The sequence below is a fragment of the Chryseobacterium pennipullorum genome, assembly GCF_003384725.1.
In the GTDB taxonomy this organism is placed as follows: domain Bacteria; phylum Bacteroidota; class Bacteroidia; order Flavobacteriales; family Weeksellaceae; genus Chryseobacterium; species Chryseobacterium pennipullorum.
Genome location: NZ_QNVV01000013.1, coordinates 57,672 through 115,342, shown reverse-complemented (window position 1 = coordinate 115,342; position 57,671 = coordinate 57,672). Strand labels below are relative to the sequence as shown.

Here is a 57,671-nt window from a genome sequence, read left to right as displayed (position 1 = left end):
AAAGGCATAATGGGTAACCGCGATAGGAGGCCATTCATCTCTTGGGAAATCTTTTAGCCCCTTTACTTCAGAATTAAAATCATTGCTTACCAGAAAGCTTAATACTTTTGGAATTTTGATGGCATATTTTATTTCTTCTTTTTCTTCGTCAGGAATTCCGCCAATCACAAATGAAGCTCCTTTTTCAGTTTCGAAATGGGCTTCCATGGCTGCTAATTTTATAGGCTGTCTTTCTGCAACGGATTTTGCTGCGATATCACCACTTAAAGGAGCACCAAAAGCTCCGATCAGGGCAAAGCCCACTGCAATTCTAAACGCTTTGGTATGAAATTCAACGTTCTTTTTTCTCATTATTAAGAAAGCATGAACTCCGGCCACCGCAAATCCTGTCGCGCAAAATGCCGCTACACTCATATGAAGAGCCTGTGGAAACCAGGCATCATTAAACATTGCTTTTATAGGATCGATATTTACATACTTTCCGTTGATATAATCAAATCCCGTGGGAGAATTCATCCAGGCATTGGCAGCCACAACCAGAATGCCTGAAGCCAACCCGCTTACTCCTACAAGGAATCCGCAAAACCAGTGAAACCATTTATTGAATTTGTCCCAGCCATACAAAAAGAACCCGATGGCAATAGCCTCAATGAAAAAGGCAGTTCCCTCCAGCGAGAAAGGCATTCCGAAAATGGGCCCTGCATGCTTCATAAAACCCGGCCACAGCAATCCCAGCTCAAAGGAAAGCATGGTACCGGAAACGGCTCCTGTTGCAAAAAGGATAGCAACCCCTTTGCTCCAGGCTTTTGTAAGACCTTTATATACTTCATTATTGGTTTTCAGGTATTTCCAGTGGGCAAAAGCCATCAGGAAAGGCATCACCATGCCCACACACGAAAATATGATATGGAACCCCAGGGAGAGGGCCATCTGCGCACGCGCTGCAATAAAATCATCCATAATATCAACTTTGAGTAAATAAATTTACGGATAAAATATTGATGTTGAGTATGATTTAAAACAGTTGATATTTCCGCAATACCATGTAAATTTGAATCTTTTGCTGCCTTGCAGTTATTTACGTTTTGCTGCAACCCTACACTCCCTTTTTTTGACATTTTTTAACTTTCATACCTCGAAAAAAATCACGATATTTGTAAGTCTTTGCATATAGCAGGATTTTAATATTTAATATGAGTCAGAAACAATATACAGCTAGTAGTATTCAGGCATTGGAAGGAATGGAGCACGTACGTATGCGTCCTTCAATGTACATTGGTGATGTGGGAGTAAGAGGTCTTCATCATTTGGTTTATGAAGTAGTAGATAACTCTATTGACGAAGCGTTGGCAGGATACTGTGACACGATCTTTGTTGCCATTAAAGAAGGAAACGGAATTGAGGTAAGTGATAATGGTAGAGGTATTCCGGTTGATTTCCACGAAAAAGAGCAGAAATCAGCCCTTGAGGTTGTCATGACAAAAATTGGAGCCGGAGGTAAGTTTGATAAAGATTCTTACAAGGTTTCAGGAGGTCTTCACGGAGTGGGGGTGTCATGTGTGAATGCACTTTCCAACGAAATGGTTACTACTGTTTACAGAGACGGAAACGTTTATCAGCAGATTTACTCCAGAGGGAAAGCCCAGACAGGAGTGGAAGAAATAGGACACAGTGAGATAAGAGGTACAAAACAGTTTTTCCAGCCGGATGATACCATCTTTACGGAACTCGTTTATAACTACGATACTTTAGCAAGCCGTTTAAGAGAGCTTTCTTACCTTAATAAAGGAATTACCATTACCCTTACAGATGAAAGAGAAACGTTGGAAGACGGTTCTTTCAGATCTGAAATTTTCCATTCTGAAGGTGGATTAAAGGAATTTGTAGGATACATCGACGGTAACCGTGAGTCTATTATGGAGCATGTGATCTTCATGGAAGGGGAAAGAGATGAAATTCCTGTGGAAGTGGCTATGCGCTATAATACTTCTTTCAATGAGAATCTGCATTCTTATGTCAATAATATCAATACCCATGAAGGAGGGACTCACCTGGCAGGTTTCAGAAGAGCTTTAACAAGAACTCTAAAGAAATATGCAGATGAATTGGGCCTTCCGGCAAAAGAAAAAGTAGAGATTACAGGAGATGACTTCCGTGAAGGATTGACCGCTGTAATATCTGTAAAAGTAATGGAACCTCAGTTTGAAGGACAGACCAAAACAAAATTAGGTAACTCTGAAGTTTCCGGTGCTGTAGATAAAATTGTAGGAGAGATGCTTACTAACTTTTTGGAAGAGAACCCTAATGAAGCTAAGATTATTGTTCAGAAAGTTGTTCTGGCTGCTAAAGCGAGACAGGCTGCAAAGAAAGCCCGTGAGATGGTTCAGAGAAAATCTCCGATGGGAGGTTCCGGTCTTCCTGGAAAACTCTCTGACTGTTCTTCTAAAGATCCCGCAGAATCCGAATTATTCCTTGTAGAGGGAGATTCCGCAGGTGGAACGGCTAAGCAGGGACGTGACAGACACTTCCAGGCTATTCTTCCGTTGAGAGGTAAAATTCTGAACGTTGAAAAGTCAATGCTTCATAAAGTCTATGACAGTGAAGAGATCAAAAATATCTATACCGCTCTTGGGGTTTCAGTAGGAACAGAGGAGGACAGTAAAGCCCTGAACTTGGCAAAGCTGAGATATCATAAAATCGTTATTATGACCGATGCCGATATCGATGGATCTCACATTTCTACCCTTATTCTTACTTTCTTCTTCAGGTATATGAAGGAGCTTATTGAGAATGGGTACATCTACATTGCCCAGCCGCCTTTATACTTATTAAAGAAAGGGAATAAAAAGGTATACGCTTATAACGAAAAAGAAAGAGAAGAATTTACCCTTGAAATGTCACCGGACGGAAAAGGTGTTGAAATACAGCGTTACAAAGGTCTTGGAGAAATGAATCCAGAGCAGCTTTGGGAAACTACCCTAAACCCTGAACACAGAATTCTGAAGCAGGTAAATATTGACAATGCGGTGGAAGCAGACAGTGTTTTCTCCATGTTGATGGGGGACGAAGTTCCACCGAGAAGAGAATTTATCGAAAAGAATGCAAAATATGCTAAAATTGACGTATAATACGTTTTTGTAAAATATGTAAAAAAGCTTCTATTTATTTAGAAGCTTTTTTTATATTTGAGTTAACCAAAAAAACAATAATATGCTAACTCTTTTACAAACAGACCCTTATGAAGGGGTGGATGCGGTTTCCGGTGCGGCCGCAGCAGGACTGGGGATCGGAACAATGTTCATCAGTTTACTGGTCTATTTATTTTACGGATACTGCATGTATAAAATCTTCCAGAAAGCTGGAAGACAGGACGCTTGGGCAGCCTTTGTTCCGATTTATAATGCAATCGTCATGTTGGATATTGTAAAAAAACCGATCTGGTGGATTATTTTATTCCTGATTCCTTTTGTTAATCTGTATGCCAGCTGGGTCGTGAACGACAGACTGGCTAAAGGTTTTGCCAAGGAGACTCCGTTGTATACCATACTGCTGTTCTTCTTCGGGTTTATATTTATTCCTGTCCTGGGGCTCGGCAGTGATACTTACGATAGCAAAAGAATCCCAAATGATTAAAAAAAGAAAATGAAAAACAAAGACTTCACCACGGTGAGGTCTTTTTTATTTTATATAATTTTAACAGTTATTAAGATTTTCTTATGTTTGCATAATTTTAATAACGATGATGAAAATAGTACTTCTTGGAGCTTTACCTATGGCTTCATTATACTTTGCACAGGCGTTTCCTGCTTCTGCAATTCCGGAGAGTTTGAAGAAAAATGCCAATGTTGTTATCCGGAAAAACTTTACAACAGCCCAGATTAATAAAGTCGATGAGATCAAATATCAGTACAATACGGTAACCACGGTTTTGAATAGGGAGGGTCATGAGCAGGCAACAGCCTATATTCCTTATGATAAGTCGACACGTATTTCTGATATAAAAGTCACTATTTATGATGAATTGGGGAAGAAGGTAAAAAGTTTTTCAAAATCTGATTTTAAAGATTACGCCAATAATCCTCACGGGGTATTTTACTCCGATCACCGGATATTGGTTTTTTCATATACGCCGGCTCAATATCCTTATACTGTTGATTTTTCTTATCAAAGCGAGGATAAAAACACAATTTTTATTCAGGATTTTGTTCCTTTCAGATCCGTTAAGACATCCTTGGAAGAAGCACAGTTTAAAATCATCAACTCTTCAGGAATAGAGCTCCGCTCTAAAATTTATCCCTCAAAATACAACTATGCTTCTGTTACAGAAAATGGAACCGAACAGGAGAAAATATACTCTTATACCAATATACCCGCAATAGATGATACTTCTTTAGCACCGCAGCCCGATAAGATTCTACCTTCGGTAAGCTTTGCCTTAACGAAATTCAACCTGGCAGGAAAGCAGGGAACATTCAACAGCTGGAAAGATTTTGGAAACTGGTATTATAAAGATCTCATAGAGCCTGTTTCCATTTCCACAGAGGCTATTAAAGCTGAGGTAGCCGCTTTGCATTTAAAAGGTTCAACAGAAGAGAAGGTGAAGAAAATCTACCAGTACATGCAGAATAAAACGCGGTATATTGCTGTTGGTTTGGGAATTGGTGGCTGGGTTCCTATGGTACCGGATGAGGTGCAGAAAAAAGGGTATGGAGACTGTAAAGGACTTACCAATTACATGAAGACCCTTCTGAATGAAGCAGGAATTCAGTCCAGTTATTGTGTCATCAATTCAAGCCCGTCACAGATTTCATTTGATCCTGAATTTCCGTCCATGGGGGGAAACCATGCCATGCTGATGGTTCCTACCGAGAATGGAAACATATGGCTTGAAAATACATCGCAGCAGATGGCCTTTAATCATCTTCCCTACACTACGACGGATCGAAATGTACTTGCCATAACCTCAAAAGGTATTGAACTTATCAATACGCCCGTATATAAAGCTGAACAGAACAAAGAAAAGCAGGTCTTGAACATTAATCTACATGAGGACAGCAGCATTACCGGCACAGGGAATTTTACATACACAGGAAATCAGTATGATGATAACCTGAAATTTGTAAACCTTAGTTCGAAAGACAAAAATGAAGCACTCAAAAGCAGGTTTGGCATCCTTAACTTTGAGCATGTTGAAACAAAAAGCTTTATCAATGATAAAGACAGGGCGGCCATCAGTTATGATATCAATTTTACCACCCATAATTTTTCTAAAAAAGCAGGGAACAGCCTTTTTTTCAGATCCGTTCCCATTTTTTCAGATCACGTCTATAAAACGGATGAAACGCGTGAGCTACCGTTTGAAATCCGACAGTCTTATGAAGATGAATATGAAATAGTTTTTACACTTCCTAAAGGCTACAAAATTGAAGAAACCCCAGCCGATTCCAATATCATATCCGAGTTTGGATTTTACAAGCTTAGCTTTGTAAAAAATGAAGGTCAGGTATCCGTATTCCGAAAAATACAGTTGAAAAAGGGAATTTATCCAAAAGAAAAATACAATGACTATGTCAACTTCCGAAAGAAAACACAGAACATGGATAATTCTAAAATTTTAATTACAAAAATATAAAGATGAAAAAACTAATAATCATAATCCTGTGCTCTGCCACTACAATTTCCATCGCTGCACAGGGGAAATATGAATTTCTGAACCCTCCCAAATTCAATGATGCCGATTTATCAAAGACCAAGTCCCTGTTGGATGATAATGCACAGGCAGAGATACTATATAAATCTGTCTATTTCGTGGTGGACTCGTATACGGGAAATTTAAGTAAAAAATATTTTTACAGGGTTAAAATTTACGATAAGGATAGGGCGGAAGATTGGTTGAATCTTGAAATCCCTTTGTATAGCTCTGGCTCCAATAAAGAGTCTTTAGCCAAATTCAAAGGTTTTACCTATAATCTTGAAAACGGAGTAGCAGTTCCGGTAAAAGTAGAAAAAAGCTCCCAGTACAAAAGTAAAGAAAGTAAGTATGTCACCCTTACCAAGTTTGCTTTTCCCAATGTGAAAAACGGATCTGTTCTGGAATATCAGTATGAGATTATCTCTCCCTTTTTGTTTATAATTCCTGAAGTATTGATAGAATCCGATACACCCTCCCTGCAAACGGAGTACGTGTTGGACTCACCAATCAATATCGCCTATAATGTAAACTATACCGGGGATATGCTTCCCAAATACAGAGACGTTCAGCAAAGAAATATGTATGGTTCGCAATACAGGACATATAGATTTGCTTATGAAAATGTGAAGGGGTTTAAAACCGAAAAATTTGTGAGAAACGATAAAAATTTCAGAACGAAGATAAGTGCGGAACTGAATTCTACCAACTTTACCGAGCTGAAACTCTACTCATCTTCCTGGGATCAAATTGGTAAAAGACTGTATGAAAACGAAGACTTCGGTAACGAAATAAAGAAAAATAAACTGGCTAGAGAGAATATGCCAGCAGAAATATCAACGCTGAAAACAGATTTAGAAAAAGCGAATGCTATTTTTTCTTATGTACAAAAAACATTTACATGGAATAAAAACAGGGGGATTTATACCGAAGACGGGATCAAAAAGCTGTTGGAAACAAAAACCGGAAATGCTGCTGAGATCAATCTGTTCCTGGTAATGATGCTTCGGGAAGCAGGTGTTAAAGCCGACCCGCTGATTATTTCTACCGTAGAAAACGGAGTCATCAATCTGGCATCGCCTAATGTTTCTAATATGAATTTTGTATTAGCGGCCATAAGTATCGATGAGCACCTGCACCTATATGATGCAACCTCCAGACAGTCGTCGATGGATGAAATTCCTCTTCGAAACTGGAACCAATACGGAATCCTGCTGAAGAAAGAAAAATCTGTACCGATCAGGATGACCAATATAAAATCAAGCAATACTTTCTACACTGCCAATGCAAGGTATAATGAAGATGGAAGTATTTCCGGTACCTATTCAGATCGTGATACCGGTGCGTATGCCATGTATGCTAAAGACAACTACGATGATAATGCTGAAAAATATAAAAAACAGTATAAGGAAAACTATTCTATTGATTTTACAGAAATTGACTCAAAGGTATTGGAGAACGGTGAATTTGAAAGTACGATGAAATTTTCCTCGATGAACCTTGTAGATCGGATAGGGAAAAAAATAATCATCAATCCCATGTTGTTTCTCAATAAAAACTCCAACGAATTTGATCAGACCGAGACCCGCAGATATCCGATAGATTTTGGATCTCCTATTACCAAAGTGAAAAAGATTAATCTTGAAATACCGGAAGGATATACCATTGAAGAACTGCCGAAAGCCAAGAAGATTATGACAGAGGATAAAGAGGTAGAATATATATATGCCGTTGTAAAAAAGAGTAACATATTGGAAATTACAAGTACTATCACCGTAAAAAGTGCAGATTACCCAAAAGAATTCTATCCTGCTTTTAAGCAGATCTGGAAAAGTATCTCAGATTATGAAAACCAGGTGATCAGCTTAATAAAAAAATAATATTTTGTAGAATTTTAATAACGATGATGAAAATACTATGCCTGGGAGCTTTATCCGCAGCTTCCATATTCTTCGCGCAGAGCTATCCTGTTTCTGCGATTCCCGAAGATTTAAAGAAAAATGCGGGGGCTGTGATCAGGAAAGAATTCCAGCGTATTGAAATTAATAATATCGACGATATTGTCTATAAAAAGTCTTCTGCAATTACAATTCTTAATAAAGATGCCGTTCCGTATTCCATACCGAGAATCGGATATAGCAAAGGAGCCAATGCATCCGGGATCAAAGTGGTTATTTATGATGAGAAAGGACTAAAAGTGAAAAGCTACTCCAAAAGTGACTTTGTGGACATCGCAGCCAACCCTCAAGGGACTTTTTACTCTGATAACAGGATGCTTATCCTTCCTTACAATTATCAGCATTTTCCATATACAATTGAATTTAGCTACGAGCTAAAAGATGAAAATACTGTTTTTATCCCTGATTTTATTCCCTTTTATGAGTATAATGTTTCATTACAGGAAAGTAATCTCAGTATCATCAACAAAACTCCCATTAAACTGCGTTCAAAAGTCTATGACTCTCCTTACTCTTATGCATCGGTACAGGTAAAGAATGAAAGTGCGGGCTCATCGTATTCCTTCCGGAATATTCCGGCTATTGATAAAGAAGGACTTGGCCCGAGCCCGCAGAGAATATTACCGAAAGTGAGCTTTTCATTAGATCAGTTTAATCTTGTGGGTAAAAAGGGAAGCATTATATCGTGGCAGGACTTTGGAAAATGGTATTACGATAACCTCCTTTCTCCTGTTTCTGTTTCTACGCCCCAGATTAAATCGGAAATAGAATCTCTCCATCTTACAGGATCAACAGAAGAAAAGGTGAAGAAGGTATATCAGTACATGCAAAGCAAAACCAGATATATATTTGTGGCTTTGGGAATAGGAGGCTGGCAGCCTATGCTTCCCGATGAGGTGCAAAAGAAAGGATATGGAGATTGCAAAGGATTAACCAATTATATGAAAATGCTGCTTGATGAAGCTGGAATTCCTTCTTATTACTGTATCATCAATGCTGATGCTTCGCCGATAAGCTTCGATAAAGAATTTCCCAAAATGTCCGGAAATCATGTAATACTCATGGTACCCACTGAGAAAGGAAACATCTGGCTTGAAAATACTTCCCAGGAGATGGCATTCAATCATTTAGGCTTCAGTACTACAGACAGGAATGTACTGGCCGTAAAGCCGGAGGGAATAGAAATTATACAGACTCCCAGCTATACGGCCGAAGAAAGTAAGGGCATACAGACCATTACCATTCAGCTTGGTACCCATAATTCTGTTTCTGGAACAGCCAGGTTTTCGTATCAGGGTAGCCAGTATGACTACAATCTGGTCTACTTAATGCTTGCTGAAAAAGAAAGAAAAGAGCAGTTGAAAAATAAGCTCTCCAGTCTGAATATTGAACAGCTGGACATCAATAAAATTGTAAACAATAAAGATCTTGCAACCATAGATTTTGACATCAACTTCAAAGCGGATAACTATGTCAAGATGCTTGGAAGCAGTTATATATTCAGAGCTGTTCCCATCTATACGGACGCTTTACGTATAGAAGACGAAAACAGAGTGCTGCCATTTGAGCATAAACTTCCTTCCCAGGATGAATATGCGATAGATTATCAGCTTCCTGCAGGATATTTTATTGAAGAGGTTCCCCGGGATGTAAACCTTGATTCTGAATTTGGTACATACAGTCTTTCCTTTTCAAAAAAAGAAGATCAGCTTTTGGTAAAGAGAGTTCTCAGAATCAATAAGGGGCTGTATCCTAAAGAGAAATATAACGATTATGTAAGGTTCAGAAAAAAAATATTTGCTGCCGATCATGCAAAAATCCTAATGTCTAAAAAAATCTGATGTCTGTTCAGATCAAATAATTATAAACAATAACCTGATCCTGTAGGATAGAACTCAAATACATCGTTCAGGTTTTAATGAATTACTGTCCTAATAAAAAAAACAAAAAATCATGAAATTTAAAAATGCTTTTCTAGGCCTTCTGTGGTCTACATCATCTGCATTAGTTGGAGCTCAGACTCATAAATTCCTTTCATTGCCGGCTTTCAGTGAAGCGGAAGTAAAAAAGACCAGCTCCTTCATAGACAAGGATGCGCCGGCAGAAATATTGTACAATAGCGTAAGGTTTAATATCCTGCCCCGACAGTCAATGGAAAAGGAATATTACTCCAAAATTAAAATTTATGATAAGAAGAAAGCTGAAGAGTGGCTTAATCTTGAAATTCCAATGCAATCCGGTGAAAGGTTATTGGAATTTGAAGCCACGGTCTACAATCTTGCTGGCGATAAAGTGGAAAAAATTGCAGTTAATTAAAAAGATCAGCTAAAGGAAAACTTTGTAAAAGGCCTTAAATTCTATAAAATTGCCTTTCCCAATATTTTGGATGGTTCGGTGATTGAGTATAAATACAAGATAGAAAGCGCTCAAATATTTACGATTAACCAGGTGATGGAGTATGATATTCCTGTGGTATATGAAGAATTTAATCTGGAGCACCCGCAATCTCTGGCTTACAATTTCAACAATCCGGGAAACCTTCTCATTCCTAAATATAATGTTTCCATTACTGAAAACAGAAGTAATCTTTTGTATCATATTTTCAGATATGGCTATGAAAATGTAAAACCTGTTAAAAATGAACTGTTTGTAAAAGATCCCAGCAGATACAGAACCAAACTAAAAGCGCAGCTGGCGTATTTAAGCATGCGTTACCGATCTGGAGAATTCACATATGATAAATCTACAGACTGGAATAAAGTTGCAGAATTATTATCAGAAGACGAAAAATTCGGGGGCTTTTTAAAAGGTGACGTAAGTGGAATTGTGCCGGATGAAATTAAAAATTATTACGAAATTAATGAAAGAGCGAATAGAATTTTCAACTTTGTTAAAACCAATTACAAATGGAACAGACAGAGCTGCATTATACCCAGCCAAAATCTTCGACAACTCCTGAAGTCAAAGGCGGGTAATAGTGCAGACATCAATTTACTGCTCGTTTTACTTCTGAGAAACGCAGGTATTGAAGCCAATCCACTTCTTATTTCAACAGTAGACAATGGTATCCTCAACATTACTTCAATGGATGTAGATGGGATGAATTTTGCGCTTGCAGCAACAAAAATTAACGGTACTTTCAACCTGTATGACGCTACTTCCTATAATGCCAAAGCAAATCTTATGCGTCAGAGGAACTGGAATGAATTCGGAATTTTGTTTCAAAAAAATAAAGGAACAGAAATCGCCTTTACCAATAACAATATAAGTGAAAAGAAATCGCTGATCCATGCAACAGTCAATACTGAAGATCTTGAAATCAAAGGAGACTATACCCAGGAAGTGAGCGGTTTATATGCGCTGGAGGAATATGAGGATTTTGATCTTAATAAAGATAAATACAATCAGTCTTTCAAAACCAAGCTTGAAGTAAATACTACCGAAGTAGATTCCAGATTATTGGATAATTCCAACTTTGAAACGAAACTTAAATTCTCTGGCAGTAATCTGGTAGATAAAGTGGGCGAAAAACTGATCATTAATTCCTCCTTATTCTTAAAGAGTGACATTGAAACCTTTGATCAGGCGGATGCAAGGAAGTATCCTATAGATTTTATTTCAGGCTTTGTTAAAGAAAAGAAAGTAGAACTTACGATCCCTGAAAACTATCGGGTGGGTGACCTTCCAAAGAATAAAAAGATTAAAACAGACGATCAGGAAATCAGCTATTCGTATCTTATTGAAAATAAGGGTGAAAAATTAATTTTAACTTCCAGAGTCGAAGTAAAGCATTCTACCTATCCCAAAGAATTCTATCCTGCTTTTAAGCAGATTTGGAAAAGTATTTCGGATTGTGAAAATCAGGTGATCAGTCTGGTTAAAAAATAACATGATACATAATCTTTGATAAAAAAATAAAATTTTTAAAAACCATTCATCTTTTGAATGGTTTTTGTATTAGATACCTGAAAATTAGATTATGAGAAACTCAATGGCCATTATGGCCTTATCTTCATTACTGTTATGTATGTCCTGTAAAAAGAATGAAACAGCAGTACCTGCAGGGCAAAAAACTGAGAATAAAAAAACTGAAGAATTTGTTGTAGACTCCGTAAAAGTAGATGAGTCCACCCAAATTACAGACTCACTGAAAGTGACCTACGCTTCAACTCTGCTGGTATTCCCTTCCTTGCAGAATAAAGCACTTCTTGACAGTATCTATGGAGACAAAGATATTAAGGATTTTTCTAAAGCAGGAATAGAAAGCTATCTCGAAAATAAAAAGAAAAAGTACTTTCATTCTATTGCCAATGATAATAAAGATTGGGTTTCCGATATTACCCGTGCTGAGAATTGGTATTCCAGATCAAATATGAAATTGGTGTCCAATGCTAACGGGTATATGCATATCCGCTATATGGGAAATGCATACATTGGAGGGGCTCATGATGAATATTCATATTCAGAAAGGGTTTTTGACCTGAAGAACAATAGAAAACTGGAACTAAAAGATGTTACTTCAATGCCCACAATTGCAATTGAAGGGATTCTGATGAAGAATATTGATAAGATCAACAGTGGAACCCAGGATCAAAATGGCGAGGTGAAAAATTCCGAAATGTTATTGGTAGACAAAATTCCTGCAACAGGTAACTTTTATTTTGACGATAAAAATCTATACTTTCATTACAGCCCCTATGAAATTGCTGCATTTGCCGCGGGCGATATTGTTATTCCTATTTCCTGGGAGGAATTAAAAAGTACTTTAAATGAAGAATTTAAAGAAAGAATGAATATTAAATAGATGTAAGAAAGAATATCTTATTTATGGTATTTATTTTGCTTAAACATGCTCATATAAAAAATTATGAAAAACACGATTGCAGTTTTAGCGCTGTCCTCTCTCTTTGCTTTTTCGGCTTGCACAAAAAAGGAAAGCAAGACAGAAGATTCCCAGGAAATAAAGACCTCAGAAAAGGCTGATGCTAAACCAATCAGTGTAGATTCTGTAAGAATAAATGATACTTTAAAAGCAAACAAGTTACTTTCTGTAAGCTTCTCTTCAAAACTTTTGGTGTTCCCGGAAATAAGGGATAAAAAGCTTTTGGACAGTATTTATTTTAATAAGAAAGGGATTACTGACTATTCAAAAACCGGCTTAGAAAGTTTTCTGAGAAAAGAAAAAGCTGAATTTTTTAAAGGAAGTAAAGATTGGAATGCCAATAGAGATTCTGCTACAGAATGGTTTTCAGATTATACTATGAATCTGAAATACAGTATAAACGATTTTATCCATATTGAGTATTCTGAAAGTTCATATTACGGTGGGGCACACGGGAGTTATGATTATTTTGAAAGAGTTTTTGACTTAAAGAATAATAAAAAGGTAACCCTTGCTGATATTACGACGATATCCAAAAAGAACCTCGAAACCTTACTGATGAAGAATGTAGATAAAATTCCGAGTGGAGCGGCAGAGTCAGAAGGAAAGAATTCTGATATGTTGTTGGTCAAGCAAATTCCTACTGATGCTGATTTCTATTTTGATGATCATCATCTGTATTTCCGTTATAACCCATATGCAATTGCATCTTATGCAGCGGGAGCTATTATTATTCCTGTATCATGGGAAGATCTTAAAGGTACTTTAAAACCTGAATTTAAAGAAAGAATGAAAATTAAATAACTTAATGCTTCCTGTTCAGGAAGCATTTTTCTATTTTTGCGGTAATGGAAAAAGTAGCTTTTATCATCAATCCTTTTTCGGCCAAGAAAAATTATCAGCCGTTTCTGAATGAACTTAAAACAAAGGTGGGCAATCCTCTGTATTATGTTTCTGAGTCCATTCCCGGAACGGACGAGTTTATTAAGACTCATTTTGAAAACGTAGATATTTTTGTGGCCATAGGAGGGGATGGTACCATTTCTACGGTTGCTAAAAATCTGATTAATACAGATAAAATTCTGGCGATTTTTCCGGCAGGATCAGGAAATGGGTTTTCTAATGAAACCCGTTTCAGTAAAAATCTGGACGAACTTTTGGAAAAAATACAAGCAAAAAAATCCAGAAAGATCGATACATTTACCGTTAACGGCAGGCTTTCTATCAATGTTTCCGGAACCGGATTTGACGGTAAAGTCGTTAAGGAATTTGAAAAAACCAGTCGTGGATTCAAAAACTATATCAAAGTTTCCCTGAAAACGTTTTTCAATTATAAGCCGATCAAGGTAACATTTATGGATAAACAGTACCAGGAACATAACGGTCGTTACCTTATGCTGAATGTTGCCAATACCCGCCAGTTTGGTAATAATGCTTATATCGCACCCAAAGCAAGCAAAAGTGACGGGCTTGTAGATATGGTGTTGGTAAAAAAATTTCCACTCACTTATTCCGCTTTATTCGCATTCAGAATGTTTACCAAAAGGTTGAAGGATGATGAATATGTGACCTATCTGCCCGTTTCTGAGATTTCATTTAAAGTCAATACCAAAAACTGGCATCTTGATGGTGAGTTTAACAAAATAGAGTCACCTATTCATGTTAAAGTGCTGCCTGCTAGTTTGAATATTTTAATCTAGGTAGCTAACGTTCCAATCGATAGTTTTTTATTTTTAATATAGTATTGCTTTTAAAGTTTTGTTATTTATAATTCAATAAGAAAAAGTATTATTTATTGAAAATTTCTATCTATGTTGTTTTTGTTGCGAAATGGTTATATTTTTATAAAAAACATTTCCTATGAAAAAACATTACCTTCTTTTAATGCTTTTTGTTTGCTTTATTGGAATAAAAAGCCAGATTATTACCGAAAACTTTGAATCTGCAACATTTCCTCCTACAGGATGGACTGTTCAATCGACAAATCCGGCGTTTACATGGACTGCAACTACTACTTCCCCTGTTTCAGGGACAAGATCAGCAAGTGTAGAATATGACCCTGATCTTGTGAGCCAGGATGAAAAATTAATTTCACCAGCATTTAGTCTGGTAGGAGCTACAAGTCCTGTCTTGTCCTTTAAATCCAATTTTAACCCTTATTGGGCTATGACTCCTAACAACAATTACGATACTGTGGTTAAGATTTCAACAGATAACGGTACAACATGGACACAGATTTGGAGCGAAAACAATATCACAGTACCCACTCCGCCAGGATTTGAAACTTATGATATTACTGTTCCCTTAAATTCATTGATAGGGCAGAGTAATGTAAAACTTGCTTTTAATTATATTGGTACCGACGGGGCACAATGGAGTATTGATGATATTAGTGTTACAGATGGTACTTTGAGTGTATCTGAAGCAAGGGTCAAAGATGATAATCTGCTTGTTTATCCAAACCCTGTAAGCGAATCGTTTAGAATAGATCTTCCAAAATCTTACAGTAAAAACAATACAAGGGTGAGCATTATTGATATGTCTGGTAAACAAATAAAAACTTTTGAGTCTGGTAGTAAAGAATCTTATGAGGTATCAGATTTGCCAAAAGGAGTATATTTTATTGTTATATCCGATAACAAGAATAAAATAATGAAAAAAATAGAAAAAAGATAAGTTTTAATCTTCAATTTAAACTATAAAAAATCCGGAGTTTATCAGATGATAAACTCCGGATTTTTATGTTTCAGGAACTATATTGCATCATGTATTTTATACTTCCAGTTTTTTTTCGATTTCGGATGGATGATTCAGGCAGTACTCAAGTTGGCCTTTATCCAACTGCTTTTCCCAATTTGCCACTACTACAGTCGCGACAGAATTTCCGATTACATTGGTCAAGGCTCTGCACTCACTCATAAACTTATCAATTCCAAGAATTAAAGTCATTCCTGCAATGGGAATTTCCGGAACAACAGCAAGGGTGGCTGCCAGAGTAACAAATCCGGCTCCCGTAACGCCCGCAGCTCCTTTGGAACTAAGCATCGCAACAAGCAGCAGCATAAGCTGCTTTTCAATAGGGAGGTGGATATTTAATGCCTGGGCTATGAATAAAGAGGCCAGGGTCATATAAATATTGGTCCCGTCCAGGTTGAATGAGTATCCCGTGGGCACCACAAGTCCAACGATGGCCCGTGAGCAGCCTGCTTTTTCCAGCTTCTCCATAATACCCGGAAGAGCAGACTCTGAGGAACTCGTCCCTAAAACCAAAAGAAGTTCCTCTTTAAGGTAAATAAGGAGTTTGAAAATATTAAATCCATTATACCAGGCTACCGCACCTAAAACCAATACGACAAACAGGAAGGAAGTAATGTAGAAAGTCCCGACCAGAAAGATCAGGTTGAGTACCGAATGAAGTCCGTATTTTCCAATCGTAAAGGCCATAGCCCCAAAAGCCCCGATAGGAGCAAGCTTCATCAGCATATGAACGATCTTGAAGACAGGTGTGGACAGATCCTGAAGAAAATCCGTCACCTTCTGGCTTTTTTCTTTGGTCAATACCAGCGCAATACCCATGAGAATGGCAACAAGAAGAACCTGAAGGATATTATCTCCCACTAATGGGCTGAAAAGGGTTTCAGGGATGATATTCATGACAAAGCCGGTAAGGGTAGATTCATGAGCTTTTTCCTGATACTGGGAAACATCACCGGAAAGAGAGGCCGGATCAATATTTAAACCGCTGCCGGGCTGTAAAAGATTGCCGACCAATAAGCCAATGATCAGTGCTAAGGTTGAAAAGGTAAAAAAATAGATCATTGCTTTTATTGCAATTCTTCCTACTTTTTTTAAATCGGTCATATGGGCAATCCCAAGCGTAAGGGTAATAAAAATAACCGGAGCGATGATCATTTTGACAAGTTTGATAAAGCCATCGCCCAAAGGCTTCATTTTTTCTCCCATTTCCGGATAAAATCTCCCCAGTAATACACCTGCAATAATGGCAATGATCACCTGGAAGTAAAGTTGATTGTAGATTTTTTTTGCTTTCAATGAATAGTCGTTTTGTTTTTTTAAAGGGCGAAAATTAAGAAATTTTATCTGAAAACATGACAAATGTCATGAAAATTAATCTACAGATTAATACCCTTATGAATAATGTAAAAAACTCCGGCTTCATATACAGGACACAAAATGTCTTATACATGAAGCCGGAGTGGTATTGTAATTTTAAGCTTATTTTGAAATACGTTCTGTAGCTTTCTTAATTATTCTGTAGCCACAGAATCATCTCCACGGCCGTCAGCAACCGCGTGGATATTTCCACTTTCATCAAGGACGATCATTTCTGTTTTGCCTATCTGTTTTACCTTTTCTATTACATAATTCTTAGCCTTTAGTTCCGCAATTGTACTTTCAGGGAAATTATTTTCTACGCTTATTGTTTCCGGAAGCCACTGGTGATGGAATTTAGGAGCATTCACCGAAATATTAGCATCAAGCTTGAAATCAACCACATTCACAACAGACTGATAAACTGAAGTTGGGATGGTTGTTCCACCTGGTGTCCCCACCACCATATAAGGTTTTCCATTTTTCAGCAATATCGTAGGGGTCATGGAAGAGAGCATTCTTTTATTAGGTTGGATGGCATTAGCTTCTCCGCCTACTGCTCCAAACATATTGGGGACACCGGGTTTGATGGAGAAATCATCCATTTCATTGTTTAGAAAGAAACCCGCTCCTGAAACAAGTACTTTACTTCCATAGTATCCATTAAGAGTAGTGGTTACAGAAGCGGCATTGCCGTCTTTGTCAAGCACTGAAATGTGAGTCGTTTGTGTAGATTCTTTGGGTTGGGCTATGATTTTACCCACTTCCGAACTGGGGGTAGCTTTATCAAAACTGAAGCTTTTCCAGCGGTTTTTCAAATAGTCATCAGAAATCAGATATGACGTTTTATCCTGAATAAAGTCCGGATCACCCATGTATTCTGCCCGGTCTGCAAAGGCCCTTCTTTCCGCTTCAGTCATAATCTGAACTGCTTGGGTAGAATTCTGCTGGTATTTTTCAAGATTTTCGAAGCTTGCCATTCGCAGCATCTGAGCAAGCAGAACACCACCGCTGGAGGGTAAAGGCATAGAAACAACATTATTTCCCTTGTAATCAAACTCCAGGGCCTTCCGTTCCGCCACCTTATAGTTTTTTAGATCCTCCAGGGTAATAATTCCATTTCCTCTTTTCATTTCTGAGATCAGAAGTTCCGCAGTCTTTCCTTCGTAAAAACCTTTAGCCCCCAGTTTCTGAATTAATTTCAAGGTTTCTGCAAGGTCTTTCTGAACCAGGATATCACCGGCTTTCCAAGGGGTGCTTTTTACAAAAACAATGGCAGACTTATTATGCCTTTGAAACTTTTCCTTATTGTTATTCAGCATATCCGCCTCTTTTTCCGTAATAGCAAATCCCTGCTCTGCGAGATCAATCGCCGGCTGAATGATTTTGTCCATCGGAAGCTTACAGTGTTTCAGGGTAGCGAAAAAACCTGCTACACTTCCCGGAATTCCCACGGCCAGTCTCCCATTTTGGGAAAGATCTGTATCCGCCTTTCCTTTTTTATCGAGGTACATGTCTCTGGAGGCTTTTTTAGGAGCTGTTTCCCGGTAGTCCAGAGTGAATTTTTCACCATTGCTTTTTACTCCTACCAGGAAGCCGCCCCCGCCAATGTTACCGGCTTGAGGATATACTACAGCTAATGCATATTGGGTGGCTGTTACAGCGTCATAGGCGTTTCCACCCATTTTAAGGATCTTTGCCCCGGCTTCACTGGCCAGAGGATGTGCAGATACTACAACACCTTTATTCTTTACTTTTACTTCCTTTACAATGTTGATATCCGTATACTGAGCCCAGCTAAGTTGACCTAACAAAAGGATCGAAGCAATTAAGATCTTCTTCATAATGATTACTTTTCTTATAACAAAAATATGGAAATTACATCAATAACCTGAGTTTGGAGCAAGGAAAGTAAGTGGAGAGGCTGGGAAGCCGGAAGTTTCTGTTGATCTGATAACGTAGATAAATATACTCTATAGGTGACACATTCGGTTTTCCAGTGTTTTAAAGACTTTAAAGACTTCCTTCTTCCAGCTTTTCTCGGAATTAAGTTTAAATAATTTTCATGACAATTTGCGAATACATTTTAAATTCACCTTTATTATTATGGTTGGCATGTTTTTTTTACTTTTGTACAATTCTAAAAAAAACTGAAAAATGGAATCCTATACGGAAAGAATACTGATTACAGGTGCGCTGGGACAAATCGGCACCGAACTGACGAACAGACTTGTTGAAATTCATGGGGCAGACAATGTTGTGGCTTCAGGACTCGACAGATGGCAGGAGGGAATTACTTCTGCAGGACACTATGAAAGAATGGATGTCACCAACACTCAATTGGTAAGACAGGTGATTAAAGATTACGACATCACTACAGTGTATCACTTAGCTTCACTATTATCGGGGACATCAGAAAAACAGCCGATTTTTGCCTGGAAACTGAATCTGGAGCCGCTTCTTCACTTTTGTGAGATGGCAAAGGAAGGGTTGATCCAAAAGATCTTCTGGCCGAGCTCTATCGCAGTATTTGGAAAAGGAATTCCAAAGCGTGATGTAGGGCAGGATGTTGTATTAAATCCAACAACAGTGTATGGAATCTCTAAAATGGCGGGAGAAAAATGGTGTGAATACTATTTTGATAAGCATGGAGTAGATGTAAGAAGCATCAGGTATCCTGGATTGATCTCCTGGAAAACACCTGCAGGGGGTGGAACAACGGATTATGCAGTTGAGATTTTCTACAAAGCGATAGAGGAGGGGAAATATACAAGCTTCATTTCTGAGAATACAGGAATGCCGATGTTGTATATGGATGATGCCATCAATGCAACTTTGAAATTAATGGATGCTCCGAAAGAAAGTGTAACCGTTCGCTCTTCTTACAACCTGGGTGGAATGTCATTTACCCCTAAAGAACTGGCAGAAGAAATTACCAAAGAAATTCCGGAATTTACAATCGATTACAAGCCCGACTTCAGACAGGAAATTGCAGATTCTTGGCCAGCTTCCATTGATGATTCAGTGGCTAAAAAAGACTGGGGACTGTCTTATAATTTCGGAATTTCTGAAATGACAAAAGACATGATCGCCAACCTTAAGATAAAATTAGCTAAGAATTAATTATAGTAAAGTGAAACTTTAATTAGATTTGCTTTTAACATCTGATTTTTAGTTAATTATAAATTTTATATAAAATTTAATTAAAATGATATTGTTGACTTTTAATGTGATAAATATTGAGGCTGGAGCAAAAAATGGTTCCCAGATTACCGATGAAGAAAGGTTAAAAATCACAGAAGACAATACCAGGGCGATTCTTAGAATTTTAGATATTCATGATATCAAAGCAAGTTTTTTTGTAGAGATTTCCATTGCCGAAAAACTTCAGAATTTAATAAAAGCAATTTCATCCAAAGGGCATGAAATTGCTTTTTATAATAACCGTTCAAATCGGTCAGAAATTGAAAATGCCAAAAAGAATATTCAGGAACTTTTGGAAAAACAGATCAGGGGAATCCGGCAGAAAGAGGTAAAGATATCACATGAAGATTTGAAGATGCTGGAATTTAATTATGTGTCTAATATAGACAATGCCAATATTCTTTTTCCTTTCAAACGTCTGAAAAGAGATACTGAAATTACAGAAGAAGATGGTTTGAGCATTGTGCCCGAAAGCATATCGCCATACAGCCAGCTGCCCTATAATGATTTTGTGTTCCAGATCCTGCCAGGGAAATATTATCACAACATGGTTCTTGAGACCCTTCAGAATGAGGAGTTTGTTCTTATCTATCTTAATTCGTGGCAGTTTACGGACTTTAAGAAATACCGGTTTGATATTCCTTTTTACCGGAGTTTATTTTCAGGCAAAAAAATGGAGGACAAATTAGATGCCCTCCTGACTTTTATCAACGAGAAAGACCTTGCTGTTTCCCGGATGAAAGATTATATTTTTTAGGTGATAGATATTAGGTAGCAGGTAATAGGTTTCAGTTAAAAGGATTAGAGAGAGAATGTTATGGTTAATGTTTTGTGTAACACAAGAAACCTGCAACCCGAATCCCTAACTCAGCTCAAACAGGGTTATCTCAGGCAGTACGCCCACTCTTCCCGGATATCCAAGAACTCCAAACCCTCTGTTCACATATAGCAATTTCCCTTCGCTCTCATAAAGGTCTGCCCATTTCGGGTAACGGTACTGAACCGGTGACCATTTTATATTTTTAAGATCCAGACCGAACTGCATCCCGTGGGTATGTCCTGAAAGTGTTAAATGGATGTTTCCAGGGTGTTTTTTTACGACATAATCAAAATGGGTGGGATCATGGCTCATCAGGATTTTTGTAGCGGATTCGGGTACTCCTTTTAAGGCGTCATCAATTCTTCCGAATTGAGGGAAGGGTTTCAGTCCCCAGTTTTCTACCCCAAGGATGTAGAGCTTTTCACCGTTTTTCTCAATCATTTTGTTTTCGTTTCTCAGCATATCAAAACCAGCCTGCTTTTCATAATCAATGAGGGTATCCAGGTTTTTCTTTTTGGCATCAAGGGATGCCCAGGTTACATAATCTCCGTAATCATGATTTCCTAGCACCGCAAATTTGCCATCTTTGGCCGTGATCTGCGAAAACAGAGGTATGAAGGGTTTGAATTCATCTGCAACATTGTTCACCATGTCTCCGGTAAAGAGGACAAGGTCGGGTTTCTGCTCATTGATTAGGTCAATAGCATGTTGAAGCTTGCCTGGGTCTGAAAAGCTGCCACTGTGAACATCTGAAATCTGAATGATTTTATAACCTTTGAAACTTTTCGGAAGGTTGGAAAGTTTTACTTTTACTCTTCTTACTTTGTGCCTGTATTTTCCGAATGTAATTCCGTCAATAAAAAGGGCTGAAAGAACACCACTCATTCCCAGGCCAACCAGACTGAGAAACTTCCTTCTTTCCGGAAAGAAATTTTCCGCAGGTTTTGTGAAGCCGATCAGATAGCCTCCGGTTCTGATGATATCATCGATTAATAAAAATAAAACCACAAAAATCTTGGGAAGAATAAATATTAAAAATAATGAAACCATAATCTGGGCTCTTGAAGTACTTCTGTCTGATCTTGAAAGATGGGTGATTTCATAAGCGAAAATCCCGTAGACAATCAATGATATTGCCCAATATCCCGTTCGTATCCAGAAGTTATCTGTAAGTGTTCTGATGGCCTGATAAATGTAAACTTCCAAAAACAGGAAGATTCCAGCGATAATTAAAAAATTCTTTTGCATGGTCTGATTCAAAAAAAGCACAAAGAATAACTTCCCTGTGCTTTTATATTTTTTTGTTTATTAAATACGTTTAAGGAAATCTGTAAACGACAGCATTGATGTTCATTCCGGCACCTACCGAAGTCATAACAATGTTACCTTTATCTTTAAACGAATGACCCTCCATTTTTCCTTTAATTATTAAATCATACATGGTAGGAATTGTTGCTACAGACGTATTTCCAAGGTTCTGGATTGTCATAGGAGAGATGGCGTGGTCATATTCTTTGACGTCATATAACCTGTGCAGTCTTTCGATCATAGCGTAATCCATTTTGGCATTGGCCTGATGAATTAAGATCTTATCAATATCTTCAATAGATAACCCGGCGTCTGTAATGGTTTCCTTGATGGCTACCGGTACATTTTTAAGGGCATATTCGTAGATTTTTCTTCCCAGCATTCTTACATACAGACGCTTTTGATCCACGTCTTTATTGATGGAAGGTGCGTTTTCGAGATAATTGAGCTCCGGGCCGTTGTCGCAGATCGTATTATGGGCAATTATTCCCACATTTTCCTCGTCAGTAGCCTGTACCACCACGGCACCGGCTCCGTCAGCAAAAATCATTCTGTTTCTGTCGTGCGGATCTGTAACTCGGCTTAAAGTTTCTCCACCGATCACCAGAATTGTTTTGGCTACTTTGGCTTTGATTAAGTTATCGGCCAAAATCATAGCTTCCACCCATCCCGGACATCCGAAAAGCATATCATATGTTACACATTTTCTGTTTTTGATGCCCAGTTTGTTCTTTACCCTTGCTGCCATTGTGGGCATAAAGTCCGCATATCCGTTTTCAGTAACTTCTCCGAAATTGCTTGCATAAATAATGTAATCCAATTCTTCCCCGTCTACTTTTGCATCTTCAAGGGCAATCTTTGCAGCTTCATAACCGATTTTTGAGTTGGAAAGATCATCCTCAATGAACCTCCTGTTTTCGATTTCTGTAATCTCTACAAATTTCGCAATGGTTTCTTCCACAGGCTTTTCAATCTTTACCCCATCTTCTGTGTAGAACTCGGAATTCATGAAGTAATCTCTACCAATAACTCTGTTTGGAATGTAACATCCAGAGCCAATAATGATCGTATTCGGCATTCGTTTATATGATTTTTTTAAAGATGCAAAGTTAATAATTAATATTAATAACGGAGAATTAAAAATATTATTAAATTTGCAAAAATTGTACTTTACAATCTATGAAAAACAACTCATCCTTAAAAGGCTTACTCATTGCAGCTGTGGCGTTTATCGGTGCCTTTGGGATCTACTTCCTTTTTTTAGCCAAGAAGAATTATTATGTTGTAGATAATCCTACCCCGAATACCTATTATTTTAAGATCAATAGCGGATCTGAAGGAATCATTTCAGCGGGGCAGTACGTGCATGTGGATTTGAATAAAGGGAAAAACTCTATTCAGGTTTTTGATCAGAATAAAAAAATGCTGTACGATTCAGCGTTTGAAGTGAATAAACTTCGTGGTTTGATTAATATTGCGCACCAGGATTACTATGTCAACGATCAGTATTATGGGTATAACCTCAAAAAAGACTCCTTACTGATGGCTCTTGACAAAACCGTTATCGACGGAAAAGAGTATTTCGGAGGGGCAAAGCGCTTCAGCAAGCTTTACACAGAAGACTTCTATTACAATGTAGATGAAGATTACGATAAGGTAATCAAGAATATCCAGAAAGTGGAATCACGCTCCAAGATTTTCAGAAAGCAGGATTTCCTAAATTATTATAAAGAATATTACAAGTTTTAAGTTTTGACAAAAGATATCACAAAAGTTACTCCCTACAACTCAGAGGCTACCAAGAAAAGCCAGGTAGAGGATATGTTCGACAATATTGCACCGAAGTATGACCTTCTGAACCATGTTTTATCCATGAAAATTGATGTTTTGTGGAGAAATAAACTGGTAAGATGGATGAAAAATGACAACCCACAGGAAGTACTGGATGTGGCTACAGGAACGGGAGATCTGGCGATTACCATTGAAAAAGGTACCGGGTCCAAAGTAGTTGGTTTAGATTTATCACAACAAATGCTCAATGTTGGCGTTATTAAAATAAAAAAACTTAAATTAGACGGCAAAATTTCCATGCAAAAAGGAGATGCAGAAAACTTACCTTTCGAGGACAATAGATTTGATGCTGTTTCCGTTGCATTTGGAGTAAGGAATTTTGAGAACCTTACCAAAGGTTTGGCAGAGTTAAGAAGAGTAGTTAAAGATAACAAGAGTGTTTATATACTGGAGTTTTCAAAGGTTGAGGGTTTTATGGGACCGTTTTATATGTTTTATTTCAGAAACATATTACCTGCCATAGGCAGACTGGTTTCTAAAGATAATAGGGCGTATACATACCTTCCGGATTCTGTAAATGCTTTTCCTTTCGGGGAAAAGATGAAGCAAATTCTTTTAGATACGGGATTTAAGAAAGTAGAATATAAAAAACTAAGTTTAGGTATAGCCACAATTTATAAAGCAACAAAGTAACCTATGAATAAATTTTTATTAAAAGCACTGGTTTTAGCCTCAGTAAATATTGCCGTTTTTGCAGACGCGCAGTTTAGAACCCGAAACAGAATGGATAAGTTGGAAGATTTCGACGAGCAGAAATTCAGTTGGGGTTTTTATTTGAACGGGAATAGACTGGACTACCGGATTGTACTGCATCCGAGATATGGGATGCACGACAACGCAAACCTTGTATCTTCTAAAGAAAGTTACAGTTTTGGTGCCGGCCTTATTGCAAAATGGAGACTCAACGACTATCTTGATGTAAGATTAGAACCGGGATTACAGTTTGCACAAAGACAGTTGACTTTTAATACTCAATCTAATGACATCTATGCAGGCGGATCTTTAACCAATCCTCCTTTTATGCCGATTCCACTGACAGAAAATGATAGAGTAAGAGAAATCAAATCCACTTTGGTAGATATTCCTGTCCTTTTGGAACTTCACGGCCAGAGATGGTACAATTCCAGGCCTTATGTTGCAGCAGGGGTGAATTATATTGTAAATCTGCAGTCTAATTCAGGATCTACAGATGATAATATGCAGCAGATCTTCAGATCTACCACCCACAACTTTGCGTGGTCTGCAGAAATGGGAATTCAGTTTTATTTCAACAAATTTAAACTGACCCCGGCCATCAGAGGAACATTCTTTATGAACAATGAAAAAGTGGCGGATAACGCGACTACACCTCCGTATTGGGCTTCTGCCATTTCCACATTACAGACAAGAGCCATTATGTTTGTTCTTAAATTCGAATAAGAATAATCCCGTTGGACAATATACGAGGAGGTGCTTCTGCATCTCCTTTTTTGTTAGGATTCCAAAATATAGGACGTTTTATTTTTGTTAGTGTTAATATTTTTTTATTTTTGCTTCTAGTTAGAATATACAAACCTGAAATGCTTCAAGATTTAGAAAACAATTTTTCAGAATTAGAGAGAAAGATTTTGACTCTCCAAAAGAATTATAAAAATCTTACTGAAAATTTATCAGAATTAAATATTGAGCATGAAGAATTGAAGAAGAAATATGATGAGGAAAGAAGAAGAAATCAGGTATTAGCAGAAGAACAAAAAAATATAAAACTTTATTCAGCAATATCAGGAAATCCTGAACACAATAGATTAATGAAAAACCATATCAACAGATTGGTCAAAGAAATTGATTTCTGTATTGCTCAGCTTCAAAACAGTGGATTATAATGGAGGTAAGGAGAATAACCATAAACATTGCAGGAAGGGTATATCCGCTGAACGTACCGGCAGCAGAGGAAGAAACTCTGCGTAAAGTGGGGAAGCAGATTGAAAATATGATTAAAGATTTTGAACAGAACTTCGATGTAAGAGACAAACAGGATGCTTTGGCCATGTGTGCCCTGAAACTGGGAACCAATGCAGAAGTAGTATCTCTTAACTACGAGAAAAATATTAATTCTACCAATGACAGACTGGCCAAGATCAATCAGTCATTGAATGAAATCGGGAAATAGATTTTTTTTCCCGAAAACAGACTGCCTACAATAATTCTAACACATTAAAGGTAAACTCAACGCTAAACAATTACCGAGCAAATGTCCATTGAATGGCGAGCCGGACTTCCGGATTACAGACAGTGGAAATCAGTTCAAATCGTGTTGATTAGGAGTTTACTCTCAATCTCTGGATTATTGTGGGCTTTTTTATTTGGATATGAAGACAATTAAAACTCAATATATATTATGACAACAGCCATTATAGTAGGCGTTATTTGTTTAGTTATTGGGGCAGTGATCGGGATGTTTTTCTCCAGAAGCTCGCTCAATACTAAAGCAAAATTTATCATAGATGATGCAAAGAAAAATGCCGAAAACCTTATAGAAAAAGCTAACGTACAAGCTGAATCCATAAAGAAAGAAAAAAACCTTCAGGCAAAAGAAAAGTTCCTGGAACTGAAATCCCAGCATGATGCTGATATCCAGTCCCGCGAAAAGAAAATGCAGGAAGTAGAAAAAAGAACGAAAGACAAGGAGCACAAGCTGAACGACGAGCTTAGCAAAGTGGGAAAACTTGAAAAAGATCTGGATAAGCAAATTGCAGATTACGCGAAGAAAAATGAGATCCTGGACAGAAAACAGCAGGAACTGGATGTGGCCACCACTAAAAAAGTTGAAATTTTAGAGAAGATCTCTAATTATACTGCAGATGAAGCTAAGGCGGAATTGGTAGAAACCATGAAAGCAGAGGCGAAGACAAGAGCCCAGGCACATGTTCAGGGCATCATGGAAGAAGCTCAGATGAATGCTAAAAACGAGGCTAGAAAGATCGTTATTCAGACCATCCAGAGAATCGGAACCGAGCAGGCTATCGAAAATTCAGTATCGGTATTCAACATTGAATCTGACGAAGTGAAAGGTAGAATTATCGGTAGAGAAGGTAGGAATATCCGTGCTTTGGAAGCCGTGACAGGAGTAGAGATCATCGTTGACGACACCCCGGAAGCCATCCTTCTTTCATGTTTTGATCCGGTAAGAAGAGAAATCGCAAGACTATCCCTTCACAGATTGGTTACCGATGGTAGAATTCACCCGGCAAGAATCGAAGAAGTTGTAGAAAAAACAAGAAAACAAATTGAAGAGGAGATCATTGAAGTGGGTAAAAGAACGATCATCGATTTAGGAATCCACGGATTACACCCTGAATTAATCAAGATCGTTGGTAGAATGAAATACCGTTCTTCCTATGGACAGAACTTATTACAGCACTCCAGAGAAGTAGCAAACATCGCTGCAACAATGGCTGCTGAACTGGGATTAAACGTTAAATTAGCCAAAAGAGCAGGTCTTTTACACGATATAGGTAAGGTTCCTGAGCAGGAATCAGAACTGCCGCATGCATTACTAGGAATGCAATGGGCTGAGAAGTACGGCGAAAACCCGGAAGTTATTAACGCAATTGGAGCTCACCACGATGAAATCGAAATGAAATCATTGTTGTCTCCGATCATTCAGGTTGCCGATGCCATCTCAGGAGCAAGACCGGGAGCAAGAAGACAGGTGTTGGAGTCTTATATCCAGAGACTGAAAGACCTTGAATCTGCAGCATTAAGCTTCGATGGAGTATCAAGTGCTTATGCAATCCAGGCAGGTAGAGAACTCAGAGTAATGGTAGAGAGCGGGAAAGTAAATGACGAAGTCGCTTCTCAACTGTCTTATGACATCTCTGAAAAGATTCAGAATGAGCTTACCTACCCGGGACAGGTGAAAGTCACCGTAATCCGGGAAACCAGAGCGGTGAATATTGCAAGATAATAATCAGAAAAAGATATTTCATAAAAACCTTTCAAGAAATTGAAAGGTTTTTTATTTTTATCAAAACTTAAAAATGCAAGAACTGTCCCTGTTTTCAAAACTGAAGTACATTTTCTCTATTCCCGTTATTATTTCAGCCTTAGGCTATTTTGTTGATATTTATGACCTCCTTCTGTTTGGAATTGTGAGAATTCCCAGTTTAAAAGCCCTAGGGCTGAATCCTGATGCGGATGGTACCTTTATTCTGAACTGCCAGATGGTAGGGCTTTTGCTGGGAGGTGTTTTCTGGGGAATATTTGGAGACAAAAAAGGGAGGCTCTCTGTGCTTTTCGGTTCTATTTTAGTCTATTCACTGGCTAATATCGCCTGCGGATTTCTTCCCTATTTTCCCAAAGAGCATCTCGTTTATCAATATGCCGGTCTTAGGTTTATCGCGGGAATTGGCCTTGCCGGTGAGCTTGGAGCAGGAATTACCCTGGTTTCTGAAAGCCTGCCAAAGAATTTAAGGGCTATCGGTACCTCCGTCGTAGCTGGATTTGGGCTGATGGGTGCTGTAGTCGCCCAGCTGACCGTAGAGCTGGCTGGTGGCTGGAACGTTTCCTATATCATTGGAGGAATCATGGGAATCTTATTACTGCTTCTGAGGATAAGCGTTTCAGAATCCGGTATCTATAAAAAAATTGAACATAAAAGTGTCTCCAAAGGAAATTTCCTTTCCTTTTTCACCAATAAGGACCGCCTCATCAGATACCTGAAATGCATTGCAGTAGGATTACCTACGTGGTATTGTATTGGGATATTAGCCGTTTTAGCCAATCAGTTTGCCCCTGAATTAGGAATTAGGGATATTGATCCCGGTAAGGCAATTATGTGGGCTTATATAGGGATTTCTGTGGGTGATCTTTTGAGTGGATTTATCTCCCAGGCGTTAAAATCCCGGAAAATGGCCATTTTCTATATGTTGATCTTCACGCTGGTGGGAGTGGGTATTATGTTGTTTGGCAATACCAATACGGAAACAAAATACTACTTTTTCTGTGTGTGGCTGGGCTTTGGAACCGGGTATTGGGCCATGTTCGTAACATTGGCAGCAGAACAATTCGGAACCAATATCAGAAATACGGCAACCACTACTGTTCCGAATATGGTCAGAGGGTTAGTACCTGTTATGATCCTTGCATTCGACTTCTTTAAAGGCGGTTTTTCCGTTGTGAAAAGTGCTGCCATCGTAGGTGTAGTGGTATTCGGGCTTGCTTTCTATTCTTCACTCACCATCTCGGAAACCCACAACAAGGATTTGGAATTCACTGAATAATACCCTCTTTTTTATGCTTTTAAATACAAGATTATGAGTTAATTAACATTTTTTTATGTTCTGAATAACATTAATTTATTTACTTTTGAAACTAAACCTAATCATAATTGTCTAATTAAAAATCAAATCATCATGTCACAGAAAATTTTTAAAAATGCTAAAAAGCTTGAAAGAAATGACCTTAGGGATATCACAGGAGGTGTAGGAGGACCGGTAACCCCTGATCTCTCACAATGTGGCTGCAGCTGCACGGGAGCAGTAACTGGCCCGGCATACTGTGGGAAATATAAAAAATGCCTTCAGGTAATCACCTGTTAAGTGGAAATATCCTCATTACAATAAGCCTTTCGGGAAACCAGAAGGCTTTTTTAGTATGGAAGTGAAGATGAAGAAGGAAATAATGGGTAGAAGAAAATAGCTAAGAGAGGCCATAGGTAATGATGCAGGATTTCTTGAGGTTTTACAAATAATAAATATATTGTATCGGTTTTTTAAGACAATTAATCGGGTTAAGAAATAGTATTTTCAGTAATGTAGTTAGAAAACTTCCAGCCTCTTCTTCCAGCTTCAGGCTCACTTAATTTCTTCCGCCTCGCAGCAACGGATGACATCAAACGACTGGTAAAACAGAGACAAGCTTCATGCATTATTTCTATTTGTTTAATAAATTGCGATTAATAATTTCATTGCTTTTTTCGATTAATAGGGTTGTAATCAATATATTATTAAACTTTATAATAAATTATGTTGCGAATAGTTAATATTTGTTTAACTTTGAAAAGTAACTAAAACTATATTGTTTAATCAAAACCAAATCAAATGAACATTATTAAAAATGCTAAAAAGCTAAAAAAAGAAGAACTTAAGAATATTGCCGGCGGAGTAAGCGGCAATCCGGATTTATCTCTATGCGGATGCAGCTGTTCAGGTTCTGTAACCGGACCTTGGTACTGCGTTCAGTATATCGGGTGCCCTCAGGTGTACACTTGTGACCAATCGGCTGTATAAAGCCCTATTTCCACACGAATAAACATTTCCACATTTAATAGGCAGAACCCTTTTTTTATTTAGAAAGGGTTCTGCCGTTTTTTAACGGATGATGTAGAGAAGACTGCCGACACTGATCGTAACCCATAGCAATACAGCAGTAAACAGAGGCTTTATGCCAATGGTCTTCAGAGTTTGAAGAGACAGGGTAGAACCAATGAAAAACAGCGTAAGATTCAGGCCCGATTTTGCCAAAACAGTGAGTGAAGAACTTAACTTTTCCGCCAGGGGAAAATACGTATTTAGAAGAATAGCCAGAATAAAGTATCCGATAAACCAGGGAATCTTAATCCTGGAATCTTTACTTTTAAAAATAAACATAGTAATCAGTGACACCGGAATGATCCACAGCGCACGCGCCAGTTTCACCGTCGTAGCTACTTTTAAAGCATCATTTCCGTATTTGCCGGCTGCTCCTACAACAGAACTTGTATCATGGATTCCCACAGCACACCATAAGCCAAACTGCTCTTGTGAAAGATTCAGCATATGTCCGATAGCCGGATAAATAAATAAGGCAACAGAATTCAAGGTAAAAACAATAGCCAGGGCAAGCGAGATTTGTTTGGTATCGGGTTTGATGATAGGGGAAACGGCTGCAATTGCACTTCCGCCACAAATAGCAGTACCCGCAGAAAGAAGATAAGATAAAGGTCTTTCAAGTTTAAAAACCTTTCCAAGGATATATCCAAGGCCCATTACCGTTATAATACTGACCACCGTTAACATCAGTCCGGTTTTTCCGGCTTGGAGGGCTTCGTCAAGCTTTAATCCAAACCCTAATCCAACAATGGAAATCTGCAGCAGAAGGTGAATATATCGATGAAGGTTCTTTTCAAATGGGTTTCCAACAAAAACAGCAAGTCCTAAACCTAAAGCAAGAGCTATGGGAGAAGAGATCAGCGGACTAAGACACAAAACAGCCAGGATTATAAAAACTGTTTTCCGTATCATTTCATTTTGAATGAAATCTTTCATAATGCGAATGTTTAAAATCTGCATCAAAATTCCGGAAAATAGTATTACAAAGTAAATCGTATTTTGTTATGTTGGATAACTAGAAGTTATAATTATAAGAGGTAAAAGATAAAAGATAAAAGATAAAAGATAAAAGATAAAAGATAAAAGATAAAAGATAAAAGATAAAAGATAAAAGATAAAAGATAAAAGATAAAAGATCTTATCGTTAAATCTCAATATTTGCTTGGCCCATCAATAGAGGTGGGCTTTAGCCCGCCTTACCATAGAGATTTCCTGGCATTAACACCGAAAAACTCTGGCAAAACAGAATATCCGGACAATAATCATGACAGAAGTAATCCCGATCATGTAGTAATGATCTTACGATTACATCTCAATATTTGCTTGGCTCTATCAATAGAGGTGGGCTTTAGCCCGCCTTACCAAAGAGATATCCCGTCATTAACAATGAAAAACTCTTGCAAAACAGAATATCCGTACAATAATCGTGACAGAAATAATCCCGACCATGTAAAAATGATCTTATCATTAAATCTCAATATTTGCTTGGCTCAATCAATAGAGGTGGGCTTTAGCCCGCCTTACCATAGAGATATCCCGTCATTAACAATGAAAAATTCTTGCAAAACAGAATATCCGTACAATAATCGTGACAGAAATAATCCCGACCATGTAAAAATGATCTTATCATTAAATCTCAATATTTGCTTGGCTCAATCAATAGAGGTGGGCTTTAGCCCGCCTTACCATAGAGATATCCCGTCATTAACAATGAAAAATTCTTGCAAAACAGAATATCCGTACAATAATCATGACAGAAATAATCCCGATCATATAGTAATGATCTTATCGTTAAATCTCAATATTTGCTTGGCTCATCAATAGAGGTGGGCTTTAGCCCGCCTTACCATAAAAATAAATCCATCGGCTTTAGCCAAAACTTAAAAGCTTTGGATATTTTTAATAACAATGCTAAAAATAATAGGATTTTTCTATAGTTAATAGATTTATATCATCGGGAGATTATTCGGCAAACCTCAAAAAAAGCTTAATCAGTTCAGACTGATCTCCCTTAGGAAGGATAAAATGAAAATCTCTTTCAATGCTGAAGTTTTTGATGTCTATGATAGTCAGGGTGTTGTTTTTCAATTCGTTGAGGATGGTGCTGACAGACAAGAATGCCATGCTGTCTGAGTGAAGAAGGTAGTTTTTAATGCTTTCACTGCTTCCCAACTGGATGCCTGTGTGCAGCTCGTTGGTGTCAACTCCTTTTTCCCTTAGCCGGTTCTGTATAAATTCCTGTGTTCCCGAACCCTGTTCCCGGAAGATCAGGTTGATGTCATACAGATCTTTGATGTGTAATGTTTTATAGGCTAAAAGATGATCGGCTTTTGCTGCCAGAACAATCTCATCCGCTTTGAATTTTTTATAATCAAAATAAGAAGACTGAGATTCGCCCTCAATAATCCCGAGGTCAATTTTTTCTTTTTTTAAAAGAGTGGAAATAGCTTCCGTATTTCCTGTGAGCAATTCAATCTTGATGTCTTTGTAGTAAGCATTGAATTTGGCCAGGATTTCAGGTAAAATATACTGTGCGACAGTAGTGCTTGCTCCTATAATCAGTTTTCCTCTATGTTGCAGGTTGATCTGACTGATCTCGAACTCAAGGTCGCGGGAGAGGGTTCTGATTTTTTCTGCGTATTCATAAAGGATTTTGCCGCTTTGGGTAAGTTGGATAGAAGTTCCCTTACGGTCAAACAGCTTTGTGCTCAGCTGTGTTTCTATTTCCTTGATATGCTTGGTGACAGCCGGCTGTGAAATATGAAGTTCTTCTGAAGCTTTGGTAAAACTCAATCTGGAAGCTACCGTATGGAAAACTTTTAATCTATAGTCAAACATGGGAGTAAAATTACGAATTTTAGATGGAAAGGGAGAAGGGGGTGTTTGAGAGCTTGTGGGAGATGTGAAGCGGATTTTGTGGATTAGGACTTAAAGTTTAACGTTGTAGGTAACCAGTAACGACCAACAAAAACAACCAGGAACCAAAAACAACCAGCAACTAGCACCACCAACAACTAGCAACCACCAACCACCAACTACCAACAAAAACCTATAAAAAATCCGAAATACTCTTATTCTGCTGATTCTCGTATCTTCTATTTTTAGCTTCGCCGATATGTTGTCCCGTATAAATGCTGTTGTGCCCTGAGAAAAGATAAGATACCACACAGGCAATCGCTATATATACTCCGCACTCTGCCCCAAAAAGTTCGATTCCCATCAGCATACAGGCCAAAGGAGTATTGGTTGCGCCGGCAAATACAGCAACAAATCCCATTCCTGCTAGTAATCCGAATGGTAATGGAATGAAAATGGATAATGCGCTGCCTAACGTTGCTCCGATAAAGAACAGGGGAGTAACTTCTCCACCTTTAAAACCTGCTGAAAGCGTAACAATTGTAAAAATCATTTTCAAAACAAAATCATGTAATGGAAGCTGCTTTTCAAAAGATTCTACAATGACAGGAACTCCGAGACCAATATATCTGGTTGTACCCATTGCAAAAACTGCCAGTGCAAGTATAATTCCTCCTGCCACAGGCCGAAGGGGCGGATACTTGATTTTTGATTTGAAGAAAGAACCTGCCCAATGGATAAGCCGGCTGAATGTGGCCGCGCAAAGCCCAAAGATAACCCCTGCTAAAACACTATATAAGATGGGTAAAAAATCCGTTGGAGGAATCAGATCAATATGATAATGGGTATGTCTTACATTCCAGAGCCTGGTGACCCAGTCTGCCAGAATAGCAGAAGCAAAAGCAGGGAACAGGGCATTGTAACGGATTCTTCCAATCAGGAAAACTTCAAGACCGAAAACAGCTCCTGCCAGGGGCGTTCCGAAAACAGACCCAAATCCGGCTGCAATAGATGCGATCAAAAGTATTTTTCTTTCCTTTTGATCGAGCTTAAAGGGACGGCTAAGCTGATCCACCATCGCACCGGCCATCTGAAGGGCTGTCCCCTCGCGGCCGGCAGAACCACCGAAAAAATGGGTCACAATTGTTCCTATATACACAAAAGGCGCCATTTTGAACGGAATAATTTCTTTGGGATCCAGAATGTTGCCGATCAAAAGATTATTGCCAGCCTCCACATCTTTTCCCCAGTGATAATACAAAATCCCGATCAGGAAGCCGCCAACGGGAAGAAGCGCAATAAGCCAGAGGTGCGTTTCTCTGAACTGGGTAGCCCATTCCAGGGATTGTAAAAAACCGGCTGAAGCTGTTCCTGCCAATCCGCCAATAATGATACTGATGAATAACCATTTTAAAATATACGGCAACGCAGGAAATTTTCTGAAGAAAAAATGAGTGTAAAAAATCGCTGTTTTACTAATTGTTCGCTGATGTTTTGACATAATAATCCTGATTAGTTATTTATTAATAATCTCTTAATCAGGCGTCATCAGCTTTTGAAAGCGGTTGGGTAAGGAAGAACACCATTTCCTTTTATGTTGCAAATATATTAATTAAAAGATAAAAGATAAAAGATAAAAGATAAAAGATAAAAGATAAAAGATAAAAGATAAAAGATAAAAGATCTTACCATTAAATCTCAATATTTGCTTGGCTACATCAATAGAGGTGGGCTTTAGTCCGCCTTACTTATCGTTAAATCTCAACATTTGCTTGGCTCTATCAATAGAGGTGGGCTTTAGCCCGCCTTACCATTTAAAAACATCAGAGGTATCCGGACAATAATCATGAACAGAAATAATCCCGCTCATGTAATAATGATCTGTGGTCATTAATGTGCTTATTCGTGCTAGCTGTTTTTAATAAAAGGGATAATGCACAGCCTTATCAAGCTCTACCGGGTTGTTGTATCGTCTGATGACCTGCTGCATACTTTCGGTTTGGGTATTCAATTCGTCCACAGTATGAATTTCCTTTCCGTTGATATTAATTTTTAAGTCATTATTTGTTTTGCTGAAGTTGTTTCTTTCAAAAGCAAACGGATCATTATAAAATTCCATCTGCAGTTTTAGTTTTTGCTTTTCATTGATTGGTACTGCTTTATTGCCAAAATTAGCTTCCAGAAAATCGGCTGTAGAGAAATTGCCCGGGATTTTCTGACTTTTGATCAGGTTATAAATGAAATTTTTCTTTGCGTCAGAGATCTCAAAGATTAAGCCCGGTAATCCGCGGAATTTAAATGGTCCTTCATTAAAAGGTAAATCTTTACAGAACCATGCGGTCCAGTTTCTTCCTCCAAATCGGGTAGTTGCTTTTTGTAAGGTGTATCCCTCTGTTTTTTTAGTCTCATCAGAAATAGTCCAGTTGAGTTTATCTGTTGTTCTAAATGAGTAATACCCTTGTTTGATATTGATGTAGTTTTCGTTATCAAAAGAATTGATTTTTCTTTTGACGACCTGCCCCGACATATCTGTATACGAGGAAATTGTCCCGAACTTTTTGTTCAGGGAATCTGTAATGGCCAGATTTTGTCCGTAGAATTTTACTTCTTTAGGAGTGATGTCGAGGACCATATTAAGTTTTTCCAGTCCGGATTCTGCGGAGTCTATTTTATATTGGAGCTCATAGATAAACCGATGGGTTTGTGCCTGGACTAAAGCCATAATAAGCAATGTTATTGAGGTAAAAATGCTTTTCATATAATTGGGGCGGTTTTATTGTTACTGGTTTTTTTAGTTGCTGGATACTTGGTATTCAGCGTTGCCGGTTGTTTCGCTATTGGTTCCTCACAACCTTACCTTAAACCCTGACTTTAGTCTAAAACCTCGCATCGTAAATCATGTCCTAAAGAAAAGGCTTCATCTCATCTTCAATCTGTGTTCTGAGTTCCATCAACCGTTTGGCATACATTTCCTGTTGTTTTTCCTCTTCTGTTTCCGGAGTCCATTTGGGAACCGGAAGTTTTTTTCCGTTCTCGTCGACCGCAACAAAAACAATAATACAATGGGTTTTTTTATCAAAAGTAGGCTGTTTCAGATTTCTTGAAAAAACATTAATGGAGATATGCATGCTTGAGGTTCCTGTATAGATCACCTGGGCATCTACCTTTACCACTTCTCCGATCTTAATGGGCTCATAAAAGCGGATTCCACCTACATACACCGTTACCGAGTAATTTCCGCTCCATGTTGTGGCGCATGCATAACCCGCCTGGTCAATCCATTTCATAACACTTCCTCCGTGTACATTTCCTCCGTAATTCACATCTGAAGGTTCCGAAATAAACTGAAAAGTAATAGGCTTGTTCTGCATCTTTATAAAATTTGAATAAAGTTATTTAATAATTTTCAAAGTTTTATATTAAATCCTACTTTTGAAAGACGAAATTGTCATGAAAAAGAATTTTAACAAAAACAGACAGAAATTATAATGAAGAAAGTATTTTACCTGAACACATGCGATACCTGCAGAAAGATTTTAGCAAAGTTTAACCTTACAGGCTGGGAACTTAGAGAGATCAAAAAAGAACCGGTTACCAAAGAAGAGCTGGCGGAAATGTATAAAAAAACCAAATCATACGAAGCGCTTTTCAGCAAAAAATCTACTCAGATCAAGTTAAGAGCGTTGGACGTAAAGTCTTTAACAGAAAAAGATTTCAAAGAATTGCTGCTGGATCATTATACATTTTTGAAAAGACCGGTTTTCCTGACAGATCAAGAGATTTTTGTAGGGAACGATAAGAAGAACGTAGAGGCTTTACAGGAATTTTTTGGGGTAAGCTAAGGCTTTACATCTCTCATTGAAAAAGATTGTTACAGTGAAGACACCAGTGATTATGATCCTATTTTGTTTTTTCAGCTTTACGGGTAATGCTCAGAAAAAAGTTGCAGCAAGCGGGAGTAAAAGCACCGCTATACTGGATACTCTTAATTATCTTAAAACTTTTGAGGCCCGGAAAAAAGAGTATATAGGGAAAAAATTCTCTTACCTATTGGGAGCGATGGAAAAAATTCAGCCACAAACTGTATGGAGTGTTCCTGGTTCTATGGATAGTACAATTGTTACCCGATCTTTATTCAGATTTTCTAATGTCAATTATCCTGTGATGAACGAAACCAAAATGATGATTACCTGGGAAAAAGAGATGCCTTATAAAATTGTTAGTTTTAACAACAGGCGGAATAAGCTGTTCTTCTCCGAGTCTGAAAGAAGATTTTATGGAGGTCAAATTGTAAAGAATATTATGATTTACCGTTGAGTCATATTGCCTGAATAGGTAAGGGAAATATTTTTCAATGGAATTGTTTATATTTAAGTTACCAAAAATTGTAATATGAAAAAGACCATTCTAAAATCAAAAAACCTGAACAGAACGGAACTCAGGCAAATTAATGGAGGAATTGCCATCAATCCATGCAGTATTCTTTGTGGACCCGGGGGAGGCGTTATCTCAACCAGACCGGGAATTGGAGATGCATGCAATCCTGACCGGTCAGTTTGCTGTATCTGTTATTAAACAGAAAAATCATAGGGATTCCTTTTAAAAAAAAGCTAAAAACCGCAGTTGTCTCTGCGGTTTTTTCATGAGTGATGGGAAGAAGTGAATCTCAATATGGCATCAACAACACTTTCACAACAGACCCGGTATTAAGGGATTGAAATCCAGGAAAACGAATACTGTATAATAAACGGAAGGAAACTGGCCGCTTTTGGCAGGGATAACCTATTGATAGCGCCCTGTTCATATGATTTCCTGGTTAAAAAAATCATACAGTACTTGTGTTTTTATTATGATTTTATTTTTATTTAATGTCTTAGTTTGTGATTTTTTGTTAAAAACATCTATTTGATTGATGTTTATGCTTTTACTTGACTGTTTTATTGATAATTTTTTAAATTAGCGAATGTGATACAGGAAACCTGTAGCATCTTAAAAACACATTTCATTCTTTTAAAATAAATAGTATTAAACAGATTATGATGGAAAAGCAATTTAATCCCGTGATTAAAGCTGTACAAAGCTTGCGGAAACTTTCCCTGGATATTAAATCCACTAATAAAGAAATTCAATCTTGTGATCAGGAAATCAGACAGAAAATAGAAGACTGTGGCAAGTTAATAGCGACTACAAATGATAGTATGGTTATTAACCTATGGATAAGAGAAAAAGCCAAGCTCATGGAAAATTCTGATGCTTTGCTTGATGTTCTGAAAAAAATTGAGCAAAAGTTTAATGACAAGGATGCTTCAGGCCTGCTGGAAATCTGGGAAACCCACGAATCATATAAGAATTTTGTGTTGGAAAACTTTGTCACGATGGAACGAATGGGAAGTGCTATTTTTGTCGGTGATAAGATGGAAAAATGGGAATCCGCCTGGAGTGATATTAAGAATTCGTTACATAAAATATTATCCATATCTGAAACCTATCATCTGAAACTCAAAGTAATGGAAATCCTTGAACCGGATGAAATTGATTCTCTAACTGAAGATATTCTTAAACATATTCCATGGAATTATTCTGATGAAGAAGCGTATCAGTTTGAACAGGAGTATCTTGTTGCGTATAAGGAAATAAAAGAATCCCAATCTAAGAAGAAAAATCTATGGGATAAGATCTTAAATGCGCTGGCTGGTGGCATAGAGGAGACCCCGGCACACAGAGTACAAATGAGAAGATGGATGGATGGTGAAGGGGATAGTGTATAAAGTTCTATTCTACTCATAAAAATAAGGGAAAAAGTAGAAAAAACCGCAGTTCTATTGAACTGCGGTTTTTGTATTTATACGAAAGGAGCTTTTACTACTTTTGCAGGAATATTCTTGTTTCTTACCTGGATGAAGATCTCAGAACCCAGTTTGAAATGAGGCTTATCTACATAGGCCAGTCCCAAACCGATTTTCTTCATGGGAGACTGAGTTCCCGAAGTTACTTTTCCGATGATGTTGCCTTCTGCGTCTACCACAGGGTAGTCGTGTCTTGGAACACCCTTGTCCAGAAGTTCAAAGGCTACCAGCTTTCTGCCAACACCTTCTTCTTTCTGTTTTGCAAAAGTATCTTTAGAAACGAAGTCTTTGTCAAACTTAGTGATCCATCCCAGGCCGGCTTCGATCGGGGAAGTGGTGTCATCAATATCGTTTCCGTAAAGACAGAACCCTTTTTCCAATCTTAAAGTATCTCTGGATGCCAGGCCGCAAGGAACGATACCTTCCGTCTCACCCGCTTTGATAATTTCATCCCATAGCTTCTCAGCGCTTTCATTTTTGAAATAAATTTCAAAACCACCGCTTCCGGTATATCCTGTATTGGAAATAATCACATCGTTTACACCTGCAACACTTCCTAATGTAAAATGATAATAAGGAATTTCGGTTAAGCTCACTTCTGTAAGTTTCTGTAGAATTTCCGTTGCCTTAGGTCCCTGAACAGCCAGCAGTGACATATCGTCAGAAGCATTGGTCATTGTCGCTCCGAAGGTATTGTATTTTGAAATATGATTCCAGTCTTTGTCTATATTTGAAGCATTTACAACAACGAAATACTTGTCATCTTCTATTTTATAAACGATCAGATCGTCTACAATCCCTCCATTTTCATTAGGAAGGCAAGAGTATTGGGCTTTCCCGTTTTCAAGTGCATTTACATTATTTGTAGTGACCAGCTGTAAAAGATCTTTGGATCCCGGACCTTCGATGAAAAATTGTCCCATATGGGAAACATCAAATAATCCCGCTTTTTCCCTTACTGCAAAATGCTCTTCAGTGACTCCGGAATATTGTACAGGCATTTCAAAACCTGCGAAAGGTACGATCTTAGCTCCCAAAGAAACATGTTTGTCGTACAAGGCTGTTTTCTTCATATTAATTTTTTATTTCTTTATTTTAAAACTGTTGAAAGTCTCATGAAATAGGGTCATATAGTTTCCGTTCCAGAACTTCTGACCGCAGTTAATGCTGACCAGATACAGATCTTTATCTTTCTGATATGCCCTGGTAATCCAGAAAAGCTTTTCTTTTTCATCAAAATATTCGTAAAAGTATTCGGTATACCCTTTTTTGCTTTTGCTTTCCTTGACCTTGTTTTCCGGATCTGCTGACTGATACAGAGCAAGAACAAATTTTTTCATTTCTCCTTTCGGAAGGTCTAGTCCGTGATACTCTGAAATGGTGATCGCTCCAATCTCATTCGTGGGAAAAATATTGACAATATCACTGTCATTTGTAGATTTCCATCCGTCAGGAATGCTGATAGAATAATTGGGACTGTCATACATCGTTGCTTTTTGGGCAAAGAAAATACCTGTGGACAAAAATGCTGAAATAAGCAGTATTTTTTTCATCTTTAAAAATGGTGTTTATATTCTTCAAGAATGATCTTAAACCACTCCGTGAAGTTTTGAGGAGCTTCGGAAATTTCCCGATCCAGATCTTCTACAGAGATGAATCTTATTTCTTCCACTTCTTCCTTATTTAAATTGAAATCAGACTCGTGACTGCCGACGAATACATGGTCTAGCTCATGCTCCCAGAGTCCGCCGCCTACATCTGCTTTATAGATAAAACTGAACTTTTCGGAAAGTTCGGCTTCTACTCCAAGTTCTTCTTTCAGCCTGCGTTTTGCTCCGTCCAGATAAGTTTCCCCTTCTCTGGGATGCGAACATACAGCATTGGTCCATTGGTTGGGAGAATGATATTTTCCGGAAGCCCTTTTCTGAAGAAGCATTTCCCCTTTACTGTTAAAAAGAAATACAGAAAAAGCACGGTGTAACAGACCATTGATATGAGCCTGCTGTTTTTCCATCAGACCCAAAACTTCATCTTCAGGATTTACTAAAACTACGAATTCTTCCATTTCTACAAATGTAAGTGTAATAAATGTATTTTGGAAATTTTTAGATAAACATCATGTTTTTATAGGCAGTTGGGCAAAACGAGGTACGAAAGGAAACAAATGCAGCGGTCCGCTTAAAATCAACACTTCGTGTATTGGGTAGATTCGATGTCGTACATTTTAATGATCATGGATACGAAAATGTTTTAACTCTGAATAACCAGCCAACGAAAAATTTTAACTTTAAATCGCAAAATGATGGACAATTTATTAATATTATTCTTCAGATAATAGTTTTTATAGTATATTTTTAACATAAACTAAGTTTAATAGGTCTGGTAGAGGTAAAATACGTAACTTTGCTATTCAAGTTTTAAGGATGGAATTAGAATACACAGAGCATATAAGTCCTATTCTAAAGGATGGCGTAAAAAATTACTTAATAGATATCGATGGAACCATTACAGATGACGTTCCAAACGAAGAACCGGAAAGAATGGTTACCTGTGAACCTTATCCCGATGCTTTGGAAACAGTCAACAGATGGTATGATGAAGGACACCAGATCTGCTTTTTCACCTCAAGAACTGAAAACCTGAAGCAAATCACCATAGACTGGCTAGATAAGCATGGCTTCAAGTACCACAGTGTGCTGTGCGGAAAGCCCAGAGGAGGAAACTATCATTGGATCGATAATCATTTGGTAAGGGCGACAAGATACAAGGGCAGATTTACAGATCTGGTTGAAAAACAAGTTACCATCGAAGTTTTCAAAGAAGACGGAGAATAAAAAATATAAAATAAAGATTTAAAAATTAAATGCGGAGCGATTCCTTTAATTTTTAAATCTTTTTCAATTTTAATATAGGAGTATTATGAAAGTTTTAGCAAACGACGGCCTCGATCAATCTGGGATTGACGCATTAAAAGAAAAGGGCTTTGAGGTCATTACTGCAAAAGTTCCACAGGAATTTTTGGTGGATTATATTAATGAGCACAAGATCCGCACCTTATTGGTAAGAAGTACTACACAGGTAAGAAAAGACATTATTGACGGATGTCCTTCGATAGATATTATCGGCAGAGGAGGTGTAGGGATGGATAATATCGACGTAGACTATGCCAGGGAAAAAGGAATTCATGTCATCAATACGCCTTCTGCTTCTTCAGAGTCTGTGGCTGAATTGGTGTTTGCGCATTTATTTTCTGGAGCCCGTTTTTTACAGGATTCCAACAGAAAAATGCCGTTAGTGGGTGATACCGAGTTTGCAGGACTTAAAAAAGCTTATGCAGCCGGTATTGAGCTGAGAGGAAAGACCATCGGGATCGTAGGGATGGGAAGAATAGGACAGGAAGTAGCAAGAATTGCCCTGGGTTTAGGGATGAGAGTTGTTGCTGCTGACAATAATGTAGGAAAGGCAAGCATTAAGGTGAAATTCTACAACAATCAGTTTATCAATGTCGATATAGAAACAGAACCGCTGCAGGACGTTTTAAAGCACTCGGATTTTATTACGTTACATGTTCCGGCTCAGAAAGACGGCTATATGATCGGGAAAAGTGAATTTGAAATCATGAAAGAGGGAGTGGCGATCGTGAATTGTTCCCGTGGTGGAGTTATTGATGAAGCTGCTTTGATTGACGCGCTGGATTCCGGTAAAGTGAGATTTGCAGGACTGGATGTATTCATCAACGAACCTACTCCTTCCAAAGAGATTCTAAACCATGCCAAGATATCCCTGACTCCTCATACAGGAGCATCTACGCTTGAAGCTCAGGACAGGATCGGACTTTCACTGGCAGAGCAGATCTCCAGCATTTTGCAGATTCAATAATCATTAATTGAAGAATATACCTAAAAGCTGTCTTTTCAGGCAGCTTTTCTTTTGCTCTTTTGTAAAGTATAAGTAAAAAATATTTTGCTTTTCCAACTTTTGATCATGACAGGAACAAAAAGCCGGAAAATTATTTTCCGGCTTTTGACTGTATCATGCTTTATGAGAAGCAGGATATTAGATATTTTTAGTTTTCAGAAGATCTCTGATCTCCATGAGTAATTTTTGATCTTCCGTAGGTCCTGCAGGCGCTGGAGCTTCTTTTTTGTTAACTTTATTGGCTAATTTGATAATCCAGAAAAGAACCATAGCAATACATAGAAAGCTGATCACTGCAGAAAGGAAATTTCCGTAGGCTACCCCATTCCACGTAAGTTTAGCGATGTTTTCTGCACCAGCAGCCTTTAATGCCGGGTTCAGGATCAGAGGGGTGATCACATCTTCTACCAATGAGGAAACAATTTTACCAAATGCTGCACCGATGATAACACCGACAGCAAGGTCAAGAACATTGCCCTTAAAGGCAAACTCTTTAAATTCTTTAACAAATCCCATAATTTATATTTTTTTTAATTAGTATAAACACAAAAATATAATTTAAAAATGTAAAAAACACCACTTTTTTTAGTTTTTTTATTCAAAAAAATGGGAATTGATCCTTAAATAATGTTTATTTTTTAGTGATAAAGAAGGTCTTTTACTGCATTGCGGGCAAGTCTTTCTTTTTGTTATCAGTACGGCATGCTAATGAAAAATCTTTTGTAATTTGCTTAAAAGTTATTTGCCTATGAAAATTTTTACTGCAGAACAAATACGAAGCTGGGATCAGTTTACCATAGTCCATGAGCCGGTTTCTTCTGTACAGCTTATGGAGAGAGCAGCAGGAGCAGTGGCCGGCTGGATTTCTGAATACTGTAAAAATCACAAAAAACTGGCGGTATTCTGTGGTAATGGCAATAATGGCGGTGACGGTCTTGCTGTTGCAAGAATGCTCTATCTTAAGGGTTTTGATGTAGATGTATTTGTAGATGATCCTAAAGGAAAATTTTCAGATGATGCCGCAGTCAACCTGAAAAGACTCAGGGATATTTCAGGGATTTCTGTCAGAAAATTCAATACTTCTGAAGACTATAGTTTTGATGATAAAACCATAATTGTTGATGCGCTTCTTGGTACAGGATTGTCACGTCCTTTGGGTGGAGACTACCGGTTGCTGGTTGAACAGCTAAACAAAAAAGAGAACATCAGGCTATCTATCGATATTCCTTCAGGACTTCCGGCTGATGGGCAGCATGATGATGATGATTTTGTCGCAGTGGAAGCTGATTATACGTTGAGTTTTCAATGCTGGAAAAGAAGCTTCCTTCATCCTGAAACCGGAAAATATACCGGAAAAGTAGTAGTGCTGGATATCGGTTTAAGCAGAGAATATTCAGGATCGGAGGGAACGGACTACTTTGTAGCTGACGATCACCTTGCAGGCTCTGTTTTCAGACCGAGAAAGGAATTTTCCCATAAAGGAAATCATGGGAAAGCTGTAATTATCGGAGGAAGTTATGGGAAATTAGGGGCTGCGGTGTTGGCGACTCAATCAGCTTTGAAAACCGGTGCCGGGCTTACCTTTACGATTGCCCCGGCCTGCGGGTATGAAATTTTGCAGAGTACCTGCCCTGAAGCGATGTTTATAGAAGGAGGAAAACAGTTCATAACCGGTTTTGAGGCTGATGAAATTTCCACCTATGGAATAGGCCCCGGGCTGGGCACGGATCCGGAAACTGAAAAATGTCTTTTGCATTTTTTGAAAAAGTATTCCCGGCCGTTAATTCTCGATGCCGATGCACTCAATACTGTGGCAAAAAAAACGGAAAATGTCAAACTGATTCCTGAAAATTCAATCATTACTCCTCACCCTAAAGAATTTGAAAGGCTTTTCGGACCTACAAAGGATTCTTTTGAAAGACTGGCACTTGCCCGTAAAAAAGCAAAAGAACTGAATATATACATCGTTCTGAAAGATCATCATACTCAGATCATTACGCCCGAAGTAGCGGTGTATTATAATATCACTGGCAATGCTGGGCTTGCCAAAGGGGGAAGTGGAGATATCCTTACCGGAATCCTGACTTCACTGGCTGCACAAGGTTATTCTCCGGAACAAGCCTGTGTTCTGGGAGTCTGGCTTCATGGAAGGGCAGCAGATCTTGCCGCAGAAAAACATTCCAAAGAATCGATGCTTCCTTCAGATGTGATTGATGAATTGGGAGCTGTTTTTAAAGAATTAAACAAGTGGGCGGCTGTCAGCCTGTGAGGCGGCAGTATTAAATTTAACCTATAATTATCAAAATAAAAAGGCAAATTCGTGATGAACGAATTTGCCTTTTTGTATTGTGAGGGTAAGATACTCAATATATGATCCTGACCTGTTTGCTTATTCAGGCTTTTCATTTTCTGCCTGAGTGATTTTAAATTTTTTGGATACAATCATAATGACAACTCCTGCAAGCATAAACGGAATAGAAAGTACCTGTCCGGTATTTAAACTACCGATCTGGATAAACTCATCGCCCTGCGGTTCTTTCAGGAACTCTACAAAGAATCTGATCGCCCAGAGAATGATAAAGAATAATCCAAAGAGCCATCCCTGCTGGTATTTTTTATCCGTTTTTCTGTACAGAATCCATAATAAGATGAATAGTGCAACATATCCTATAGCTTCAAACAGCTGGCTTGGATATCGCGGCACGGTAAGACCGTATTCACTGCTTTGCTGTGGGAAAAGCAATGCGAAAGGAGAGTTGGGATCTGCAGGCTTACCTACGATTTCTGAATTGAAAAAATTTCCCATTCTTACAAATGCCCCACCCAAAGCAACTACAATACCCAGTCTGTCATACACCCAGAAAGGATTTTTTTTGATGATCTTAAAGGAATAATATAGAGTGGTCAGGATAAGAGCGATGGTGGCACCATGGCTGGCTAAGCCTGAAAATCCTGTGAATTTAAATCCATTTTTTGTGCTGATTGGTAGGAATACACTCCAGAAGTCTTCTTTGAAGAGCTCCGGCTGGTAGAAAATAACATGACCTAATCTTGCTCCCAAAATAGTTCCGATCAGTGTCCAGGTAAACAGAGGCTCAAGATATTTTTGGTTGATATTATCAATTTTGAAGATTCTGGTCATTAAAACATATCCGAAACCAAAAGCAAATACAAACATTAAACTGTAAAAATGCAGCGTGACAGGGCCTAGCTGGATACCCTTGGAAGGGTCCCAGATTTTGAAAGGAGTCTCCAGTTCCACTTTATCAGAAGCACTGATTGGCTTTGCAGACTTTACAGCATATTTGAAGGTGGTAATATTATCCTTGGTAACAGGAGAATCAATCAGATTAAAGTTTTTATCAAAAAACTGATAGCTGGAATCCTTGTATCTTGCCAAAGTAGATGAGCTGTAATTAAAATAAGCAGGCTCAAAATTCGATTCATTGAAGATGACTACCGTATTGTTGTTAATTTCTCTGGCAGGAAAAGCATTAAGATCTCCCAATTCCGTAGTAGAATAGATTTTTACAGGAACATTGCTGCCGTTGATGTCTAAGGTTCCGTCGGATAATCCACCTGGATATTCCTGTGCAAAAAGACACTGGGTGATGAATGCAAATAGTACAAGGTAAATTCTGAAAAAAATAGTACTCATTTTCCTTCTGATTTAATAGTTGATATCTTGTTTTGTATGTTTGGGTGGTACGGGATCATAGCCGCTTCCTCCCCAGGGATGGCATCGTAAAATTCTTCTGAAACCCAGCCAGAAACCCTTAATAATCCCATGAACCTGAAGCGATTCCACCATATAATGAGAACAGGTGGGTTCGTAACGGCAGTTTTTGGGAAGTAAAGGCGAAATAAACCACTGGTAAAATTTTATCAAGATTACCAAAGGAAATGTAATTATTTTATTGAATGTAAGTTTCAAAACAATGCAAAAATAGGGTAAAAAAATGAAAATTAGTTTAATTTTGTTATAAGTTTCAGAGTATTGAAATCTGAAATATTGACCTAAAAAATAATTATCTTGAATCAGAATATTCCATTAGCTGAAAAATTAAGACCTAAAACCCTGGACGATGTTCTGGGACAGGAACATCTTACCGGCGAAAAAGGAACGATCCGGAAAATGATCGACAATAATAGCCTGAACTCCCTTATTTTTTGGGGGCCTCCGGGAACAGGGAAAACTACCCTTGCAGAAATTATCTCTGAAAAATCCGGAAGGAAATTCTACAAGCTGTCTGCTGTTTCTTCAGGCGTAAAAGACGTAAGAGAGGTCATCGAGGATGCCAAGAAGCAGAATCTCTTTTCAGGAAAATCACCCATTTTATTTATTGACGAAATCCACCGTTTCAATAAGTCTCAACAAGACTCGTTACTGCATGCGGTAGAAAAGGGGTGGATTGTTTTAATAGGTGCCACTACTGAAAATCCAAGCTTTGAGGTCGTTTCCGCATTGCTATCGCGAAGTCAGGTATTTGTTTTAAAAGCATTAACCTATGAAAAGCTGGAAGAACTTGCAGATATTGCGTCCGCCAAATATAATAAGGAGGAAGGAACAGAGTTTAAGATCATTGAAAAGGAAGCCTTTATTCAATATTCAGGTGGGGATGCCCGAAAACTTATCAATTCAGTAGAGTTGGTTTTAAATCAATATAGAAATTCCGTAGTTAAAGAAATTACGAATGCCAATGTTCTTGAGGTATTGCAGGAAACCATGGCCCTTTATGATAAAAATGGTGAACAGCATTATGATATTATTTCTGCTTTTATCAAATCAATGCGGGGGGGTGATCCTAACGGGGCTGTATATTGGCTTGCGAGGATGATTGCAGGGGGAGAAGATATAAAATTCATTGCCAGACGGATGGTAATTCTTGCAGCTGAAGATATAGGACTAGCTAATCCAAATGCATTGGTCATTGCCAATAATTGTTTTCAGGCAGTGAATGTGATTGGAAATCCTGAAGCCAGAATTATATTGAGTGAAGCTGCCGTTTATCTCGCTGTTTCTCCAAAAAGCAACTCTACGTATATGGCAATCAATGATGCGCTGGCATTGGTGAAGCGGACTGGAAATCTGCCGGTTCCCCTTCATTTACGGAATGCTCCTACCAAGCTGATGAAAGATCTGGATTATGGAAAAGAATACAAATACGCTCATTCCTACCAGGGGAATTTTGTAGAACAGGACTTTCTTCCAGATGAAATAAAGGATGTTAAAATTTATGAGCCCGGCAATAATGCTACGGAAAAAAAGATTTACGAGGAGCTGAAGAAAAAATGGAATAATAAATATTAACAAAAAAAGGATACTCTGTACGGGTATCCTTTTATCTGTTGATTTCAGGCTCTATCTTGAAGCAGAAATAAATAAAGTTTTCTTTCCGTTGTGATCTTTTGACTCTACTTTTGCAAGCAACTCTCCGTACACCAGGGTAGAAGTATCCGTGAACTCATGTCCTTCAATGAAAACGGGGGTATCTCCCGGAATATTATGCTGGGCATTAAGATCAGCCAGTGATATTCTGTCCAGAACATTCTGTCCGTTTTTGAATTTATATTCTGTAACCCCTTTTGTGAAAACAGAACTGTATTTTTTCAGGTTCTGAGGAAGACTTGCTGCACTGTTGTAAACTTTTAAAACCTGCATTACAGATTTGCGTGCATTGAACATGTCTACGGTTCCAATGGCATTGTCAGCAACTGCAAACTTTACAGCAGAACTTTGTGCAAATAGAGTAGCGGAGGACAGTATTAAAAAAGAATAGAGTAATTTTTTCATAATCAAAAGTTGTAACTGTTAAAAACGTGATAAATATAGTTATTTTTTATAAAATGTGAATCAATTCTTGGATTGTTTTACATTTTGCTTATCGATAAAAACTTTTGTTGCTATTATAGGTCTTTGCTTTCTTCATTATTATCTTTTTTATCAACCATATTTCTGATGATATTTTTTAATCGCTGGAAGGTGAAAGAGCTTAACAGCAAGATTATTCCCAATGCAATAAAGGCGCTTATCCTTGATATATTATCCATCTGCCATACATCATAAGTGTAAAGCTTCAAAATGGTAACACCTACAAGGACGAATCCAATCTTGCTGTATTCCTGAATATTCTTTCTTAGACCAAGATAGATCAATACGCTGGCCAGCACGGTCCATATAATGGGCAGATAAAGAATGTTGAAATGTTCCTTTACCTTATAAGAATGAATGACATCATGGCTTGCGGTTAAAACGTATAAATGATGAAATTCGCTACTTATAGCTGTAATAAAAGCAATACATAACGCCCAGTATGATATTTTACTTTTATAAAATCCTGAAGAAGGAATAATGGCTAAGTATACATATATAAAAGGAATCCATTGAAGCAGATGCATATAATAGAATACTGACTGCAGTTTCTTTGATAAGATTGCACTGACCACAGAAGAGGCTGAAACTGAAGTGTTGATGGTGATCAATAACAGAAAAAGATAAATGAGTGCCACCTGCAGCTCGTTGTTGATGCCTATTTTTTTCCTGAAAAGCAGAAGTGCAAAAATATAAAAGATGCTGAACAGCAATCCTACTGCGGTAACCGCAGCCCACGGCTTATCATAAATATGGTAGATGATTTCCAGTAGCAAAGCCGTATAGATAATACCAAAGCTGACAATGGTAATAAGGTTTTCCAAAAAGTAACCCTCTTTCTGCTTTGTGTCTTCCTGAGTTTTTAATAAATATAGATTAATCACCGTTGAAGCAACAGTCACCATGCTTGTTAAAAATACAGGATTAAATATAACGCTGAGAGTATGAGTGTCAAGATATTGGGTCCAGGTTGTTATCTGCGAAAGAATAACTAACGGGAAAAGAACATAAAAGCATGTTTTGAAAATTGTATGCCCGGTTTTTTTCCATATAAAGAGCAGCAGGGTCGCTTCTATCGCCCAGACACTGGTGATGAGGTGGGTTTTGAACTGCAGCGCAACAGCTATTGTGATAAGGCTGACGGTTATTCCTGCGAATACAGAATAGGAAATTCCAAAGTTTTTTCTTCCGTATTCCCTTAAAAATAAGAAAATATTGAGGATTGCAAAAGCTGCAGGAAAAATGATGACAGGTTCATAGCCTAATTCGCGGAAGGTATAGACCAGTCCGATAATACTTGTGAAATTAATCAAAGCAAGCATCAGGATATCCGCTACTGAAAGTATATTTTTCCTGAAATAATCCTGAAGCGCAAAAATATAGAAAATGACGTAGCTGATAAGGTAAAAAAGAATGCTTAAAAGTTCAGGCTGTTCAGAGGTCCAGTACAGAAGATACAGGCTTGTGAAAATATAAGCTGTCCAGCCCACGCTTCTCCAGTGCTGAAGAAATGTGACGGCAAGCATTCCCATGTTTAAAAGACTCAGATAAATAAAAAGGAAAAGGTAATTGCTTTGGCCTGTACTGATCATAAACGGAGCTGAGAATCCCCCGAGCAATGAAAAGATGATCAAAACTTCACTTTTATAATAATAGGATAGGAGTATTGAAATGACGGTAATGATACTCGTGATAACAAAGGCGGTGTTTTGACTGAAAAGATGGTATTCCCGGAAGGCAATGGTGGCTGTAAAATACAATACGGCAATCCCGCCTCCTGTAATTATAGAAGCAAATACCGCATAATTTTTTCTCAGGAAATGCCCGATGATAATAATTCCTGCTCCTGTACAGAGACCTATTCCTGCTCTTGCCGTTTCACCGAGCCAGTTTTTGTCAATGGCATATTTTACAAAGTAGCCAATTCCTAAAACGAGAGTGAAAATGCCGATGATGGTAAGGGCATTCTGCTTAAGAAAATCAAGAACAGGACCCAGCCTGTCTTTTTGAGGAGAAGTTGATGGAGTCTTGTGATCACTTTGTGAACTTTCCCGGGTCTGAATTTCCTGAGCTGTTGTCTGTTGAAAAATGACCGTTTTATCAGTCGGAATATTTTCATGAATCATTTCTTCCTGGGAGGAAGTTCTGTTGATTTTGGCACTAAGGTCTGATACTTCCTTCTCAAGTTTTCTGATTTTAGCATTCAGGTTGTTGAAAATGATGATGATAACTATAATTAATATGACCGCAAGAATTTCATTCATTTCATAGTTTTTGCCAAATATAGAGGAAATGTTTTATATGCTGTTTAAAAATTAACCCATCACAGTGGTGTGATGGGCTAATGGTATAGATAACTAACAATATGTTTTACTAGTTTGATACTTTGTAAATATAGAATGATGTAACACTGGTTGATAATAGAGACAGGTTAATACCCGGATCTATAAAACCAAAAGCAATTCTATCGCCTGCCTGAAAAGAATATAATGAATTGATAGAGGTATCCGATATGGTCAAACTGGCCACTACAAGATTAACCCCACTGAAAGTACGGGAGTCTATTAATGTGGTGACTCCAGCTCCGGCTCCTCGCGTTCTGGTGATCCCGATACCTGTACCTCCACTTAATAAAGACGCCTGTAGTCCTGTTCCGAAACGGAATGCATAGGCTACGGCATACACTCCGTCTGATGGGATGGTGTACGATGAAGTCGTATCATTAAATAAGGCAGCGCTACCTACAGTTCTTTCGGCTGCTTGAAAGTTAACGGGTTTGAAATCTCCAAAAATACCTACGGAAAGAAGACTGATTCCGGTGGTTTTTTTAGCAGCATACACCGATGTGTTGGTACCTGACCCACCATTTAACAGAGAAGGATCTACTGAGAAAAGCTGAGCAGTTCCCACATTGACTCCTAAAATTTGATAACCCGGTAGTGATGGAGTAGAAGGAAGAGATCGAATTTTCATAGTTCCGTTAACATCTAGAGTTGCAGATGGAGTTGTAGTATTGATACCAACTTGCGAAAATAATGGTAAAGTTGCACATGCCAACAGTAAGCTGTAAAGTTTAGTTTTCATGATCAAGATTTTAATTAGTTATAAAACAAATATACGCAAAATTTATATTGATAGTTATGGAATCTTTAATTTTAACGTAATTATGGTAAATTATTTTTAAACATATGTTTATATTTTAACATATATTACTTTATAATAACTTTACGAGTTATTATTCTCAAATCTATGTCTGTGAGGGCGTTACCAAGGATAATTCTCCCTTTTTGGTGGGTTATTTTTGATGTATTATAACGGGTTGCTAACTAGGTTGTTATTGCGAAAAAAAAATAAAAAAAACACTGCTTTTACAGCAGTGTTATGGATAAATTACCTAATATTTGTTGATTTTTTTAACTCTCTAGAAGAAATTCTCTATAGTTTCCAAGGAAATCGACGTCCGCATGGATAGATTCCAGTTCTTTGAGAGCGTTTCCATGCAGCACTTCTTCCCATGGGCCTTCTACATTAATGAAGAAAAAGTAATTTCCCAGCCCTGTTTTTAAAGTTCTGGATTCAATCTTGCTGAGATTCATCTTTCTCCAGGCAAAAACGGATAATACCTGATGCAGGCCGCCGGGATGATCTTCCGGAAGAGTGATAAGCATTCCTGATTTTTCGCCCAAAAATTCCAGCTTGCTGTTATCGTACTTGCTTTGTTGCCTGGATATGATAATAAAACGGGTGTGGTTTTGTTCAAAATCCTGAATATTGCGGTTGATGATCTTTAAACCATATAGATTTGCTGCATATTGATTGGCAACGGCTGCTATCCTGAGGTCTTTATTCTCTGAAACATATTTTGCGGCTGCTGCTGTGGATGAAAAATCCTGTCTGGGAATTCCTCTATAATGGGTATCCAGAAAATGAAAGCTTTGTGCTAAAGCCTGTGGGTGAGAATATATTCTATCGATGTCTTCAACAGAATTCTCCGGATGAATCATCAGGTGATGGGCTATAGGCATCACGGCTTCAGCCTCAATATTAATGGACGGGGTTTTGTATAAATAATCCAGCGTCATTGAAACGGTTCCCTCAATGGAATTCTCCAAAGGCACTACAGCCTTTGCTGCCTCTCCTGTTTCTACGGCAGTGAAGCAGTCCAGGATACTGGCTTGCGGCATCAGCTCACCGTCCGGAAAAAGCTGTGCCGTGGCAAGCTGGGTAAAACTCGCATGAGGGCCCAAAAATGCAATCTTCATAATATATAATATAAGGGATGATTAAAATAAAGGTACAAAGGTGCGAATTAATTCATAAACAGAGTTCAAACTTCAAAGTTTTTAGACTAATGTTACGGGTTATAAGTTGCTGGTTGCTGGTTTCTTTTGTTGCTGGTTCTATTACGTTGTCATTATCTTGGCTCTTGGCTCTTGAATCTTGAATCTTTGTTCTTTGTTCTTTGTTCTTGGCGCACCTCCAAAATTCACCATTGACATTATCATCGATATTTGCTTTAATCCCTACAACCTATAACCTATAACCTGTACCTATAACCTATAACCTGTCATCTATTCCTTCCAGTTCTTCTCAATCATTTCCATCAGGAACTCCGGACACTTGATGACTTTGTTGGTTTTTGCATCCAAAAAGAATAGAGTAGTGGAAGCTTCTGTTATTTTAATATGCTCTTCATTGTAAATTTCATATTCAAATTCAATTCTTACCCCCGGAATTTTTTTTACAATCGTATGAATTTCTAACTTTTGGTCATACAAGGCGGGACGGATATATTTGATTTTATACTCTGAAACCGGCAGCCAAATTCCTTGGTTTTCAATTTCATCGTATGAAATTCCAATGCTTCGGAACAGTTCAACCCGGCCTACTTCGAGGTACTCGGCATAGTTGCCGTAGTATACATATTTCATGGGATCTGTTTCTGCGTAACGTACTCGTATTGAGTGGGTTGTGTGTATCATTTTAGGTATTAAATTATACATACAAATATATTTTTAAATAATCAATACCTGCAATATTTTTTTTTGAAAAGAAAAAATTAGACCTTTGTCTTCCTTCTAAAAACAGTACAAACAAAGAATAATCAGGGCATAAAAATGGATGACAATTTAATGATGATATGGCAGAAGTGCCTTCAGTTTATGCGCGATAATCTCAACGCAGCTGAAGATAATTCTGACCTGAAAAAACTTGAAAAATCTTTCGATATGTTATTTGATAAGGTGCAGCCACTTTCGTTAGTCGCTAACAACCTTACATTGATCGTACCGAGTGATTTTTACAAGGAATATATAGAGGACAATTATCTGTCCTTACTTTCTGCTGCCCTGAAGAAAAATATAGGAAAAGGAGTGAAATTATGGTATTCTGTTATGGAAAACAGACCAAAAGGCGAAGAAAAGCCCGTTACCATGAATATGAAGGGACAAAGCGTTCCTACTCCTAAAACACAGGAAACAATGCCACAAGGATTTTCAGCTAATATTGTAAACCCTTTTGTGGTCCCTGGAATTAGAAAAGTAAATATAGATTCTAACCTGAAACCGGACTATTCTTTTGATAGTTATGTAGAAGGGGAAAGTAATAAATTTGCAGCGACTGTAGCGAGATCTATCGCTAAAAGACCTGGTGCTACTGCATTTAACCCGTTATTTTTGTACGGTGGTTATGGGGTAGGAAAAACCCACCTTGGCCAGGCTGTTGGACTTGAAGTAAAAAACCAGTTTCCTGATAAAGTAGTTTTGTATCTGTCTTCAGAAAAGTTTATACAACAGTTTATCTCTGCTGCCAAAGCACATAAGCAGACGGAATTTGCCAATTTTTATCAAATGGTGGACGTTCTGATTATTGATGATATTCAGTTCCTGTCCGGTAAATCAGCTACTCAGGACAGCTTCTTCCATATTTTTGATCACCTTCATCAAAATGGAAAACAGATTATCCTTACTTCAGATAAAGCACCTGCAGATATCATGGATATTCAGGACAGAATTGTTTCCCGATTCAAATGGGGTCTTTCTGCAGAAATAAAATCTCCGGATCTTTCTACAAGAAGACAGATCATTGAAGATAAACTTAGCAGAGACGGAATTGTTCTTCCGGGGGATATGCTTGATTTCCTTGCTGCGGAGGCCAAAACCAATGTAAGAGAGCTAATAGGGGTAATCAACTCTGTGATCGCTTATTCTACCGTATATAAGAGAGACTTAAGCCTTGAGCTGCTGAAGGAAACCATCAACAGAATTGCGGCCAACCAGAAAAAAATCATCAATATTCCTTATATTCAGGAAGTGGTATGCGACTATTTTGGTATCAAAAAAGAACAGCTGCTTTCCAAGACCAGAAAAAGAGAAATCGCTTTGCCAAGGCAGTTGGCTATGTATTTCTCAAAAGAATTTACCAATTCTACATTCACTAAGATTGGTGAAGAAATGGGAGGAAAGGATCACTCGACGGTTATGTATGCCTGTGATACCATAAAAGATGTATCCAAAATTGATAAAGAGATCAAAAAATACGTAAAAGACCTTACGGAAAGAATCAAACAATAATTCTGTAAGCTAACATAAAATTGAAATGAAGAATAGAAGTATTCTTCATTTTTTATTTAGTTTTGTGGGATATAAAGAAACCTATACTTTGATTTTTCCAATCTTAAACAATAGTCTATGAATATATTGATGGTATGTCTGGGAAATATATGCAGAAGCCCTTTGGCGGAAGGTATTATGAAAACAAAAGTGCCTGAAGGATTTGAAGTGGATTCTGCAGGAACTATTTCCATGCATGAAGGGGAGCATCCCGATAAAAGAGCAGTAAAAACAGCAGCCAACCACCAAATAGATATATCAGGGCAGAGATCAAGACCCATTAACAGATCAGACTTTAAAAAATTTGACAGGATCTACTGTATGGATATTGACGTGTTTGAAGACGTAATTTCCAAGACAGAAAATGAAGAAGAACGCCAGAAAGTTTCCCTGTTTCTGGAGGTATTGGGAGATCACAAAAATGCTGAAGTTCCAGATCCTTATTGGGGAGATATGAATGATTTTGAAAAGGTATATCAATTATTGGATAAAGGATGTAATGCTATCAAAAACCAAATCCTAATATCATAATCATGAAAAAACTACTCTTACTATGGGTGCTTAGTTTTAATTTCTCTTTGGCTCAAACCAAGGATGAAACCGAAATACTTAAAGTAATGAATGACTTTATGGAAAGTATTAAAACAAGAAATGAAGCTCAGTATTTGTCCTTATTTCAGGAACCGGTACTATGGACGGGAATTTACAGAGACAGAACACATGCTAAGCGTCTGGAAAAGAATCCCAAGGCAGAATATTATTTTGCTGACGATTATAAAGCTTTTATTAAAAGCTTTAAAGACGAGAAATCTGAGGAAAAATTTGACAATATTAAGATCATTGAAGACGGAGCGGTAGCTTCTGCCAATTTCGATTACAGTTTTTGGTATGATGGAAAAATGGAAAACTGGGGAAAAGAAATCTGGACGTTGATGAAAATCAACGGAGCCTGGAAAATCACTTCCGTAACCTTTTCCATGGATCTTACAAATTACTTCCCACAACCTTCATTAAAAGAAAGAACAAAAAAATAATACAATGCTTTTTTTACTTCCAGCTTACCTTTCGGAAAATACCTCTATCACTCATTTTTCGCCAGTGATAAAGGAGTATATTATGCAAACGGACTACTTTTTCGTCGAAAATGAAAAAACAGCCCGAAAGGTTGTTAAGTTCTTTGCACCTGAAAAAAAACAGGCTGATCTTAAATTGTTCCTGCTTGATAAATATACAGAGAACGCCGATATCAAAGAAGCTCAGGAGCTCATGCTGAAAGGACAGGACTTCGGGCTGCTGTCAGAAGCAGGATTGCCGTGTATTGCAGATCCGGGAAACCTTATCGTTAAATGGTGCCATGAGAAAAACATCAGGGTGCTTCCTGTTTCAGGGCCGTCATCTATTATTCTGGCTCTGATTTCCAGTGGGTTCAACGGGCAGGAGTTCACCTTTCATGGCTATCTCCCGATTGATAAAGGGGAGAAGAAGAAGCAAATGATGAACCTTGAAGCACTGGTGCAAAAGACCGGCTATTCCCAGATTTTCATGGAAACCCCATACAGGAACAATCAGCTTATTGAAGATCTCTGTAAATTTCTGTCGCCCAATACAAAACTATGTATTGCCGCAAACATCAATGATCCGGAACATGAATTTATTAAAACTAAATCTATTAAAGACTGGCAGAAACAGAAACCGGAACTGCATAAAATTCCGGCCGTATTTGTGCTTGGAAAATAGATTTTTAAGCAGAAAAAGATCTGCGGTCATAGCAGGATTGTACATAAACAGCCATATATAACGCCCTAACGTCTGCCTGGATTTCTCCTTTTTTTGATCGCATGAAAACATTTAACAGCCCTTAACACCCGAATTGCATTATTCTTGTTTTTGATGACACATCACCAAAATAAATTATTATGTCTGATAAAAAATTAGCAGGAATCTGGATGGATACAGAAAAGGCGATTGTAGCCAAAAACCACGATGCACAGACGGTATCGGAATTTTTTTTATGTAATCCCGTAAAAGCGGAAATACAACATGGAAATTCCAGTGAGAATGCAGGGAATAATGCCCAGATTACGAACAGGAACAAGTTTTTTAAAGAAGTCGAACGTTTGCTGACCAATTCTCAGGAAGTATATATTACAGGACCGGGAGTAGCGCAGGAAGAATTTAAACACTTTCTGCATGATACCGCCCAGTTCAGGGATCTTAAGATCACCCTGGATACGTCGCAGCAGATGTCCGATGAAAAAGTACTGGAAACAGTAAAAGATTATTTTAATAAGTAGAATGCATGATAATGCAATAAAAATCCGGATACTCAGGGTATCCGGATTTTGTATATTTTTATGGTTTAGCTTTTCGTGATTTCCATTTTTTCCAGAGAA

General features: G+C 38.0%; 58 protein-coding genes and 1 riboswitch (2 of these 59 cut by a window edge). Of the genes, 36 read left to right on the top strand and 22 right to left on the bottom strand.

What is annotated here, in order from left to right; genetic code table 11:
• Nucleotides 1-960 carry the 5' portion of a cytochrome ubiquinol oxidase subunit I gene (locus DRF67_RS14595; protein ID WP_115929029.1) on the bottom strand. Its footprint begins 384 nt before the window's first position, so 960 of the gene's 1,344 nt are visible here — the first part of the coding sequence; its start codon is at nt 958-960; the stop codon falls past the left edge of the window.
• Between the two features lie 233 nt (nt 961-1,193).
• Between DRF67_RS14595 and gyrB the strand changes: the two genes are divergently transcribed.
• From gyrB to DRF67_RS14540, 11 genes are all read left to right on the top strand, one after another.
• Nucleotides 1,194-3,128: a DNA topoisomerase (ATP-hydrolyzing) subunit B gene (gene gyrB / locus DRF67_RS14590; RefSeq protein WP_115929028.1), complete on the top strand. Its 1,935-nt coding sequence runs from the start codon at nt 1,194-1,196 to the stop codon at nt 3,126-3,128.
• 82 nt (nt 3,129-3,210) lie between these two features.
• Nucleotides 3,211-3,633: a DUF5684 domain-containing protein gene (locus tag DRF67_RS14585; RefSeq protein ID WP_115929027.1), complete on the top strand. Its 423-nt coding sequence runs from the start codon at nt 3,211-3,213 to the stop codon at nt 3,631-3,633.
• A gap of 106 nt (nt 3,634-3,739) precedes the next feature.
• Nucleotides 3,740-5,632 carry a DUF3857 domain-containing protein gene (locus DRF67_RS14580; RefSeq protein ID WP_115929026.1) on the top strand — a complete coding sequence of 631 codons (1,893 nt, stop codon included), beginning with the start codon at nt 3,740-3,742 and terminating at the stop codon, nt 5,630-5,632.
• Between the two features lie 2 nt (nt 5,633-5,634).
• Nucleotides 5,635-7,569, top strand: a complete 1,935-nt coding sequence (locus DRF67_RS14575; RefSeq protein ID WP_115929025.1) for a transglutaminase-like domain-containing protein — start codon at nt 5,635-5,637, stop codon at nt 7,567-7,569.
• 23 nt (nt 7,570-7,592) lie between these two features.
• The gene (locus DRF67_RS14570) at nt 7,593-9,488 is read left to right on the top strand and encodes a DUF3857 domain-containing protein (protein WP_115929024.1); all 1,896 of its coding nucleotides are present in this window, start codon (nt 7,593-7,595) and stop codon (nt 9,486-9,488) included.
• A 112-nt stretch (nt 9,489-9,600) separates the two neighbouring features.
• The gene (locus DRF67_RS14565) at nt 9,601-9,963 is read left to right on the top strand and encodes a hypothetical protein (protein ID WP_115929023.1); all 363 of its coding nucleotides are present in this window, start codon (nt 9,601-9,603) and stop codon (nt 9,961-9,963) included.
• A gap of 78 nt (nt 9,964-10,041) precedes the next feature.
• Nucleotides 10,042-11,535, top strand: a complete 1,494-nt coding sequence (locus tag DRF67_RS14560) for a transglutaminase domain-containing protein (protein ID WP_123912755.1) — start codon at nt 10,042-10,044, stop codon at nt 11,533-11,535.
• Nucleotides 11,536-11,626: 91 nt separating this feature from the next.
• Nucleotides 11,627-12,451, top strand: coding sequence for an RsiV family protein (locus DRF67_RS14555; protein WP_115929021.1), 825 nt, complete (start codon nt 11,627-11,629; stop codon nt 12,449-12,451).
• Nucleotides 12,452-12,514: 63 nt separating this feature from the next.
• Nucleotides 12,515-13,333: an RsiV family protein gene (locus tag DRF67_RS14550; RefSeq protein WP_115929020.1), complete on the top strand. Its 819-nt coding sequence runs from the start codon at nt 12,515-12,517 to the stop codon at nt 13,331-13,333.
• Nucleotides 13,334-13,377: 44 nt separating this feature from the next.
• Complete coding sequence (locus tag DRF67_RS14545) at nt 13,378-14,229, top strand: diacylglycerol/lipid kinase family protein (RefSeq protein ID WP_115929019.1); 852 nt, start codon at nt 13,378-13,380, stop codon at nt 14,227-14,229.
• Nucleotides 14,230-14,389: 160 nt separating this feature from the next.
• The gene (locus tag DRF67_RS14540) at nt 14,390-15,205 is read left to right on the top strand and encodes a T9SS type A sorting domain-containing protein (RefSeq protein WP_115929018.1); all 816 of its coding nucleotides are present in this window, start codon (nt 14,390-14,392) and stop codon (nt 15,203-15,205) included.
• 96 nt (nt 15,206-15,301) lie between these two features.
• On the opposite strand, the gene DRF67_RS14535 is transcribed toward DRF67_RS14540, so the two are convergent.
• Complete coding sequence (locus DRF67_RS14535) at nt 15,302-16,582, bottom strand: dicarboxylate/amino acid:cation symporter (RefSeq protein ID WP_115929017.1); 1,281 nt, start codon at nt 16,580-16,582, stop codon at nt 15,302-15,304.
• Between the two features lie 215 nt (nt 16,583-16,797).
• A complete protein-coding gene (gene ggt / locus DRF67_RS14530; RefSeq protein WP_115929016.1) occupies nt 16,798-18,486 on the bottom strand; it encodes a gamma-glutamyltransferase in 1,689 nt (562 codons plus the stop codon).
• Between the two features lie 313 nt (nt 18,487-18,799).
• On the opposite strand from ggt, the gene DRF67_RS14525 reads away from it, so the two are divergent.
• Both DRF67_RS14525 and DRF67_RS14520 read left to right on the top strand, forming a co-directional pair.
• A complete protein-coding gene (locus DRF67_RS14525; RefSeq protein ID WP_115929015.1) occupies nt 18,800-19,765 on the top strand; it encodes an NAD-dependent epimerase/dehydratase family protein in 966 nt (321 codons plus the stop codon).
• 85 nt (nt 19,766-19,850) lie between these two features.
• The gene (locus tag DRF67_RS14520; RefSeq protein WP_115929014.1) at nt 19,851-20,603 is read left to right on the top strand and encodes a polysaccharide deacetylase family protein; all 753 of its coding nucleotides are present in this window, start codon (nt 19,851-19,853) and stop codon (nt 20,601-20,603) included.
• A gap of 105 nt (nt 20,604-20,708) precedes the next feature.
• Here DRF67_RS14520 and DRF67_RS14515 read toward each other — a convergent pair whose 3' ends face one another.
• Both DRF67_RS14515 and DRF67_RS14510 read right to left on the bottom strand, forming a co-directional pair.
• Nucleotides 20,709-21,914, bottom strand: a complete 1,206-nt coding sequence (locus DRF67_RS14515) for a metallophosphoesterase (protein ID WP_115929013.1) — start codon at nt 21,912-21,914, stop codon at nt 20,709-20,711.
• A gap of 70 nt (nt 21,915-21,984) precedes the next feature.
• Entirely contained in the window at nt 21,985-23,052 is a 1,068-nt protein-coding gene (locus DRF67_RS14510; RefSeq protein WP_115929012.1) for a 3-oxoacyl-ACP synthase III family protein, read from the bottom strand.
• 101 nt (nt 23,053-23,153) lie between these two features.
• Between DRF67_RS14510 and DRF67_RS14505 the strand changes: the two genes are divergently transcribed.
• The 9 genes from DRF67_RS14505 (at nt 23,154) to DRF67_RS14465 (ending at nt 30,094) form a co-directional block, all read left to right on the top strand.
• On the top strand, nt 23,154-23,723 hold the full coding sequence (locus DRF67_RS14505; protein ID WP_115929011.1) for a hypothetical protein: 570 nt from the start codon (nt 23,154-23,156) through the stop codon (nt 23,721-23,723).
• Between the two features lie 3 nt (nt 23,724-23,726).
• Nucleotides 23,727-24,458, top strand: a complete 732-nt coding sequence (ubiE, locus tag DRF67_RS14500; RefSeq protein WP_115929010.1) for a bifunctional demethylmenaquinone methyltransferase/2-methoxy-6-polyprenyl-1,4-benzoquinol methylase UbiE — start codon at nt 23,727-23,729, stop codon at nt 24,456-24,458.
• Nucleotides 24,459-24,461: 3 nt separating this feature from the next.
• Nucleotides 24,462-25,244, top strand: a complete 783-nt coding sequence (gene porT, locus DRF67_RS14495; RefSeq protein WP_115929009.1) for a type IX secretion/gliding motility protein PorT/SprT — start codon at nt 24,462-24,464, stop codon at nt 25,242-25,244.
• A 140-nt stretch (nt 25,245-25,384) separates the two neighbouring features.
• On the top strand, nt 25,385-25,687 hold the full coding sequence (locus DRF67_RS14490) for a hypothetical protein (protein WP_115929008.1): 303 nt from the start codon (nt 25,385-25,387) through the stop codon (nt 25,685-25,687).
• Nucleotides 25,687-25,974: a cell division protein ZapA gene (locus tag DRF67_RS14485; RefSeq protein WP_072411552.1), complete on the top strand. Its 288-nt coding sequence runs from the start codon at nt 25,687-25,689 to the stop codon at nt 25,972-25,974. The genes DRF67_RS14490 and DRF67_RS14485 overlap by 1 nt, the downstream gene beginning before the upstream one ends.
• Nucleotides 25,975-26,202: 228 nt before the next feature.
• Complete coding sequence (gene rny / locus DRF67_RS14480; protein WP_115929007.1) at nt 26,203-27,771, top strand: ribonuclease Y; 1,569 nt, start codon at nt 26,203-26,205, stop codon at nt 27,769-27,771.
• A 73-nt stretch (nt 27,772-27,844) separates the two neighbouring features.
• Nucleotides 27,845-29,086, top strand: a complete 1,242-nt coding sequence (locus DRF67_RS14475) for an MFS transporter (protein ID WP_115929006.1) — start codon at nt 27,845-27,847, stop codon at nt 29,084-29,086.
• Between the two features lie 132 nt (nt 29,087-29,218).
• Complete coding sequence (locus DRF67_RS14470) at nt 29,219-29,404, top strand: hypothetical protein (RefSeq protein WP_115929005.1); 186 nt, start codon at nt 29,219-29,221, stop codon at nt 29,402-29,404.
• 501 nt (nt 29,405-29,905) lie between these two features.
• Nucleotides 29,906-30,094, top strand: a complete 189-nt coding sequence (locus tag DRF67_RS14465; RefSeq protein WP_115929004.1) for a hypothetical protein — start codon at nt 29,906-29,908, stop codon at nt 30,092-30,094.
• Between the two features lie 81 nt (nt 30,095-30,175).
• Here the strand turns inward: DRF67_RS14465 and DRF67_RS14460 are convergent, their stop codons facing one another.
• Complete coding sequence (locus DRF67_RS14460) at nt 30,176-31,111, bottom strand: YeiH family protein (protein ID WP_115929058.1); 936 nt, start codon at nt 31,109-31,111, stop codon at nt 30,176-30,178.
• A 222-nt stretch (nt 31,112-31,333) separates the two neighbouring features.
• Here DRF67_RS14460 and DRF67_RS21365 point away from each other — a divergent pair, with 222 nt between their 5' ends.
• Nucleotides 31,334-31,999: a hypothetical protein gene (locus DRF67_RS21365; RefSeq protein ID WP_123912754.1), complete on the top strand. Its 666-nt coding sequence runs from the start codon at nt 31,334-31,336 to the stop codon at nt 31,997-31,999.
• 138 nt (nt 32,000-32,137) lie between these two features.
• On the opposite strand, the gene DRF67_RS14455 is transcribed toward DRF67_RS21365, so the two are convergent.
• The 4 genes from DRF67_RS14455 to DRF67_RS14440 all read right to left on the bottom strand — a co-directional run bounded on the left by DRF67_RS14455 (nt 32,138) and on the right by DRF67_RS14440 (nt 36,402).
• Nucleotides 32,138-33,013: a LysR substrate-binding domain-containing protein gene (locus tag DRF67_RS14455; protein WP_115929003.1), complete on the bottom strand. Its 876-nt coding sequence runs from the start codon at nt 33,011-33,013 to the stop codon at nt 32,138-32,140.
• A 211-nt stretch (nt 33,014-33,224) separates the two neighbouring features.
• Complete coding sequence (locus DRF67_RS14450) at nt 33,225-34,532, bottom strand: voltage-gated chloride channel family protein (protein ID WP_185142118.1); 1,308 nt, start codon at nt 34,530-34,532, stop codon at nt 33,225-33,227.
• 31 nt (nt 34,533-34,563) lie between these two features.
• Nucleotides 34,564-34,630, bottom strand: a riboswitch (Fluoride riboswitch).
• A gap of 319 nt (nt 34,631-34,949) precedes the next feature.
• The gene (locus DRF67_RS14445; protein WP_115929002.1) at nt 34,950-35,789 is read right to left on the bottom strand and encodes a GLPGLI family protein; all 840 of its coding nucleotides are present in this window, start codon (nt 35,787-35,789) and stop codon (nt 34,950-34,952) included.
• Between the two features lie 145 nt (nt 35,790-35,934).
• Complete coding sequence (locus DRF67_RS14440; RefSeq protein ID WP_115929001.1) at nt 35,935-36,402, bottom strand: acyl-CoA thioesterase; 468 nt, start codon at nt 36,400-36,402, stop codon at nt 35,935-35,937.
• Between the two features lie 117 nt (nt 36,403-36,519).
• Here DRF67_RS14440 and DRF67_RS14435 point away from each other — a divergent pair, with 117 nt between their 5' ends.
• The 4 genes from DRF67_RS14435 to DRF67_RS14420 all read left to right on the top strand — a co-directional run bounded on the left by DRF67_RS14435 (nt 36,520) and on the right by DRF67_RS14420 (nt 38,799).
• Complete coding sequence (locus DRF67_RS14435; protein WP_115929000.1) at nt 36,520-36,873, top strand: arsenate reductase family protein; 354 nt, start codon at nt 36,520-36,522, stop codon at nt 36,871-36,873.
• 52 nt (nt 36,874-36,925) lie between these two features.
• Entirely contained in the window at nt 36,926-37,348 is a 423-nt protein-coding gene (locus tag DRF67_RS14430) for a hypothetical protein (RefSeq protein ID WP_123912752.1), read from the top strand.
• A gap of 75 nt (nt 37,349-37,423) precedes the next feature.
• On the top strand, nt 37,424-37,606 hold the full coding sequence (locus tag DRF67_RS14425) for a hypothetical protein (RefSeq protein WP_115928998.1): 183 nt from the start codon (nt 37,424-37,426) through the stop codon (nt 37,604-37,606).
• Nucleotides 37,607-38,067: 461 nt separating this feature from the next.
• Complete coding sequence (locus DRF67_RS14420; RefSeq protein ID WP_115928997.1) at nt 38,068-38,799, top strand: hypothetical protein; 732 nt, start codon at nt 38,068-38,070, stop codon at nt 38,797-38,799.
• 74 nt (nt 38,800-38,873) lie between these two features.
• Here DRF67_RS14420 and gcvT read toward each other — a convergent pair whose 3' ends face one another.
• From gcvT to idi, 3 genes are read right to left on the bottom strand one after another with little or no spacing between them, the layout of a single operon-like run.
• Nucleotides 38,874-39,950, bottom strand: a complete 1,077-nt coding sequence (gcvT, locus tag DRF67_RS14415; RefSeq protein ID WP_115928996.1) for a glycine cleavage system aminomethyltransferase GcvT — start codon at nt 39,948-39,950, stop codon at nt 38,874-38,876.
• Between the two features lie 9 nt (nt 39,951-39,959).
• Nucleotides 39,960-40,430: a hypothetical protein gene (locus DRF67_RS14410; RefSeq protein WP_115928995.1), complete on the bottom strand. Its 471-nt coding sequence runs from the start codon at nt 40,428-40,430 to the stop codon at nt 39,960-39,962.
• 2 nt (nt 40,431-40,432) lie between these two features.
• Complete coding sequence (gene idi / locus DRF67_RS14405; RefSeq protein ID WP_115928994.1) at nt 40,433-40,942, bottom strand: isopentenyl-diphosphate Delta-isomerase; 510 nt, start codon at nt 40,940-40,942, stop codon at nt 40,433-40,435.
• Nucleotides 40,943-41,300: 358 nt separating this feature from the next.
• Between idi and DRF67_RS14400 the strand changes: the two genes are divergently transcribed.
• Together DRF67_RS14400 and DRF67_RS14395 are read left to right on the top strand one after the other, a co-directional pair.
• On the top strand, nt 41,301-41,711 hold the full coding sequence (locus DRF67_RS14400; protein WP_115928993.1) for an LNS2 domain-containing protein: 411 nt from the start codon (nt 41,301-41,303) through the stop codon (nt 41,709-41,711).
• Between the two features lie 85 nt (nt 41,712-41,796).
• Complete coding sequence (locus tag DRF67_RS14395; protein WP_115928992.1) at nt 41,797-42,756, top strand: D-2-hydroxyacid dehydrogenase; 960 nt, start codon at nt 41,797-41,799, stop codon at nt 42,754-42,756.
• Between the two features lie 177 nt (nt 42,757-42,933).
• On the opposite strand, the gene mscL is transcribed toward DRF67_RS14395, so the two are convergent.
• Nucleotides 42,934-43,311, bottom strand: coding sequence for a large conductance mechanosensitive channel protein MscL (mscL, locus tag DRF67_RS14390; protein WP_115928991.1), 378 nt, complete (start codon nt 43,309-43,311; stop codon nt 42,934-42,936).
• Between the two features lie 232 nt (nt 43,312-43,543).
• On the opposite strand from mscL, the gene DRF67_RS14385 reads away from it, so the two are divergent.
• A complete protein-coding gene (locus DRF67_RS14385) occupies nt 43,544-45,064 on the top strand; it encodes an NAD(P)H-hydrate dehydratase (RefSeq protein WP_115928990.1) in 1,521 nt (506 codons plus the stop codon).
• 120 nt (nt 45,065-45,184) lie between these two features.
• Here DRF67_RS14385 and lgt read toward each other — a convergent pair whose 3' ends face one another.
• Both lgt and yidD read right to left on the bottom strand, forming a co-directional pair.
• Complete coding sequence (gene lgt, locus DRF67_RS14380; protein WP_115929056.1) at nt 45,185-46,051, bottom strand: prolipoprotein diacylglyceryl transferase; 867 nt, start codon at nt 46,049-46,051, stop codon at nt 45,185-45,187.
• Nucleotides 46,052-46,465: 414 nt separating this feature from the next.
• Nucleotides 46,466-46,729: a membrane protein insertion efficiency factor YidD gene (gene yidD, locus DRF67_RS14375; RefSeq protein WP_185142116.1), complete on the bottom strand. Its 264-nt coding sequence runs from the start codon at nt 46,727-46,729 to the stop codon at nt 46,466-46,468.
• Nucleotides 46,730-46,828: 99 nt separating this feature from the next.
• On the opposite strand from yidD, the gene DRF67_RS14370 reads away from it, so the two are divergent.
• Complete coding sequence (locus tag DRF67_RS14370; protein WP_115928989.1) at nt 46,829-48,106, top strand: replication-associated recombination protein A; 1,278 nt, start codon at nt 46,829-46,831, stop codon at nt 48,104-48,106.
• A gap of 51 nt (nt 48,107-48,157) precedes the next feature.
• Here DRF67_RS14370 and DRF67_RS14365 read toward each other — a convergent pair whose 3' ends face one another.
• The 5 genes from DRF67_RS14365 to DRF67_RS14345 all read right to left on the bottom strand — a co-directional run bounded on the left by DRF67_RS14365 (nt 48,158) and on the right by DRF67_RS14345 (nt 53,649).
• Complete coding sequence (locus tag DRF67_RS14365; protein WP_115928988.1) at nt 48,158-48,589, bottom strand: hypothetical protein; 432 nt, start codon at nt 48,587-48,589, stop codon at nt 48,158-48,160.
• Between the two features lie 113 nt (nt 48,590-48,702).
• Nucleotides 48,703-50,931: a DUF2339 domain-containing protein gene (locus DRF67_RS14360; protein WP_115928987.1), complete on the bottom strand. Its 2,229-nt coding sequence runs from the start codon at nt 50,929-50,931 to the stop codon at nt 48,703-48,705.
• A gap of 109 nt (nt 50,932-51,040) precedes the next feature.
• Nucleotides 51,041-51,751, bottom strand: a complete 711-nt coding sequence (locus tag DRF67_RS14355) for a hypothetical protein (RefSeq protein WP_115928986.1) — start codon at nt 51,749-51,751, stop codon at nt 51,041-51,043.
• 329 nt (nt 51,752-52,080) lie between these two features.
• Nucleotides 52,081-52,929: a prephenate dehydratase gene (pheA, locus tag DRF67_RS14350; protein WP_115928985.1), complete on the bottom strand. Its 849-nt coding sequence runs from the start codon at nt 52,927-52,929 to the stop codon at nt 52,081-52,083.
• A gap of 309 nt (nt 52,930-53,238) precedes the next feature.
• Nucleotides 53,239-53,649 carry an acyl-CoA thioesterase gene (locus DRF67_RS14345; protein ID WP_115928984.1) on the bottom strand — a complete coding sequence of 137 codons (411 nt, stop codon included), beginning with the start codon at nt 53,647-53,649 and terminating at the stop codon, nt 53,239-53,241.
• A 135-nt stretch (nt 53,650-53,784) separates the two neighbouring features.
• Between DRF67_RS14345 and dnaA the strand changes: the two genes are divergently transcribed.
• From dnaA to DRF67_RS14320, 5 genes are all read left to right on the top strand, one after another.
• The gene (gene dnaA / locus DRF67_RS14340; RefSeq protein ID WP_115928983.1) at nt 53,785-55,239 is read left to right on the top strand and encodes a chromosomal replication initiator protein DnaA; all 1,455 of its coding nucleotides are present in this window, start codon (nt 53,785-53,787) and stop codon (nt 55,237-55,239) included.
• Between the two features lie 117 nt (nt 55,240-55,356).
• Nucleotides 55,357-55,809: a low molecular weight protein-tyrosine-phosphatase gene (locus DRF67_RS14335; protein WP_115928982.1), complete on the top strand. Its 453-nt coding sequence runs from the start codon at nt 55,357-55,359 to the stop codon at nt 55,807-55,809.
• A 2-nt stretch (nt 55,810-55,811) separates the two neighbouring features.
• Entirely contained in the window at nt 55,812-56,312 is a 501-nt protein-coding gene (locus tag DRF67_RS14330; protein WP_115928981.1) for a nuclear transport factor 2 family protein, read from the top strand.
• A 4-nt stretch (nt 56,313-56,316) separates the two neighbouring features.
• On the top strand, nt 56,317-57,015 hold the full coding sequence (locus DRF67_RS14325) for an SAM-dependent methyltransferase (protein WP_115928980.1): 699 nt from the start codon (nt 56,317-56,319) through the stop codon (nt 57,013-57,015).
• A gap of 179 nt (nt 57,016-57,194) precedes the next feature.
• Complete coding sequence (locus tag DRF67_RS14320; protein ID WP_115928979.1) at nt 57,195-57,572, top strand: hypothetical protein; 378 nt, start codon at nt 57,195-57,197, stop codon at nt 57,570-57,572.
• A gap of 58 nt (nt 57,573-57,630) precedes the next feature.
• On the opposite strand, the gene DRF67_RS14315 is transcribed toward DRF67_RS14320, so the two are convergent.
• Nucleotides 57,631-57,671 carry the 3' portion of a DUF4349 domain-containing protein gene (locus tag DRF67_RS14315; RefSeq protein WP_115928978.1) on the bottom strand. The gene runs 835 nt beyond the window's last position, so 41 of the gene's 876 nt are visible here — the last part of the coding sequence; its start codon lies off the right edge, out of view; it ends in the stop codon at nt 57,631-57,633.

Bases quoted from the DNA above. Each gene is read 5' to 3' on its own strand.
- DRF67_RS14355 (WP_115928986.1), bottom strand. From the start codon at position 51,751: ATGAAAACTAAACTTTACAGCTTACTGTTGGCATGTGCAACTTTACCA.
- DRF67_RS14455 (WP_115929003.1), bottom strand. From the start codon at position 33,013: ATGTTTGACTATAGATTAAAAGTTTTCCATACGGTAGCTTCCAGATTG.
- DRF67_RS14570 (WP_115929024.1), top strand. From the start codon at position 7,593: ATGATGAAAATACTATGCCTGGGAGCTTTATCCGCAGCTTCCATATTC.
- DRF67_RS14425 (WP_115928998.1), top strand. From the start codon at position 37,424: ATGAAAAAGACCATTCTAAAATCAAAAAACCTGAACAGAACGGAACTC.
- DRF67_RS14335 (WP_115928982.1), top strand. From the start codon at position 55,357: ATGAATATATTGATGGTATGTCTGGGAAATATATGCAGAAGCCCTTTG.
- DRF67_RS14330 (WP_115928981.1), top strand. From the start codon at position 55,812: ATGAAAAAACTACTCTTACTATGGGTGCTTAGTTTTAATTTCTCTTTG.
- DRF67_RS14465 (WP_115929004.1), top strand. From the start codon at position 29,906: ATGAACATTATTAAAAATGCTAAAAAGCTAAAAAAAGAAGAACTTAAG.
- gcvT (WP_115928996.1), bottom strand. From the start codon at position 39,950: ATGAAGAAAACAGCCTTGTACGACAAACATGTTTCTTTGGGAGCTAAG.
- pheA (WP_115928985.1), bottom strand. From the start codon at position 52,929: ATGAAGATTGCATTTTTGGGCCCTCATGCGAGTTTTACCCAGCTTGCC.
- DRF67_RS14365 (WP_115928988.1), bottom strand. From the start codon at position 48,589: ATGAAAAAATTACTCTATTCTTTTTTAATACTGTCCTCCGCTACTCTA.
- DRF67_RS14475 (WP_115929006.1), top strand. From the start codon at position 27,845: ATGCAAGAACTGTCCCTGTTTTCAAAACTGAAGTACATTTTCTCTATT.
- DRF67_RS14410 (WP_115928995.1), bottom strand. From the start codon at position 40,430: ATGAAAAAAATACTGCTTATTTCAGCATTTTTGTCCACAGGTATTTTC.
- DRF67_RS14385 (WP_115928990.1), top strand. From the start codon at position 43,544: ATGAAAATTTTTACTGCAGAACAAATACGAAGCTGGGATCAGTTTACC.
- DRF67_RS14430 (WP_123912752.1), top strand. From the start codon at position 36,926: ATGATCCTATTTTGTTTTTTCAGCTTTACGGGTAATGCTCAGAAAAAA.
- DRF67_RS14525 (WP_115929015.1), top strand. From the start codon at position 18,800: ATGGAATCCTATACGGAAAGAATACTGATTACAGGTGCGCTGGGACAA.
- DRF67_RS14360 (WP_115928987.1), bottom strand. From the start codon at position 50,931: ATGAATGAAATTCTTGCGGTCATATTAATTATAGTTATCATCATCATT.
- DRF67_RS14505 (WP_115929011.1), top strand. From the start codon at position 23,154: ATGAAAAACAACTCATCCTTAAAAGGCTTACTCATTGCAGCTGTGGCG.
- porT (WP_115929009.1), top strand. From the start codon at position 24,462: ATGAATAAATTTTTATTAAAAGCACTGGTTTTAGCCTCAGTAAATATT.
- DRF67_RS14540 (WP_115929018.1), top strand. From the start codon at position 14,390: ATGAAAAAACATTACCTTCTTTTAATGCTTTTTGTTTGCTTTATTGGA.
- DRF67_RS14520 (WP_115929014.1), top strand. From the start codon at position 19,851: ATGATATTGTTGACTTTTAATGTGATAAATATTGAGGCTGGAGCAAAA.
- ggt (WP_115929016.1), bottom strand. From the start codon at position 18,486: ATGAAGAAGATCTTAATTGCTTCGATCCTTTTGTTAGGTCAACTTAGC.
- DRF67_RS14510 (WP_115929012.1), bottom strand. From the start codon at position 23,052: ATGCCGAATACGATCATTATTGGCTCTGGATGTTACATTCCAAACAGA.
- DRF67_RS14435 (WP_115929000.1), top strand. From the start codon at position 36,520: ATGAAGAAAGTATTTTACCTGAACACATGCGATACCTGCAGAAAGATT.
- DRF67_RS14555 (WP_115929021.1), top strand. From the start codon at position 11,627: ATGAGAAACTCAATGGCCATTATGGCCTTATCTTCATTACTGTTATGT.
- DRF67_RS14490 (WP_115929008.1), top strand. From the start codon at position 25,385: ATGCTTCAAGATTTAGAAAACAATTTTTCAGAATTAGAGAGAAAGATT.
- DRF67_RS14580 (WP_115929026.1), top strand. From the start codon at position 3,740: ATGATGAAAATAGTACTTCTTGGAGCTTTACCTATGGCTTCATTATAC.
- DRF67_RS14420 (WP_115928997.1), top strand. From the start codon at position 38,068: ATGATGGAAAAGCAATTTAATCCCGTGATTAAAGCTGTACAAAGCTTG.
- rny (WP_115929007.1), top strand. From the start codon at position 26,203: ATGACAACAGCCATTATAGTAGGCGTTATTTGTTTAGTTATTGGGGCA.
- DRF67_RS14440 (WP_115929001.1), bottom strand. From the start codon at position 36,402: ATGCAGAACAAGCCTATTACTTTTCAGTTTATTTCGGAACCTTCAGAT.
- DRF67_RS14515 (WP_115929013.1), bottom strand. From the start codon at position 21,914: ATGCAAAAGAATTTTTTAATTATCGCTGGAATCTTCCTGTTTTTGGAA.
- DRF67_RS14545 (WP_115929019.1), top strand. From the start codon at position 13,378: ATGGAAAAAGTAGCTTTTATCATCAATCCTTTTTCGGCCAAGAAAAAT.
- DRF67_RS14345 (WP_115928984.1), bottom strand. From the start codon at position 53,649: ATGATACACACAACCCACTCAATACGAGTACGTTACGCAGAAACAGAT.
- mscL (WP_115928991.1), bottom strand. From the start codon at position 43,311: ATGGGATTTGTTAAAGAATTTAAAGAGTTTGCCTTTAAGGGCAATGTT.
- DRF67_RS14320 (WP_115928979.1), top strand. From the start codon at position 57,195: ATGTCTGATAAAAAATTAGCAGGAATCTGGATGGATACAGAAAAGGCG.
- DRF67_RS14460 (WP_115929058.1), bottom strand. From the start codon at position 31,111: ATGAAAGATTTCATTCAAAATGAAATGATACGGAAAACAGTTTTTATA.
- DRF67_RS14575 (WP_115929025.1), top strand. From the start codon at position 5,635: ATGAAAAAACTAATAATCATAATCCTGTGCTCTGCCACTACAATTTCC.
- DRF67_RS14550 (WP_115929020.1), top strand. From the start codon at position 12,515: ATGAAAAACACGATTGCAGTTTTAGCGCTGTCCTCTCTCTTTGCTTTT.
- DRF67_RS14485 (WP_072411552.1), top strand. From the start codon at position 25,687: ATGGAGGTAAGGAGAATAACCATAAACATTGCAGGAAGGGTATATCCG.
- DRF67_RS14565 (WP_115929023.1), top strand. From the start codon at position 9,601: ATGAAATTTAAAAATGCTTTTCTAGGCCTTCTGTGGTCTACATCATCT.
- idi (WP_115928994.1), bottom strand. From the start codon at position 40,942: ATGGAAGAATTCGTAGTTTTAGTAAATCCTGAAGATGAAGTTTTGGGT.
- DRF67_RS14585 (WP_115929027.1), top strand. From the start codon at position 3,211: ATGCTAACTCTTTTACAAACAGACCCTTATGAAGGGGTGGATGCGGTT.
- DRF67_RS14395 (WP_115928992.1), top strand. From the start codon at position 41,797: ATGAAAGTTTTAGCAAACGACGGCCTCGATCAATCTGGGATTGACGCA.
- dnaA (WP_115928983.1), top strand. From the start codon at position 53,785: ATGGATGACAATTTAATGATGATATGGCAGAAGTGCCTTCAGTTTATG.
- DRF67_RS14325 (WP_115928980.1), top strand. From the start codon at position 56,317: ATGCTTTTTTTACTTCCAGCTTACCTTTCGGAAAATACCTCTATCACT.
- gyrB (WP_115929028.1), top strand. From the start codon at position 1,194: ATGAGTCAGAAACAATATACAGCTAGTAGTATTCAGGCATTGGAAGGA.
- DRF67_RS14400 (WP_115928993.1), top strand. From the start codon at position 41,301: ATGGAATTAGAATACACAGAGCATATAAGTCCTATTCTAAAGGATGGC.
- DRF67_RS14445 (WP_115929002.1), bottom strand. From the start codon at position 35,789: ATGAAAAGCATTTTTACCTCAATAACATTGCTTATTATGGCTTTAGTC.
- DRF67_RS14470 (WP_115929005.1), top strand. From the start codon at position 29,219: ATGTCACAGAAAATTTTTAAAAATGCTAAAAAGCTTGAAAGAAATGAC.
- DRF67_RS14450 (WP_185142118.1), bottom strand. From the start codon at position 34,532: ATGTCAAAACATCAGCGAACAATTAGTAAAACAGCGATTTTTTACACT.